49 protein-coding genes (1 of these 49 running past the window's edge) are annotated in these 57,671 nt (G+C 68.0%); 28 read left to right on the top strand and 21 right to left on the bottom strand.

Annotated elements, in window-relative coordinates; genetic code table 11:
* Positions 1-163: 163 nt before the first annotated feature.
* Both ABZU72_RS18940 and ABZU72_RS18945 read right to left on the bottom strand, forming a co-directional pair.
* A complete protein-coding gene (locus ABZU72_RS18940; protein ID WP_355020381.1) occupies positions 164-919 on the bottom strand; it encodes a L,D-transpeptidase family protein in 756 nt (251 codons plus the stop codon).
* Between the two features lie 442 nt (positions 920-1,361).
* A complete protein-coding gene (locus tag ABZU72_RS18945; protein ID WP_355020382.1) occupies positions 1,362-1,652 on the bottom strand; it encodes a GIY-YIG nuclease family protein in 291 nt (96 codons plus the stop codon).
* A gap of 199 nt (positions 1,653-1,851) precedes the next feature.
* Here ABZU72_RS18945 and rsmG point away from each other — a divergent pair, with 199 nt between their 5' ends.
* The 3 genes from rsmG (at position 1,852) to ABZU72_RS18960 (ending at position 4,858) form a co-directional block, all read left to right on the top strand.
* Entirely contained in the window at positions 1,852-2,592 is a 741-nt protein-coding gene (gene rsmG, locus ABZU72_RS18950; protein WP_355020383.1) for a 16S rRNA (guanine(527)-N(7))-methyltransferase RsmG, read from the top strand.
* Positions 2,593-2,705: 113 nt separating this feature from the next.
* Positions 2,706-3,698 (top strand): ParA family protein, encoded by a 993-nt coding sequence (locus ABZU72_RS18955; protein ID WP_355020384.1) that lies wholly within the window; start codon positions 2,706-2,708, stop codon positions 3,696-3,698.
* A 119-nt stretch (positions 3,699-3,817) separates the two neighbouring features.
* The gene (locus ABZU72_RS18960; RefSeq protein WP_355020385.1) at positions 3,818-4,858 is read left to right on the top strand and encodes a ParB/RepB/Spo0J family partition protein; all 1,041 of its coding nucleotides are present in this window, start codon (positions 3,818-3,820) and stop codon (positions 4,856-4,858) included.
* Between the two features lie 233 nt (positions 4,859-5,091).
* On the opposite strand, the gene ABZU72_RS18965 is transcribed toward ABZU72_RS18960, so the two are convergent.
* Positions 5,092-6,408 (bottom strand): PLP-dependent aminotransferase family protein, encoded by a 1,317-nt coding sequence (locus ABZU72_RS18965; RefSeq protein ID WP_355020386.1) that lies wholly within the window; start codon positions 6,406-6,408, stop codon positions 5,092-5,094.
* Positions 6,409-6,475: 67 nt separating this feature from the next.
* On the opposite strand from ABZU72_RS18965, the gene ABZU72_RS18970 reads away from it, so the two are divergent.
* A complete protein-coding gene (locus tag ABZU72_RS18970; protein ID WP_355020387.1) occupies positions 6,476-7,132 on the top strand; it encodes a GNAT family N-acetyltransferase in 657 nt (218 codons plus the stop codon).
* A 181-nt stretch (positions 7,133-7,313) separates the two neighbouring features.
* Here ABZU72_RS18970 and trxA read toward each other — a convergent pair whose 3' ends face one another.
* From trxA to ABZU72_RS18995, 5 genes are all read right to left on the bottom strand, one after another.
* The gene (trxA, locus tag ABZU72_RS18975; RefSeq protein ID WP_176883721.1) at positions 7,314-7,631 is read right to left on the bottom strand and encodes a thioredoxin; all 318 of its coding nucleotides are present in this window, start codon (positions 7,629-7,631) and stop codon (positions 7,314-7,316) included.
* A gap of 150 nt (positions 7,632-7,781) precedes the next feature.
* Entirely contained in the window at positions 7,782-8,756 is a 975-nt protein-coding gene (gene trxB, locus ABZU72_RS18980) for a thioredoxin-disulfide reductase (protein ID WP_355020388.1), read from the bottom strand.
* A gap of 93 nt (positions 8,757-8,849) precedes the next feature.
* Positions 8,850-10,595 (bottom strand): hypothetical protein, encoded by a 1,746-nt coding sequence (locus ABZU72_RS18985; protein WP_355020389.1) that lies wholly within the window; start codon positions 10,593-10,595, stop codon positions 8,850-8,852.
* Positions 10,596-10,651: 56 nt separating this feature from the next.
* Positions 10,652-12,289 (bottom strand): murein biosynthesis integral membrane protein MurJ, encoded by a 1,638-nt coding sequence (gene murJ, locus ABZU72_RS18990; RefSeq protein ID WP_355020390.1) that lies wholly within the window; start codon positions 12,287-12,289, stop codon positions 10,652-10,654.
* Positions 12,286-14,475, bottom strand: a complete 2,190-nt coding sequence (locus ABZU72_RS18995; protein WP_355020391.1) for a DUF6049 family protein — start codon at positions 14,473-14,475, stop codon at positions 12,286-12,288. Before ABZU72_RS18995 ends, murJ begins: the two co-directional genes overlap by 4 nt.
* 74 nt (positions 14,476-14,549) lie before the next feature.
* Between ABZU72_RS18995 and ABZU72_RS19000 the strand changes: the two genes are divergently transcribed.
* The 3 genes from ABZU72_RS19000 (at position 14,550) to ABZU72_RS19010 (ending at position 19,679) form a co-directional block, all read left to right on the top strand.
* Complete coding sequence (locus tag ABZU72_RS19000; RefSeq protein ID WP_355020453.1) at positions 14,550-15,977, top strand: CCA tRNA nucleotidyltransferase; 1,428 nt, start codon at positions 14,550-14,552, stop codon at positions 15,975-15,977.
* 115 nt (positions 15,978-16,092) lie between these two features.
* Positions 16,093-19,161 (top strand): calcium-binding protein, encoded by a 3,069-nt coding sequence (locus ABZU72_RS19005; protein ID WP_355020392.1) that lies wholly within the window; start codon positions 16,093-16,095, stop codon positions 19,159-19,161.
* Between the two features lie 62 nt (positions 19,162-19,223).
* Positions 19,224-19,679: an SRPBCC family protein gene (locus ABZU72_RS19010; RefSeq protein ID WP_355020393.1), complete on the top strand. Its 456-nt coding sequence runs from the start codon at positions 19,224-19,226 to the stop codon at positions 19,677-19,679.
* A 15-nt stretch (positions 19,680-19,694) separates the two neighbouring features.
* Here ABZU72_RS19010 and ABZU72_RS19015 read toward each other — a convergent pair whose 3' ends face one another.
* A complete protein-coding gene (locus tag ABZU72_RS19015) occupies positions 19,695-20,972 on the bottom strand; it encodes a helix-turn-helix domain-containing protein (RefSeq protein ID WP_355020394.1) in 1,278 nt (425 codons plus the stop codon).
* Positions 20,973-21,124: 152 nt separating this feature from the next.
* Here ABZU72_RS19015 and ABZU72_RS19020 point away from each other — a divergent pair, with 152 nt between their 5' ends.
* From ABZU72_RS19020 to ABZU72_RS19030, 3 genes are read left to right on the top strand one after another with little or no spacing between them, the layout of a single operon-like run.
* Positions 21,125-22,246, top strand: a complete 1,122-nt coding sequence (locus ABZU72_RS19020) for a hypothetical protein (RefSeq protein WP_355020395.1) — start codon at positions 21,125-21,127, stop codon at positions 22,244-22,246.
* A gap of 29 nt (positions 22,247-22,275) precedes the next feature.
* Positions 22,276-22,950, top strand: coding sequence for an ABC transporter ATP-binding protein (locus ABZU72_RS19025; RefSeq protein ID WP_355020396.1), 675 nt, complete (start codon positions 22,276-22,278; stop codon positions 22,948-22,950).
* Complete coding sequence (locus tag ABZU72_RS19030) at positions 22,947-24,170, top strand: ABC transporter permease (RefSeq protein WP_355020397.1); 1,224 nt, start codon at positions 22,947-22,949, stop codon at positions 24,168-24,170. The genes ABZU72_RS19025 and ABZU72_RS19030 overlap by 4 nt, the downstream gene beginning before the upstream one ends.
* A gap of 51 nt (positions 24,171-24,221) precedes the next feature.
* On the opposite strand, the gene ABZU72_RS19035 is transcribed toward ABZU72_RS19030, so the two are convergent.
* Together ABZU72_RS19035 and ABZU72_RS19040 are read right to left on the bottom strand one after the other, a co-directional pair.
* Positions 24,222-25,304, bottom strand: coding sequence for an inositol-3-phosphate synthase (locus ABZU72_RS19035; RefSeq protein ID WP_355020398.1), 1,083 nt, complete (start codon positions 25,302-25,304; stop codon positions 24,222-24,224).
* Between the two features lie 46 nt (positions 25,305-25,350).
* Entirely contained in the window at positions 25,351-26,001 is a 651-nt protein-coding gene (locus ABZU72_RS19040; protein WP_350665392.1) for a PadR family transcriptional regulator, read from the bottom strand.
* Positions 26,002-26,714: 713 nt separating this feature from the next.
* On the opposite strand from ABZU72_RS19040, the gene ABZU72_RS19045 reads away from it, so the two are divergent.
* Positions 26,715-29,132 carry a transglycosylase domain-containing protein gene (locus ABZU72_RS19045; protein WP_355020399.1) on the top strand — a complete coding sequence of 806 codons (2,418 nt, stop codon included), beginning with the start codon at positions 26,715-26,717 and terminating at the stop codon, positions 29,130-29,132.
* A 12-nt stretch (positions 29,133-29,144) separates the two neighbouring features.
* The gene (locus tag ABZU72_RS19050; protein ID WP_355020400.1) at positions 29,145-30,581 is read left to right on the top strand and encodes a glycosyltransferase 87 family protein; all 1,437 of its coding nucleotides are present in this window, start codon (positions 29,145-29,147) and stop codon (positions 30,579-30,581) included.
* On the opposite strand, the gene ABZU72_RS19055 is transcribed toward ABZU72_RS19050, so the two are convergent.
* Together ABZU72_RS19055 and ABZU72_RS19060 are read right to left on the bottom strand one after the other, a co-directional pair.
* Positions 30,539-31,591 (bottom strand): alanine racemase, encoded by a 1,053-nt coding sequence (locus ABZU72_RS19055; protein WP_091044102.1) that lies wholly within the window; start codon positions 31,589-31,591, stop codon positions 30,539-30,541. The two genes, ABZU72_RS19050 and ABZU72_RS19055, sit on opposite strands and share 43 nt — an antisense overlap.
* 7 nt (positions 31,592-31,598) lie before the next feature.
* Positions 31,599-32,762 (bottom strand): peptidoglycan bridge formation glycyltransferase FemA/FemB family protein, encoded by a 1,164-nt coding sequence (locus ABZU72_RS19060; protein WP_355020401.1) that lies wholly within the window; start codon positions 32,760-32,762, stop codon positions 31,599-31,601.
* 298 nt (positions 32,763-33,060) lie between these two features.
* On the opposite strand from ABZU72_RS19060, the gene ABZU72_RS19065 reads away from it, so the two are divergent.
* Genes ABZU72_RS19065 through ABZU72_RS19080 form a run of 4 tightly spaced genes read left to right on the top strand, consistent with a single transcriptional unit; the run spans position 33,061 to position 38,176 of the window.
* On the top strand, positions 33,061-33,630 hold the full coding sequence (locus ABZU72_RS19065) for a sigma-70 family RNA polymerase sigma factor (RefSeq protein WP_355020402.1): 570 nt from the start codon (positions 33,061-33,063) through the stop codon (positions 33,628-33,630).
* On the top strand, positions 33,630-34,139 hold the full coding sequence (locus ABZU72_RS19070; RefSeq protein ID WP_355020403.1) for a hypothetical protein: 510 nt from the start codon (positions 33,630-33,632) through the stop codon (positions 34,137-34,139). The genes ABZU72_RS19065 and ABZU72_RS19070 overlap by 1 nt, the downstream gene beginning before the upstream one ends.
* Before the next feature lie 13 nt (positions 34,140-34,152).
* Positions 34,153-35,742 carry a S8 family serine peptidase gene (locus ABZU72_RS19075; protein WP_355020404.1) on the top strand — a complete coding sequence of 530 codons (1,590 nt, stop codon included), beginning with the start codon at positions 34,153-34,155 and terminating at the stop codon, positions 35,740-35,742.
* A 1-nt stretch (position 35,743) separates the two neighbouring features.
* The gene (locus ABZU72_RS19080) at positions 35,744-38,176 is read left to right on the top strand and encodes a CHAT domain-containing protein (RefSeq protein ID WP_355020405.1); all 2,433 of its coding nucleotides are present in this window, start codon (positions 35,744-35,746) and stop codon (positions 38,174-38,176) included.
* Positions 38,177-38,879: 703 nt separating this feature from the next.
* On the opposite strand, the gene ABZU72_RS19085 is transcribed toward ABZU72_RS19080, so the two are convergent.
* The 3 genes from ABZU72_RS19085 to ABZU72_RS19095 form a co-directional block, all read right to left on the bottom strand.
* Complete coding sequence (locus ABZU72_RS19085; protein ID WP_355020406.1) at positions 38,880-39,485, bottom strand: DUF5317 family protein; 606 nt, start codon at positions 39,483-39,485, stop codon at positions 38,880-38,882.
* A gap of 471 nt (positions 39,486-39,956) precedes the next feature.
* Entirely contained in the window at positions 39,957-42,014 is a 2,058-nt protein-coding gene (locus ABZU72_RS19090; RefSeq protein WP_355020407.1) for an acyltransferase family protein, read from the bottom strand.
* Between the two features lie 203 nt (positions 42,015-42,217).
* Positions 42,218-43,012 carry a deoxyribonuclease IV gene (locus ABZU72_RS19095; protein WP_355020408.1) on the bottom strand — a complete coding sequence of 265 codons (795 nt, stop codon included), beginning with the start codon at positions 43,010-43,012 and terminating at the stop codon, positions 42,218-42,220.
* A 72-nt stretch (positions 43,013-43,084) separates the two neighbouring features.
* On the opposite strand from ABZU72_RS19095, the gene ABZU72_RS19100 reads away from it, so the two are divergent.
* The 7 genes from ABZU72_RS19100 (at position 43,085) to rplI (ending at position 48,720) form a co-directional block, all read left to right on the top strand.
* Positions 43,085-43,405: a metal-sensitive transcriptional regulator gene (locus ABZU72_RS19100; RefSeq protein ID WP_045550265.1), complete on the top strand. Its 321-nt coding sequence runs from the start codon at positions 43,085-43,087 to the stop codon at positions 43,403-43,405.
* A gap of 33 nt (positions 43,406-43,438) precedes the next feature.
* The gene (locus ABZU72_RS19105) at positions 43,439-43,642 is read left to right on the top strand and encodes a heavy-metal-associated domain-containing protein (RefSeq protein WP_355020409.1); all 204 of its coding nucleotides are present in this window, start codon (positions 43,439-43,441) and stop codon (positions 43,640-43,642) included.
* A 5-nt stretch (positions 43,643-43,647) separates the two neighbouring features.
* Positions 43,648-46,806 carry a heavy metal translocating P-type ATPase gene (locus ABZU72_RS19110; protein ID WP_355020410.1) on the top strand — a complete coding sequence of 1,053 codons (3,159 nt, stop codon included), beginning with the start codon at positions 43,648-43,650 and terminating at the stop codon, positions 46,804-46,806.
* A gap of 103 nt (positions 46,807-46,909) precedes the next feature.
* Positions 46,910-47,197, top strand: a complete 288-nt coding sequence (gene rpsF / locus ABZU72_RS19115) for a 30S ribosomal protein S6 (protein WP_091044123.1) — start codon at positions 46,910-46,912, stop codon at positions 47,195-47,197.
* 125 nt (positions 47,198-47,322) lie between these two features.
* Entirely contained in the window at positions 47,323-47,922 is a 600-nt protein-coding gene (locus tag ABZU72_RS19120) for a single-stranded DNA-binding protein (protein WP_355020411.1), read from the top strand.
* Between the two features lie 97 nt (positions 47,923-48,019).
* Positions 48,020-48,256, top strand: coding sequence for a 30S ribosomal protein S18 (rpsR, locus tag ABZU72_RS19125; protein ID WP_008355445.1), 237 nt, complete (start codon positions 48,020-48,022; stop codon positions 48,254-48,256).
* A gap of 11 nt (positions 48,257-48,267) precedes the next feature.
* Positions 48,268-48,720 carry a 50S ribosomal protein L9 gene (gene rplI, locus ABZU72_RS19130; protein WP_141801967.1) on the top strand — a complete coding sequence of 151 codons (453 nt, stop codon included), beginning with the start codon at positions 48,268-48,270 and terminating at the stop codon, positions 48,718-48,720.
* A 52-nt stretch (positions 48,721-48,772) separates the two neighbouring features.
* Here the strand turns inward: rplI and ABZU72_RS19135 are convergent, their stop codons facing one another.
* The gene (locus ABZU72_RS19135; protein ID WP_355020412.1) at positions 48,773-49,348 is read right to left on the bottom strand and encodes a DinB family protein; all 576 of its coding nucleotides are present in this window, start codon (positions 49,346-49,348) and stop codon (positions 48,773-48,775) included.
* A gap of 69 nt (positions 49,349-49,417) precedes the next feature.
* Positions 49,418-50,773: an MATE family efflux transporter gene (locus tag ABZU72_RS19140; RefSeq protein ID WP_355020413.1), complete on the bottom strand. Its 1,356-nt coding sequence runs from the start codon at positions 50,771-50,773 to the stop codon at positions 49,418-49,420.
* Positions 50,774-51,243: 470 nt separating this feature from the next.
* Between ABZU72_RS19140 and dnaB the strand changes: the two genes are divergently transcribed.
* Positions 51,244-52,674 carry a replicative DNA helicase gene (gene dnaB / locus ABZU72_RS19145; RefSeq protein WP_350665421.1) on the top strand — a complete coding sequence of 477 codons (1,431 nt, stop codon included), beginning with the start codon at positions 51,244-51,246 and terminating at the stop codon, positions 52,672-52,674.
* A gap of 32 nt (positions 52,675-52,706) precedes the next feature.
* Here the strand turns inward: dnaB and ABZU72_RS19150 are convergent, their stop codons facing one another.
* Positions 52,707-53,753 (bottom strand): ferritin-like protein, encoded by a 1,047-nt coding sequence (locus tag ABZU72_RS19150; RefSeq protein ID WP_355020414.1) that lies wholly within the window; start codon positions 53,751-53,753, stop codon positions 52,707-52,709.
* A 192-nt stretch (positions 53,754-53,945) separates the two neighbouring features.
* Between ABZU72_RS19150 and ABZU72_RS19155 the strand changes: the two genes are divergently transcribed.
* The 4 genes from ABZU72_RS19155 (at position 53,946) to ABZU72_RS19170 (ending at position 56,702) form a co-directional block, all read left to right on the top strand.
* A complete protein-coding gene (locus ABZU72_RS19155) occupies positions 53,946-54,704 on the top strand; it encodes an SDR family oxidoreductase (RefSeq protein WP_355020415.1) in 759 nt (252 codons plus the stop codon).
* Between the two features lie 98 nt (positions 54,705-54,802).
* On the top strand, positions 54,803-55,708 hold the full coding sequence (locus ABZU72_RS19160) for an RNA polymerase sigma-70 factor (protein ID WP_355020416.1): 906 nt from the start codon (positions 54,803-54,805) through the stop codon (positions 55,706-55,708).
* Between the two features lie 45 nt (positions 55,709-55,753).
* The gene (locus ABZU72_RS19165; protein WP_355020417.1) at positions 55,754-56,134 is read left to right on the top strand and encodes a hypothetical protein; all 381 of its coding nucleotides are present in this window, start codon (positions 55,754-55,756) and stop codon (positions 56,132-56,134) included.
* A 220-nt stretch (positions 56,135-56,354) separates the two neighbouring features.
* The gene (locus ABZU72_RS19170; protein WP_355020418.1) at positions 56,355-56,702 is read left to right on the top strand and encodes a hypothetical protein; all 348 of its coding nucleotides are present in this window, start codon (positions 56,355-56,357) and stop codon (positions 56,700-56,702) included.
* On the opposite strand, the gene ABZU72_RS19175 is transcribed toward ABZU72_RS19170, so the two are convergent.
* Entirely contained in the window at positions 56,699-57,139 is a 441-nt protein-coding gene (locus ABZU72_RS19175) for a hypothetical protein (protein ID WP_355020419.1), read from the bottom strand. The genes ABZU72_RS19170 and ABZU72_RS19175 overlap by 4 nt on opposite strands.
* A gap of 75 nt (positions 57,140-57,214) precedes the next feature.
* On the bottom strand, positions 57,215-57,671 hold the 3' portion of the coding sequence (locus ABZU72_RS19180) for a class I SAM-dependent methyltransferase (protein ID WP_355020420.1). 185 nt of this gene lie beyond the right edge of the window; the window shows 457 of its 642 coding nt (coding positions 186-642); its start codon lies beyond the right edge, outside the window; its stop codon occupies positions 57,215-57,217.

The following is a 57,671-nucleotide window of genomic DNA, read 5'->3' on the forward strand; positions in this document are numbered from 1 at the left end:
CGTCAGGCTCTCAACGACGAGATCAACGCCGCCCTCGCTGGCGCCACGGCGGAGTGGTGGGAGGAGACGCTCCCTCGTGCCGTGTGGCACGAGGGGCGATCTCTTTGTGTTTCACGTGGAACGGGCTGGATCGGTGGTCTCGACGAGCTCGACCACCGGGCAGCTAGGACCAGTAGACGACGACCCGGTCGCCGATACGGATCTGGTCGAAGACCCAGGCGATAGACGACTTGTTGCGGACGTTCGCGCAGCCGTGGGAGCAGCCGTTGTAGCCGCGGGCGGCGAAGTCGGACGAGTAGTGCACCGCCTGGCCGCCGTTGAAGAACATCGCGTACGGCATGGGCGTGTGGTAGATCGAGGAGACGTGGTTGCGGCTCTTCTTGAAGACCTTGAACGCGCCCTCGCGGGTCTTGGTGTCGGAGCAACCGAAGCGGGCATCCATCGCCCGGATGATCTTGCCGGCGCGTACGTAGCGCATCCGACGGTCGGTCTTGTCGACGCAGAGCACGCGGCCGGTGAGGCAACGACGGTCGAGGTTGTAGAGCTTGGCATCGGTCGGCGTGCTCGTCAGGGAGCGGAGCCGGTCGAGCGTGCGCTGGTTGACCTTGCCCGTGATGGCCAGACGCTGGTTGCGCTGGAAGGCCTTCACGGCGCCGGTCGTCTTCGAGCCGTAGTTGCCGGTGACCCGGCCGCTGTAGATCCTCCGCTCCTTGAGGCGCGCCTGGATCTTGCGCACCCCGAGGCCGGTCGACCCCTGCTGGTAGAGGACGGTGTACGCCGTGTGCAGGCCGATCTGCCCGACGGAGGCCGACGGGGCAGTGGCCTGGGCGCTGCTCGGCGCCGCGATCGAGCCCAGGGAGAATCCCAAGGCGAGGATGGTGGTGAGGAAGATCGCCACCGGGGTTCTACGGACGTTCACATCAGCTCCGTGGGTCATGGATGGTGGCCCGGTCGCACGGGCCGCTGGAGTCGCACCCCGAGTGCGACGTTCTACGACTAAGACGTTCGAGCAGCGTGCGCGGTTGCATCAGATTCGCGAGGCTGCTCGCGGACTTTAGCGCACCCGACGCCCCGACGACGCCTTTGGGAACGCTTCTGCGAATTCGTTGGGCTGACGTTCTTCCAGGCGTCTTCAGCGAGGTGTGTTTCACGTGAAACGGGGTGGTCCTCGAGCCTGTCGAGATGACCATGCGCACGTGCAGTTCGTGGTCTCGACAGGCTCGACCACCGGTCCTCGTGCATGTGTGTGGGGTGGTCTCGACAGGCTCGACCACCGGTCCTCGTGCACGTGCGTGGGGTGGTCTCGACAGGCTCGACCACTGGTCATCGAGCTTGTCGAGATGACCGTTGCTGCTGAGTGGTCAGGCGTGTGGGGTCGTCGAGGTGTTGGCCAGGCGCGGGAGCTCGCCGAGCTCTCCTCTGATGAGCGCGAGCCGCTTGGCCCGACCCCAGTTCTGAATCTGTTTCTCCCGCATGAACGCATGCTCGACGTTGTCGTACTGCTCGTACCAGACGAGCTCCACGGGAAGGCGATGTCGGGTGTACTCCGAACCTAGGCCGACTCGGTGCTCGGTCATGCGGCGTTCGAGGTCTGTGGTGCTGCCGACGTAGAGAGTTCGGTCGGCGCACAGAAGCATGTATGTGTAAGCCATGTCCTCATCATGAGTGGCACCACCGACAGTCCCGGAGGTCGAGCTTGTCGAGACCTCTGTTCATCGAGGTGGTGGTCTCGACAGGCTCGACCACCGGTCATCGAGCTTGTCGAGATGACCCGGACGTACGTGCCGCAATGTCGGCAGGCTCGATCACCGGGAGTTCTTGGTTGTGCGTTTCACGTGAAACAGTTTGTGTGTGAGCGAGGAGCGTGGGGACTTGGGTGGCCTGGGCGAGGTGGACCCTCGGGCGGAGAAGGTCTTTCCGGCGGATCGGCTGGAGCTCGCGGAGAGGTACGCCGCCTGGCTGGCCGACGCGGGGGTTGTGCGAGGTCTGATCGGACCGCGGGAGGTTCCGAGGCTGTGGGATCGACACATCCTCAACTGCGCGGTGCTGGGGGAGGTGATCCCCGAAGGGGTCGCGGTGGCGGACATCGGGTCCGGAGCGGGACTCCCCGGTCTGGTCCTCGCGATCGCTCGACCGGATCTGAACATCACGCTGATCGAGCCGCTGCTGCGGCGTACGACCTTTCTCGAGGAGGTCGCTGAGGATCTCGGCCTAGAGAACGTGACGGTGCTGCGGGGGAGGGCGGATGCCTTCCACGGCGAGCTCGGGTTCGACGTGGTGACCTCGCGAGCCGTGGCCGGCTTGGGGAAGCTGCTCGACTGGTCGATGCCGTTGGTCGTCCCCACGGGTGCACTGGTCGCGATGAAGGGGTCGAGCATCGAGGCGGAGATCGAGGAGGCCGAAGCGGCGCTGAAGAAGTGGGGATGCGCGCCGCCGACGGTCTCAGAGCTCGGTGTTGACGTTTTGGAGACGACAACTGTTGCGGTTCGGGTGGTTTGGTCGGATCCCGCACGGGTAGATTGGCCGCCGGTCCCGAAGGGCGGCCAGAAAGGGCCCAAGGGCGGGTCCCGAAAGAAGAAGCGCCGCCGCTGAAGGTGGTCGAGCTTGTCGAGACCACGAGCTTTCGGGCGTGAGACGTCATCTCGACAAGCTCGATACACCGCATCTCGACAAGCTCGATGACCGAACGATGAGGATGAGGAAACATGCCGTACGACGACGAGAGCGCACAGAACGCCGTTTCACGTGAAACCGACGAACCGGTGTCGATCAGGCTCCGTACGGCCGGGGACATCGCGTCCTTCGAGAACGACTACGCCACAGAGGCGACGCCGCTGGCGGCTGCCGCCGAGCACACGCTCCTGGCGCGTGGTGCGGCGGGCAACCGGCCGCCGCTGCCGCGCCCGGCGAGCACGCGCGTGATCGTCTCCGCCAACCAGAAGGGCGGCGTCGGCAAGACCACCTCGACGGTGAACATCGCCGCGGCTCTGGCGCAGCTCGGTCAGAAGGTTCTCGTCATCGACCTCGACCCGCAGGGCAACGCCTGCACCGCGTTCGACGTCGACCACTTCCAGGGCACCCCGGGGACGTACGAGGTCCTGGTCGAGGGGGCCAGCCTCGAGAACGTCGTGGTTCCAGTCCCGAAGCTCGAGGGCCTCGAGCTCGTGCCGGCGACCATCGACCTGGCCGGTGCCGAGGTCGAGCTCGTCGAGGAGGACGGACGTGAGCAGCGCCTGAAGGAGGCGCTGGCCAGGTCTCCCCGAGTTGGTGACGCGGAGGACCGGTGGGACTACGTCCTCATCGACTGCCCGCCGTCGCTGGGCCTGCTCACGGTCAACGCGCTCGTCGCGAGCACCGAGGTGATGATCCCGATCCAGGCGGAGTACTACGCGCTGGAGGGCCTGGGCCAGCTCCTCAAGACCGTCGAGATGGTGCGCGCCGCGCTGAACCCGACCCTCAAGGTCTCCTCGATGCTGATCACGATGTACGACGCCCGCACCCGCCTCGCGTCGCAGGTCGCCGAGGAGGTGCGCGAACACTTCGGCGACACGGTCATGCGCACCTTCATCCCCCGCGCTGTGCGCGTGTCCGAGGCGCCGTCGTTCGGGCAGACGGTGATGACGTACGACCCCGGCTCGCCGGGTGCGCTGAGCTATCTCGAGGCCGCTAAGGAGCTCGCCAAACTGAGCGAGCACTGAGGTGATCGAGCTTGTCGAGATCACCATCAAGCAGCACGGAACTGACATGAAGAATCCGGTGGTCGAGCTTGTCGAGACCACCTTCAGCAGCGTGGAACTGACATGGGGGACATCCAGATATGAGTAAGCAGCCGCCGAAGCGTGGTCTCGGACGAGGGCTGGGATCGCTGATCCCGACCGCTCCTCCCGCTGGCGGAAACGAGTCGGCGGACAGCGCTCCTGTCCAGCCGGACGTCCGTCATTCGGACCTTTCCGCTGGAGCGACTTCTGGCCCATCCGTGGACCCCAGGTCCACCGACTCGGCGGAAGGCCGCCAGATCGAGAATTCGGATCTGGCGCCCGTCGACGGCGCGTATTTCGCGGAGCTGCCGGTCAAGCAGATTCATCCCAACCATGTGCAGCCTCGTCAGGTCTTCGACGAGGAAGCGATGGCCGAACTGGTCCATTCGATCGAAGAAATCGGCCTCCTGCAGCCCATCGTCGTCCGGAAAGTGGCGGCCGACTCCTACGAGCTGGTCATGGGTGAGCGCCGGTGGCGCGCCACCCAGCAGGCCGGCCTCGATGTCATCCCCGCGATCGTCCGCGAGACCGACGACACCGACATGCTCCGGGACGCGCTCCTGGAGAACCTGCACCGCTCGCAGCTGAACCCCCTCGAAGAGGCGGCGGCCTACCAGCAGTTGCTCAGCGACTTCGAGTGCACCCACGACGAGCTCGCCCAGCGGATCGGTCGGTCGCGGCCACAGATCTCCAACACGATCCGGCTCCTGAAGCTGTCCCCGTCGGTCCAGCGCCGGGTCGCCGCCGGCGTGCTCTCGGCCGGTCACGCCCGGGCGCTGCTCGCCGTCGACGGCGAGGCCCAGCAGGACAAGCTGGCTCAGAAGGTGGTCGCGGAAGGCATCTCCGTACGCGGCCTCGAGGAGATCGTCGCCCTGGGTGATCCTGACGGCGACGCATTCGCCACGCCGCGGGTGAGGCGAGCCAAGCCCACTGCTCCTGGGCTCAAGGAGATCTCCGACAAGCTCTCGGACCGTTTCGACACCCGGGTCAAGGTCGATCTGGGGCGCTCCAAGGGAAAGATCACCGTCGAGTTCGCCACCCTGGACGACCTGCGTCGGATCGTCGAGCTGATGTCACCCGTACCCGACGAATCCATTTAGACATCAAGCGCTAAAGCGCTTTGTCGACAAATAGATTTCTACCCGGCCATCGAGCGTAGGTCCGGCCCATCGAGCGCATCCCGGTCATCGAGCCTGTCGAGATGACCCTTGGCGGCGGGACGGCGTGGTCTCGACAGGCTCGACCACCGGGGGTGTCCGGTCATCGAGCTTGTCGAGATGACCCCTTGTGCCAGCACGAGTGGTCTCGACAAGCTCGACCACCGGCGGCTGAGCTACTGCGTGTTCGTCGAGGGGTGCTCGGCGCCGCGGATGGGGAGACCTGGGATCGGGCCGGTAGCACCGAACGTCTCGAGGAGCTCCATCTCGGCTTCGATGACACCCGCCAGGCGACGTACGCCTTCTCGGATCCGCTCCGGAGTGGGATAGCAGTAGGAGATCCGCATCGAGGAGGCGCCGAAGCCGTCGGCGAAGAAGCCGGTGCCGGGGACGAACGCGACTCGCGAAGTGACCGCGCGAGGCAGCATCGCCTTGCTGTCGATGCCGGAGGGGAGCGTCAGCCAGACGAAGAAGCCGCCGTCGGGCTTGGTCCAGGTGCAGGCCGCGGGCATGTAGTCCTCGAGCGCGTCGAGCATGGCGTCGCGGCGCTCGCGGTACATCTCCCGCATCTGCTTGATCTGGCCCTGCCAGTCGTGGTTCGAGAGATAGGCGGACACGGCCATCTGGTTGAACGGCGGCGGACAGAGCGTCGCAGACTCCTGGGCGAGGACCAGCTTCTCGCGGATCGCGGAGGGAGCCAGCGCCCAGCCGACCCGCAGGCCGGGGGAGAACGTCTTGGAGAAGGAGCCGAGGTAGATGACACCCGGGTCCTGGGCGCGCATCGCCGGGCGGGGCTCATCGTCGAAGCCCAGGAGGCCGTAGGGGTTGTCCTCGAGGACCAGGATGTCGTGGCGCCGGCAGATCTCGAGGATCTCGGTGCGTCGCTCGGGCGTCATGGTGACGCCCGTCGGATTCTGGAAGTTCGGGATCGTGTAGAGGAACTTCACCTTGCGGCCAGAGGCCTTGGTCGACACGATCGCCTGCTCGAGCGCGCTCGGGATCAGGCCGCTGGCGTCGACCTCGGCGTGCACGATGTCGCACTGGTAGCCCTTGAAGACACCGAGAGCACCGACGTACGAAGGGGCCTCGCAGATCACCACGTCGCCGGGGTCGCAGAAGACGCGGGTGACCAGGTCGACGGCCTGCTGGGAGCCGACGGTGACGACGACGTCGTCGGGGTGGGCCTCGATCCCCTCCAGGCGCATGACCTCGCAGATCTGCTCGCGCAGGACGGGATCACCCTGGCCGCCGCCGTACTGCAGGGCCGTGGGCCCCTGGCTCAGGATGAGGTCCTTGATCGAGTCGCCGACCACGTCCAGCGGGAGGCTGGAGATGTTGGGCATGCCGCCTGCGAGCGAGACCACCTCGGGACGGGCTGCCACGGCGAAGAGGGCCCGGACCTCCGAGACCGTCATGCCTGCCGTGCGCGCGGCGTAGCGGTCCGCGTACGGGTCGAGGCGGGATGATGTTGCGCGCTGGGGAAGATCAGTCATGGTGTCACCATCATGAAGGATCGCATACGCTGGTGACAGACCCTTAACCCAGGATCAATGGTGAGACATGGCACGCCGCGTTCTGCCGCTGACGCTGGATCTCTTCTCCGAGGTCCCGGCGCCGTGCCGCGCCTGCCTGTTCTGGGAACGTGATCCAGTCGGCCATCGCCGCGTCGACTCCTCGCAGTCGATCGGGGTGAAGGAGGCGTGGATCTCCGAGGTGCTCCGCGAGTGGGGATCCTGCGGGCGGGTGGCAGTGGTGGACGGTACGCCGGCGGGGTTCGTGCTCTACGCGCCGCCGGTCTTTGTCCCGCGGGTGGCCTCGTTCCCGTCGGGACCGGTCTCCGGCGATGCCGTCCTGATGACCACGGTGTGGATCGATCCGCGTCGAGCCGGCGGCGGGATCGGCCGGATGCTGGTGCAGGGAATGGCTCGTGACCTGGTCCAACGCGGTCAGTTCCGGGCGATCGAGGCCTTCGGCGACGTCGGGCCGATGAGCGGGATCCACGGTCGCCGCTGCGCCGCCCCGGCCGACTTCCTCGGCCGGGTCGGGTTCAAGACCCACCGCGACCACCCCACCGTCCCGCGGATGCGGATGGACCTGAAGCAGACGGTCACCTGGATCGACGATTTCGAGTCCGCCTGGGAGCGGTTGCGGGACGTCGTACGTCCACGCAGCCACCCGTCGCCTGCCTCCACCGAGCTGCATCGCGACGGCGAGTGAATGTTTCCCGTGAAACGGTGGTCCACCCGGTGGTCGAGCTTGTCGAGACCACCAAAGCCTCCGCCACAACTGCAGTCTCGCCCGCCATTTGTGCCAACTCGGCCGACGTAAGTGACGCCTCGGCTAAATGACGTTGGCCCGCCACCTCAACAGGTGGCGGGCCATCGTGTGACAGCTGGTGTCAGCCGATGAACTCCTGCAGCTCCTTGAGGAGCGCGGCCTTCGGCTTGGCGCCGACGATGGACTTCACGACCTCGCCGCCCTGGTAGACGTTGATGGTCGGGATGCCGGTCACGCGGTAGGTGGAGGGGGTGACCGGGTTCTCGTCGACGTTCATCTTGGTGAAGGTGACCTTGTCACCGTGCTCGCCGGCGAGCTCCTCGAGGATCGGGGAGACCTGGCGGCACGGGCCGCACCACTCGGCCCAGAAGTCGACCAGTACGGGCTTGTCGGACTTCAGAACGGTCGAGTCGAACTCGGCGTCGGTCACGGCGGTCATGTTGTCAGCCACGATGGGTTCCTTCTTCGGTAGGGACGTGTTTGGGAGGTCTGTTGAGTTGAACGCTTGGCCTATGTGCCGCATTCCCGGTGGTCGAGCTTGTCGAGCGGTGTATCGAGCTTGTCGAGATGACCACCGTAGACAGGAGGATCAGGCAGAGACGGCAGCCGCCTCGGCGTGGGCCTGGTGGGCGAGGAACTTCTCGGCGTCGAGCGCGGCCTGGCAACCGGTGCCGGCGGCGGTGATCGCCTGACGGTAGACGTGGTCGACCAGGTCACCGGCGGCGAAGACGCCTTCGATGTTGGTGGCCGTGGTGCCGTCCTTGGTGAGGACGTAGCCGTCGTCGTCGAGGTCGACCTGCCCGGTGAGCAACTCGGACCGCGGGATGTGCCCGATCGCGATGAACAGGCCGGCGCACTCGAGGTCGCGCAGCTCGCCGGTCTTGGTGTCCTTGACGGTGATGCTCTCCACGGAGAGCTCGCCGTTGATGGACTCGACCACGGAGTTCCAGGCGATCTCGAGCTTCGGGTCGGCGAAGGCGCGCTCCTGCATGATCTTGGAAGCGCGCAGCTCGTCACGGCGTACGAGCAGGGTGACCGAGGAGCCGAAGCGGGTCAGGAAGAGGGCCTCCTCCAGCGCGGAGTCGCCGCCGCCGACGACCACGATGGGCTTCTGCCGGAAGAAGAAGCCGTCGCAGGTGGCACACCAGGAGACGCCCTTGCCGGACAGCTCGTCCTCGCGGGGCAGGCCGAGCTTCTTGTAGCCCGAGCCGGTCGCGAGGATGACGGACTTCGCGTAGTGGGTATCGGTCGCGGTCCTGATGACCTTCACCGGGCCGGTCAGGTCCATCTCGATCACGTCGTCGGGCTCGAGCTCGGCACCGAAACGCTCCGCCTGGGCACGCATGTTGTCCATCAGCTCCGGGCCCATGATGCCGTCACGGAACCCGGGGAAGTTCTCCACGTCAGTGGTGTTCATCAGGGCGCCACCGGCGGTCACCGACCCCTCGAAGACGAGCGGCTGCAGTCCGGCGCGGGCGCTGTAGACCGCTGCGGTGTAGCCCGACGGGCCGGAGCCCACGACGATCACGTTGCGGGGGTCTGTCGGGGACGACGGGGTCGGCATCTTTGGCTCCTCAAGTGTGGCTGGCGAACTGCACAACAGATCGTAGGCCACGTACATTCCACGGCCCTGAACGCCGAGAGATCCCGGCTCTGGTCAGGAGACGGGGGTGCCGAGTACCTGGATCTCGTTGACCTCGGTTCGGTAGCCCCCGTTATAGGGCGGCAGACCGGTGATCCAGACGAGTACGTAGCTGCCCTCGGGGGCGTCGTCGAGCTTGATCTCACCGGTTCGCCCGACGTTGCCTTCGCCGGCGCTGTTGCCGGTTGGGTCATCGTTCCAGGTCGAGTCACCGACGTAGACCGAGATGTCGGTGGGTTCGGCGTTCATGTTGAACTTGACGCTGTCCACCGCGTATTCGCCCTTGAGGTTGAGCACGATGCCGATGCCAGGCTTGAGCGACTGGGGACCGTCGCCGATCTGATCGTTGTAAGTCTGGGTGCGCCAGTTGGTGGACGGGTCGTTGGACCCGTCGACAACGCCGCCGACGAGGTCGGGGTACTCCGTGGGCGGGTCGCCGTGGGGATCAAGGTCCTTGGCGGTGATGCCCTTGATGGGGGTCGGTTTGGCCTCGGCTGTGGTGTCGCCGCCGTTGTTGCCGGTGCCGGGGTTCTCGGCGGTCGTGTCGGGGTCGTCGCTGATGATGTTCCAGGCGATCGAGCCGGCGATGAGGACCAGGACCACGAGGCCTACGCCCATCGCGATGCGGAGCCAGTTGGTGCCGGGCTTCTGGTTGTAGTCCGGCTCTTCGGCGATCGGTACGTTGGCGCCGGTCCACGGGCCCTGCCAGCCGTTGTAGGAGGCATCCGGGGCCACCGGCCGCCGGGCCGCGGCGGGGGGAGCCTGCTGCGGGCGCTGCGGCGGGACGTAGCCCGGGGTCTCGTCGGCGAACAGCGGCTTCGACGGGGTCGGGTCCTGCATCGGCGGCGGGGAGGACGGGCGCTGGCGCTGGGGGCGTACGGCATCGGGGGCCACGCCGATGGCGTTCGACGCCGCCCGTGCCTCGGCCGGCTCGGCCTGGGTCGGCGGAGCCATCGCCTGGGTCTCCTCGTCGATGGCAGAGGGACGATTGAGCGGAGCGGTCGGCTCCCCGGAGAAGCCGGCGAGCGCGGAGTGCAGCTCGGCTGCGGTCAGCGGCGGCATGTCGGCGCCGCTGCCCAGCACCCGGTCGCACAGGTCGTCGAGGGGACGCGGCACGCCGGCGCGTACCTGCCGGGGACGGAGCACGCGGCCGTGGTCACGCGGCGCGGGCGGCATCGAAGAGAGGGTCTCGCCGGCCCATTTGCCGGTCAGGGCGGCGTAGAGGACGCCGACGGCGTCGACTCGGTCGCGCCGCTGGGAGTCGCGGGTGTCGGGGTCGATCCCGTGCAGCGCGGCGTCGACGCCGAAGCCGATGACGCGCACCGCGCCGAGGTCGTCGAGCAGCACGGCCTCGGGGTTGAGGCGGCCGTGGGCGTGGCCCTGGTCGTGGGCCAGGACCAGCAGGTCGGCGACCTCGGAGGCGATCCAGGCGGCCTGCTGCGGCGGCAGCGGGCCGCCGGCGGCCAGCGCGTTCTCCAGCGACGCGCCCTCGCCCCACTCGTTGACGACGTACGCCACCTGGTCGGTCTGGGCGGCGTCGAGGACGCGCAGCATCCGGGGGTCACCGACGGCAGCGGAGTTGCGGGCCGCGGCCATCAGGCGCGGCGCTCGCTCGTCGCGGGCGTCGAGGACGTGGACCGCAACCGGGCGGCCGAGCACCGCGTCCTGGGCGCGCCAGAAGCGTCCCTCGCGGGACTCGCTCAGCAGATCCGTCAGTTGGTATCTGCCGGCGAGGACGTCGCCTGATTGCGTGAACTCCATATCGGACCCAATTCTTTCAGACCGTGCCAGACAGTGCGGAGGCTGTCCGATGATGGTCAGCGACGCAGCCGTCGGGCGACCTGTTGCACCATCGTGGTCAGCTCCTTGACCTGGGCAGCCTGCGCCCCGAGGAGCAGCATGCCGAGATGCAGCGCCCCGACGATAGCGGCCCCGATCAAGGCCAGCACCATCGTCGGCTCGTCGTTGATCATGCCCAGCGCCGTGCGGAGCAGCCATGCGGCGGCCGCGGCGACGACCGTCACCATGACCAGGCGGGCGAGGAACCCGAGCAGCCCGCGACCGTCCAGGTCTCCGAGCGTGCGCTTGAGCACGACGTACGAGACGACGGAGCCGACCAGGTAGGCCAGCGAGTAGGCGGCGGCCAGCGCCGGGGCGGTGTACTCCGCGGAGACGGCCCTGGTCAGCACCAGCGCGGCGACGATGTTGGTGGTGGCGACCGAGCACTGGATGAAGAAGACGGTGCGGTTCTTCTCCAGCGAGTAGAAGCCGCGCAGCAGCAGGTAGTGGATCGTGAAGAAGACCAGCCCTGCCGCGAAGATCGACAGCGTCGGGGCGTACTCCTTGAACGCGTCGGCGCCTGCGCCGTAGCCGAACAGGATGTGGGCGATGTCCTCGGAGAGCACCGGGAGGAGCGCGGCGATCGGAATCACGATGGCGAGCGCGTTGCGCAGCTGGTGCGACAGCGTACGTCCGAGCTCAGGCAGCTCGCCGGCGGCGCCGTAGCGCGACAGGAGCGGCAGGATCGCCGTCGCCAGGGAGACGGTGATGATCGAGTGGGGCACCTGGGTGACCAGGAAGCTGTTGGAGTAGACCGTGTAACCGGTGCCGCCCGCAGCCGAACCGGTCGAGGCCAGCCGCGTCACGATCGTGTACGCCACCTGGTTCACGACCACGAAGAGCACCGTCCACATGCCCAGCTTCGCGGTCTGCGAGAGCCCTGCTCCGCGGAAGTCGAAGCGCGGGCGGAAGCGTACGCCCACCTTGTGCAGCACCGGCAGGAGCAGCAGGAACTGGAGAACGATGCCGAGAGTCGAGCCCAGCCCCAGAAGGATCTCCTGGCCCGTGGTGAAGCCACCGACGTCGGAGGGACCGAAGACGACGAGGTAGATCACCAGGGTCGAGATCGCGATGATGTTGTTGGCGATCGGCGCCCACATCATCGGGCCGAAGCTGCCGCGGGCGTTGAGCACCTGCCCGACGAGCACGAACATCCCGTAGAAGAAGACCTGCGGTAGGCACCAGCGGGCGAAGTCGATGGCCGACTCGAGCTGGGCCTCGTGATCGGCGTTGTACCAGTCGGCGCCGAGGTAGAGGCGCATCAGCCATGGCGCGCCGATCACCAGGAGGATCGTGACGACACCGAGGAAGAGCCCGGCGAGCGTGATGATCCGGTCGGTGTAGGCGGTCCCGCCGTCCTCATCGTTCTTCTGCGCCTTCACCAGCTGCGGCACGAGCACCGCGTTGAAGACACCGCCCGCCAACAGGATGTAGAGCATGTTGGGCACGGTGTTGGCGATGTTGAAGACGTCGGCGTGCAGGCCGGAGCCCAGCGCCGCGACCAGGAGCGCTGAGCGGATGAACCCGCTGGCCCGGGAGAAGAGCGTCCCCGCGGCCATCACCGCGCTGTTGGCCAGGACCGAGCCTCCGCCGGACTTCTGCTCGGTGGCTGTCACAACACTCCTGACGTACGTGCTTTCTTGGCCTTCATGATGCGCCTGGTGAGTCGCACGGCGATCGCCGCGAACAGTAGCGCGCAGCCGGTGCCGACGAACCACCAGATCACACCGCTCACCTGCGAGGGGCGGATGGGTACGGAGGCGTGGGCGCCCAGCGGGTTGCCCTTGGTGTCGGTGACGACGATCAGGGCGGTGTGGGTGCCGGTGTCGCGCATGCTCGCGGCGAGGTTGAAGCTGGCCTTGGAGTTGGCATCGAGCTGGACGGGCTCGGAGGTCGCGACCCGCAGCGACTCGTCGGTGATCGCGTCCAGCCGCACCGTGACGGGCTCGTCGAGCTCGTTGCTCAGGGTGACCTGGAACTCGCCGCCCTTCATGCTGGAGAGGATCACCTTCGGCGGTACGGCCACGGTGACCGAGCTCAGCTCGGAGCTGACCTGGCTGAGCGCGTCGGCGGCCGGGTCGGCGTCGTCCTTGCGGGCGGAGTAGGAGGTCGAGGTCAGGGCCTCGTTGACGATGTCGGAGGCGACCTCGTCGTTGTGGGTCAGGATCCGCTGCAGCATCTCACCGGCGCCGATGAGCTCGTTGGCCGTGTCGATCCGGTCGGTGGAGATCTCGGCCTTCATCTCTCGGCGCGGGTAGCGGAGCTTGTCGGCCGTGATCGAAGTCGGCTTGTGCCCAGCGAGCGCCTCGTCCAGCGTCGAGGACGAGATCCAGGCGGCCTTGTTCCACGGGGTGACGAACGAGGCGGCGCTCTGCGGAGGGTGCCAGCCGTCGGGGAGGACCGCGACGAGCGGCTTGCCGGAGCCGCGGAGCAGGGCGGCCTCGGCGACGAGACGCTGGCGCACCGAGATCGCGTCGATCGGGTCGTTGGGTCCGGGCCCGCCGGCGGCGGCACCGGAGGAGGTCACGATCATCTGGTGACCGTCGAGGTCGGCAATGACCGGCGTGGTGCCGCGGAACATCCTGTCGCTGACCAGGTTGACCGCGCCCGGCTCGAGCAGGTTGACCGCGGCACGGTCGAGGTAGCCGGTCGGCGGCGCGACGGCCGAGGTCGCCTTGATGCCGAGCTCGGCGAGCGCTTGGGCGGTGTGCTCACGCGCCGTGGCCAGCAGGTCGGGGTCGGTCGTGGCGAGCGCGGACAGGTCCGGATCGGCGTACGGGAGGGCGATCAGGTTGTGGCCGGCTAGCGCGTCCTCGAGGCGACCCAGCCAGACCGTCGCGGCCTTCTGCGCGGCCTCGGCCTCCTCGTCGATCGCCTTCTCGGCGTCGGTGTCGGTGCTGGGCGAGGGGCTCGGCAGCAGCGCGGAGGCGGAGGGCGAGGCACTCTGGCTGCCGCTCTCCTCCGGCTCCTCCTCGCCCTCGTCCGTCGGCGCAAGGTTGCGGGCGGGGTTGCCCTCGGCGAGGTTGCGTACGGCATCGATCAGGGCGGGATCGATGGCCCAGGTCAGGTCGGGCATCTCGGCGCCGGTCTCGAGCATCCGGAAGAGGCGTCCGCCGGCGCCCAGGTCGCGGGTCCAGCCCGGGAGGTAGTTCACGCTGCCGTCGCCGTTGTAGACGACGCTGCGCCGCAGCGGCATGACCAGGGACACCTTCTCGGCCTTGGCCTTCTTGTTGGGCTCCTTGACCAGCGGAAGGAAGGTGCGTGCCCGACCGTCGGCGGTGTTGGGCGTGGTGGAGCCGAGCGCGTGGACCCCGAACCAGTAGACCCCGGGCTCGGTGACCTGCAGCAGCCTGCGCGGCACCGAGAGCGACCACGAGTAGGTCTCGCCGGGCGCGAGGTCGGGGATCGCTGCGTACGTCCCCTCGGTCACGATCCGCTCGCCGACCAGGGCGTCCGCGGGCATCTCGGCGGCCTCGGCCAGTTCCTCGGAGGTGGTCATCGGCGTGTCGCCCACGAACGGGTAGACCTTGACGCCGTGCCACTCCTCGTCGGTGGTGTTGACGACCTTGCCGCGCATGGTGATCCGGCCCTTGGTGCGGCCGTCGAGGCTGACGGTGTCGAGCTCGTCGATGCTCATCGCCAGCGGGTCGGGCTCCGCGGTCTCCTCCGCGGCCCGGGCCGGAGCGGCCAGCGTGGTCGCGGACAGCATCAGCAGAAGGGGTGCCAGCAGCACCAGGACGAGTGCGGCGGGGACTCGCCCATGTGGCCTTGGCGGCCTCGCCTGATGCTGGCGGACTGGCATGACTTCGAGAATATCTTTCAGGGGGTGCGGTCCTCGTAGACTGCGGCGTTGTGTCCGACAGCCAGCTTCCCCCGATCAGCGTCGCCGATGTTCAGCGATCGGTGACTGCTGAACTGGACCGTATCGCACCGGTCATCGACTCCCTAGGTGAGGTCTTCGCTCGCTCGGGCTTCGAGCTGGCGCTCGTCGGCGGCCCCGTCCGCGACGCGATGCTCGGCCGGCCGCACAACGACCTCGACTTCGCGACCTCGGCCCGCCCCGAGGAGACCGAGAAGATCTTGCGTACGTGGGGCGAGGCGCTGTGGGACATGGGCCGCGACTTCGGCACCATCGGCACCCGCAAGGGCCCGTGGCAGATCGAGGTCACCACCTACCGCTCAGAGGCCTACGCCGCCGACTCCCGCAAGCCCGCGGTGGCCTACGGCACGTCCCTGGCCGACGATCTCGTACGCCGCGACTTCACCGTCAACGCGATGGCCGTGCAGCTTCCTGGCCGCGAGGTCGTCGACCTCTACGGCGGCGTCGTCGACCTGGCGACCCGGGTGCTGCGTACGCCGGGGACGCCGGAGGCGTCGTTCTCCGACGACCCGCTGCGGATGATGCGGGCGGCACGGTTCGCCGCCCAGCTCGGTTTCACGGTGGCCCCCGAGGTCGTCGCCGCGATGAAGGACATGGCCTCGCGGATCTCGATCATCTCCGCCGAGCGGGTCCGCGACGAGCTGGTGAAGCTGATCTGCGCGCCCTACCCGCGACGTGGCCTCTCGCTGCTGGCCGAGACCGGGCTGGCCGACCTGGTGCTGCCCGAGCTGACCGCGCTGCGGATGGAGCGCGACGAGCACAACCGGCACAAGGACGTCTACGAGCACACGCTGACCGTGCTCGAGCAGTCGATCGACCAGGAGGCGCGTCTCGGTGGCGGCCCCGACTTCGTGTCCCGGTTCGCGGCGCTGATGCATGACGTCGGCAAGCCGCGCACCCGGAAGTTCCACGATGACGGCACGGTCTCGTTCCACCACCACGACGTCGTCGGCGCCAAGATGACCCGCAAGCGGATGAAGGCGCTGCGCTTCTCCAACGACGAGATCGAGGCGGTCTCCTCGCTCGTCGAGCTGCACCTGCGCTTCCACGGCTACGGCGACGGTGAATGGACCGACTCCGCGGTCCGTCGTTATGTGAGGGATGCCGGAGACCAGCTCCAGCGGCTCCACGTGCTCACCCGCGCCGACTGCACCACCCGCAACCGCCGCAAGGCCGACCGTCTCGCCCGCACCTACGACGCCCTCGAGGCCCGCATCGAGCGGATCTCCGAGGAGGAGGAGCTCGCTGCCCTCCGCCCCGCGCTCGACGGCAACCAGATCATGTCGCTCCTCGACATCCCTCCCGGGCGGGATGTCGGGGCGGCGTACAAGTTCCTCATGGACCTGCGCCTCGACGAAGGAATCCTCTCCGAGGACGAGGCGGCCAAGCGGCTCCTGGACTGGTGGGCCGAGCGCTCCGCATAGCCCGTTCGGGCTATATCGCTCGGCATGGTTCAGCCTTAACGTGAACCCGCGCGCCGTGAGGCTGTCCGGCGCTGCGTGAGCCGTCGGCTCGCCCCACCGAGCTCGAAAGTCTCACATGCGTCTTCTCTCCCCGGCGTACGTCGTCGGCGGTCTCCTCCTGTCCGGCGTGATGACCGTCGGGCTTGCCTCCGCTGGTGCGGCGGACACGGAGGCCATCGTCTGCAACGGCCTTCCGGTCACGATCGACCTCAACACCGCCGCGGGCGCCGCTGCCACCGAAGGGGCAGACGTCATCCTCGGTACGCCCGGCGACGACACGATCAACGGGCTCGGCGGGGACGACGCCATCTGCGGTGGCGAGGGTGACGACCGGCTGTTCGGCGAGGACGGCGACGACACGCTCGTCGGTGGTGCCGGGAACGACAGCATCGGCGACGGCGTGATCGAGACCTGTGAGGGTGGCGAGAACATCTATCTGGGCGGTGATGGTGACGACTCCCTCAACGTGAGCTGTGCGAGCCTGAACAACTACACACGAACCGTCCGACCCGGCGCCGGAAATGACGTCGTGACCTGGCCGTACGCCGGTCACGAGATCGGCTCTGACGACATTTATCTGTCGTACGCGGATGTCACCGGCCCGGTGGAGATCGACCTGAACCCGGTCGAGGTCGACGGCCGCATGGTCGTCAAGGTGACCGGCGGAGCCGGCACCGACATCATCCGGGCCGCCCGCGACGGCGCCGCGCCTCGCGTACGTTTCGTGATCGGCAGCCAGGGCGATGACACGATCACCGGGACCGACCTGACTGAAGCGCCCGGCTCGTGGAGCGCGGTCGAGGAGCTCAACGGCGGTCCTGGTGCGGACACCATCCACGGCGGGGCCGGCCGAGACCTTCTCAGCGGCGACGCCGGGGCCGATCGCCTCCACGGCGATGCCGGGGCTGACGTACTCAACGAGAACGGTCTGGATGACGGATACGCGTTCGACCGAGATGTGGCCGACGACCAGCTCTTCGGTGGAGCGGGCGACGACAAGGCCTACGTGGGCATCGGCGAGGACGTCATCGATCTCGGCGACGGCCAGGACGAGATCTCCTACGCGTTCTCGCCCGTGGCTGCGACGGTCTCGTTGGCGACCACCACCGCTCAGGACACCGGTTTGGGGCGCGACACGATCTCCGGCACGGAGACGGTGACCGGTTCCCGCTTCGTGGATACCCTCACTGCTGGAATCGGTGCGTCGACCCTCGTCGGAGGCGACGGGAAGGACGAGCTCGTCGGCGGACCTGGCGACGACATCTTCAAGGACGGCGATGCGTCGGTCTCGTACGCGGCCGCATCCGGGCCGATCACGATGACGCCCAGCTCCTACGCGAGGGACCAGGTGATTGTCGTCGGGCAAGGAACGGACACCTTCAAGATGTGGTCGACCTCCGATCGCGGGTGGAGTCTGATCGGGTCGGCGTACGACGATGTCATCGAGGCCGGCTTCTTCTGCGATGTGATCGGTGGAGCGGGCGGCGATCGTCTGGTGCCCGGGGCACGCAGCGCCACATGCGATGAGTACGCCATCACCGGAGGCGATGGAGACGACATCCTGGAGTTTCAGCGACTGGACTACAACCTGGACTTCTGGTCGCCCCGGTTCAACGGTGGTCCCGGCCTCGACATGGTGTCGTTCGCCCAGTGGCCGTCTGCGACCTACACCGTCCCGGCGGGAGCAGACGGCATCATCGGATCGGCCGGCCCGGACAGCCTCATTGGTGACGCGCGGGCGAATCGCATCGAAGGTGGCGCTGGGGACGACGAAGTCTTCGGAGGTTCCGGCAACGATGTGATCGACGGAGGCGCAGGTGACGACACCATCGACGGAGAAGCCGGAGATGACTCGATCGGCGGATCGGCCGGACTCGATGAGCTCGACGGAAGCGACGGCAACGACCGTGTCGACGGTGGCGCCGACGCGGACACCGTCCGCGGCGGCATCGGCGACAACACTCTGATCGGTGGGCTCGGCAACGACCTCCTGGACGGCAACGCGGCGAAGGACTCCATCTCCGGTGGCGACGGGAACGACACCGTGAGGTCCGGCGCCGGCAACGACGTTGTCGACCTTGGCGCGGGCAGCGACACCGTCTACGCGGGCGACGGGAACGACAACGTCACGGCCGGGACCGGGAACGACGTCATCCACGGTGAAGCCGGTGACGACCGCCTCGATGTCGGCGCGGGTGTCGACCAGGTGAGGGCCGGCGACGGCAACGACACGATCGTGGGCGCGCCGGTTGCCCGGGGAGAGCACGGCGACGATGTGTTCGGCGGTAGCGGCAAGGACACCGTCACCTACGCCACGGCGAATTCCGGCGCTCGGGCCTGGATGCCTGCTGACTACTACATCCAGACCGTCGACCACCTCACCGAGGTCGAGACGGTCACCGGAAGCCGGTACGCCGACGACATCCGCGGCGGCAATTCGGCGAACACGATCTCGGGTGGCGCAGGCAATGACCACCTCGAGGGGCTGGGCGGCACCGACGTACTGACGGGTGGTGACGGTAACGACACGATCGACCCCGGTGCCGGGAATGACACCGTCAGCGGGTCCGGTGGCACGGACACCGTGTCGTACGGCAGTGCGTCCCGGACGGGCGTCCGCGTCACGCTTGCCACGACTTCCTCACAGAACACCGGCGGATCCGGCTACGACCGGATCAGCACGATCGAGAACCTGACCGGGTCGTCGGTGAGGGATGTCCTCACCGGTTCGTCTGGCAGGAACGTCGTCAACGGGTCCTACGGCAACGACACGATCAGCGGTGGCGCAGGTGCCGACCGACTGATCGGTGGCTCGGGCATGGACACGGTGACGTACGCCTCCGCCGGTGGTCGAGTCACAGCGTCCCTCACACGTGCGAGCGGCGGTGCCGGAACCGACACCGCGAGTGGCTTCGAGAACCTGACGGGAAGTCGCTACGACGACAAGCTCGAGGGAAATGGTGCGAAGAACGTGCTCCAAGGCGGCGCTGGTCGCGATCTCCTCTATGGCTACGGTGCCGATGACCGTCTCTACGGCCGGAGCGGGCCGGACAGGCTCCACGGAGGGTCGGGCAGGGACTACGGCAACGGCGGCACGGGATCTGACACCGCGACATCGATCGAGGTCAAGGTCAGCGTCGGCTGAGGACCTGTTGACATCTGGTCCCCTACTGTCCATCGAGCCATACTGACGGTACGGTTCCGCGTATGACGACGATCACAGATCTCGAGGCAACGACCGCCATCAACGCGACCCCGGCTCAGGTGTGGGCCGCGATCACGGACCTGCCGCGGATGGCTTCGTGGAGCCCGCAGGTGGTGAAGACCGTGGTGTTCGGCCAGGTCAAGGAGGGCACCCGCTTCTTCAACATCAACCGCCAGGGGTGGAAGCACTGGCCGACCAACGCGAAGGTCGTACGCTTCACGCCCCACTCCGACTTCGCGTTCCGGGTTGCCGAGAACACGACGATCTGGTCCTTCCAGATCGAGGAGACGGCTGACGGGTCCCTGGTCACCCACCGCCGCGAGACCCCGGACGGCATCTCCGCACTCTCCCGCTCGCTGACGAATGCCGTGCTCGGCGGTCAGGAGAAGTTCACCGAGGAGCTGCGTACGGGCATGGCCACGACGCTCGCCAAGCTCAAGGCCGATCTCGAGGGCTGACCCGATCGGCAGCGGTCAGGTGCGGGCGTTGGTGGTCCACCGGTAGACGGTGCGCTGGCTGACGCCCAGCTTGGCGGCCACATCCGGAACCCGGGCGCCGGCGCGGACCAGGACCCTGGCGGCCTGAGACTTGTCGTCGGGGAGATTCGCGAACAGGTCGTCGATCTCGTCGGGGAACGTGTCGGGGTAGTCCATCGCAGGCTCGGGGTCGGGGATGTTCTCCGGGAACGGGATCCGATCCAAGAGGGTGCCGTCGGCCTCGGCAGGCTTGGTGGCGGTGCGGCCGTTGCTGAACTCCGGGGCCATCCCGGCGCCCGGGGCGACCTCGGCGGCGGTGCGGGCGGCCTCGGTCACCCGGCTCGAGACCCGGGGGCGCGTGTCCGTGGTGGCGAGGGCGGAGGCCATCTCACGGGTCCGGATCTCGCGCGGCGGCTGCACCTCACGGGGCATGTCGGCGAGATCGCTCGGCACCGGCTCGTCGTTCGGCGCGTCGTGCTGCTCGGGCGGCGCGGTGATCTGCTCGGCGGAGACCCGCTCCACCACCGGCACGCTGAGCGCCTCGTGAACGTCGGGCAGGGTGATCGGCAGCCGGTCGGCCTGGCGGGTGCCCTCGGCGACCGCGGCGAAGGCGTCGACCCACTGGGTGATCTGGTCGCGCATCGCGCCGGGCGCGACCGACCGCAGGGCCACGGCCTCGGCGCGCCAGTAGCGCTTCTGTGCGCGCTCCAGCTTGCGGCGGGAGGAGGCCGTACGCTTCCGCACCGCCGTGTCGCGAGCCCGGCGCCACTCGACGCGGGTGGCGAGGAGGGCGTGCATGCGGGATCCCATCCGCAGGTCGGACCAGGAGCGCTCCATGGCGAGGTGGCGGTCACCGACGAGCGCCAGGTGCCACATCAGGGCGGCCAGCAGCGGCACGATGAACCGGAACGCGGCGGCGGTGGCGGCGTGGCCGAGGTGGATCTCGTGCCAGCCTGCGAAGAACCCGGACGCGGCAGAGAGCAGCCAGGTCAGGGTCAGCAGCGTCTGAGCCGGTCGGTCCTGCTGGGCCGCCTCGCGGGCCATCAGAGCGACGGTGACCAGCGAGAGTTCGAAGACGCCGGCGAAGGCGTAGGCGTTGATCGCGCCCATGGCGAGCACGTCCCGCCCGAAGCCGACCATGGCGACGTACGCGGCAGCCGTCGAGATCAGCGCGACCGAGACCGCGCCGAAGAGGATGAGGCCGCGACCCCCTCCTGTCGAACTCCTGCCGGTCGGGGTCGTCCGTTCGCGGGTCGTGTCGTTGTCGGGACGCATCGTGGGGGTCTCCCGTGCCTGAGGCGATCGATCGTTCGGGTCCCGGAGTCTAGGGGATCAAACACGTGTTCGAGATGTACGTGGATGGAGTGTTGACAAACCCGGTGGAAATTGGGCCGCCGTGATCCGTAGGGCAGGGCTACAGTCCGCTCATGTCGAAGACGGCGGTGCGCCGCGTACTTTTCAAGTCGTTCTGGGCCGTGATCGGCCTGGTCATCGCGGTGAGCCTCTTCAAGCTGGCCTTCACCGGCTCGACGCAGGATGCCGACGGCGCGCCACTGACGCCGACCGGGAAGATCCCGCCGGAGGAGGTCGTCGCCGAGAAGGGCACCATCTCCAACTCGCTCACGGTCGACGGAACGATCGTGATCGACAAGCCGGTCTCCGTCACCAGTTCGGTCACCGGGGTGCTGGCGCACAGGTTCGCCGAGACGGGTGCCAAGGTGAAGAAGGGCGACAAGCTCTTCCAGGTGCGCACGGAGGAGGAGCCCGCCGAGGCCGAGCCCCTCGAAAATCCCGCCGAGGAGGGGCCCGGGAACGTCGACGACGCCACCGGCGACGGCGATCGCGACGACGCACCGGTCGAGCCGTCGCCGCCCAAGCCGGTCTACCACTGGTACACGGTCGTCGCGCCCGCCACCGGCATCGTCGGCAACTACGCCGCCGAGCTGATGGGCGAGGTGACCGAGGACGGGGTGGTCGTCTCGATCCGTCCCACGACCTTCCACGCGGTCGGGGCGATCTCGCCGCTGGACCGCTACCGGCTGGCCAGCAACCCGGACCAGGCCACGGTGACCATCGAGAGCGGCCCGAAGCCGTTCACCTGCAGCGATCTGAGGATCGGCGACGCGGCGACCGAGACGATCACCAGCGACGAGCCCGAGGGCGAGATGATGGAAGGTGAGCCGGGGGCTGAGGGCGACTCGGGGGCGGGCGCCCGGATCAGCTGTCTGGTGCCGGAGAAGGTCACGGTCTTCGACGGACTGACGATGACCATGGCCATCGACGCAGGCAAGAGCGATGGCGACGTCGTCACCATCCCCGTCACCGCGGTCACCGGACTGGTCGGCGACGGCACCGTCTGGGTCGTCGGTGAGGACGGAACCCCGGCCGAGCAGCCGGTCAAGCTCGGTGTCACCGACGGCAAGCTCGTCGAGGTCACCAGCGGGCTGAAGGCAGGCGACTCGGTCCTGCGGTACGTCCCGGGCTCGAAGGAGTCGGGGGGCGGGATGGACGGCGGGATGACCGAGGAGATGCCGGCGGGGGAGATGTGAGCGCGGAGGAGCTGCTGAGGCTCACCGGCGTGGCCCGCACGGTAGAGCTCCCCGACGGCGAGGACCTGCACATCCTGACCGGCGTCGACCTCGACGTGAGCCGCGGCGACCATGTCGGCATCGTCGGCCGCTCGGGCACCGGCAAGTCGACGCTGCTGAACCTGCTCGGTCTGCTGGACCGGCCCACCGGCGGCACCCTGGAATGGGCAGGTCGCAACGTCACCGACATCAGCAGCCGTCAGGCCGCCCGGATCCGCGGCCGCGATGTCGGGTTCGTCTTCCAGCAGTTCAACCTGCTGCCGGGGCGTACGGCGCTGGAGAACGTGATGGCTCCGCTCCTGTACGCCTCGGGCAAGGAGTTCTGGCAGCGGCGCCGGATCGCGGCGACGATGCTCGACAAGGTCGGTCTCGGCGACCGGCTCGACGCGATGCCGCAGTTCCTCTCCGGTGGCGAGCAGCAGCGCATCGCGATCGCCCGCGCCCTGGTCCGGACGCCGTCGGTGGTGCTGGCCGACGAGCCGACGGGGGCGCTCGACGTCGAGACCGGCGCGATGGTGATGAAGCTGCTCGACCAGGCGACGTACGACTCCGGCGCTGCGCTGATCACGATCACCCACGACCAGAACGTCGCCGCCCTGGCTCGGCGGCGGTTCCGGCTCGCCGAGGGCCGGCTCCACCCGCTGACCGAGGGGGCGGTGGCGTGAGGACCGCCCTGGCGCACATCGTCACCGGCCTGGCCGCCTCGACCGTCGAGGCGTGGCAGGAGCTGCGCATCCACCGGCTCCGGGTGCTGCTGTCGCTGGTCGGGGTGGCGGTGGCCGTCGCCTCGATCACCGCGACCGTCGCGGCCGGCCAGATCGCCAAGCAGATGTTCACCGAGTCCTACGAGGTCGACGGGCGACCGGCACACATCTCGGTCATGGCCTACGACCCCCAGAGCGGCATGCCGCTCTCCGTCGAGCGGGTCCGGCCCGCCTTCCAGACGGTCGCGGAGCGGTTCGACGTGAAGTACGCGTCGGCGAGGATCTCCGCCTACGACATCAAGGCGACCACCGCGGGCAGCAGCAAGCGGGTCGAGCTGATGGGGGTCGACCCTGCGTACGCTGCCATCCACCGCGTCGTGGTGCCGCAGGGCCGCTGGCTGCAGGCCTCGGACGAGGAGCGCCTCTCTCCGGCGCTGGTGGTCGACGAGACGTTCCTGAAGAAGCTCGGTCTGCGGGGCACGCAGCTGCCGACCTCCGTGGATCTGAAGGGCCAGGGGATGTCGGTGACCGCCACGATCGTCGGCGTCACGAGCCTGCGGGGCTACGGCACGCCGCGCGCGTTCATGCTGGCCGACTCGCTCGAGCACTGGCAGGCCGGAGCCCCCACGGACGCCAGCTACGAGATGTGGGTGCCGATCGACGGCGCCGACGAGCTCGCCAACGAGATCGGCATGGCGATGCGCGCCGAGCTCCCCGGGCTCCAGGTCGATGCCCAGCGCGACGACTACATGGCGTGGGGCGGTGAGGACCCGATCGGCCCGATCAAGTGGGTGATCATCGGGATCGCCGGGATCATCCTGCTGCTCGGCGCCCTGAGCCTGCTCAACATCGCCCTGGTCACCATCCAGCAGCGGATCCGGGAGATCGGGATCCGGCGCAGCTTCGGGGCGACCACGGGGCGGGTGTTCTTCTCGGTGCTGATGGAGAGCGTCGTGGCCACCGTCGTCGCGGGCGTGATCGGCGTACTTCTGGCCGTGGCCGCCGTCAAGAACCCGCTGGTGGAGAAGTACGTCCTCCAGGGCATCGACGACGTCCCGCCCTTCCCGCTCTCGGCGGCGTTCCTCGGCCTCGCCGTCGCCCTCGCGGTCGGCGCGATCGCGGGCATCCTCCCGGCGATGATCGCCGCGCGGGTCAAGATCATCGACGCGATCCGCTTCTGAAATGCGACTGCCCCGGGCGCCAGGCACCCGGGGCAGCTCAACAGCAGAGGATCACTCGCCGCGGATGAACGCCTCCAGCTGAACGCGACCCTCGGTGTCCTCGATCTGAACCGGCGGGCTCTTCATGAGGTAGGCCGAGGCCGGGATGATCGGGCCGCCGATGCCGCGGTCCTTGGCGATCTTCGCCGCACGGACGGCGTCGATGATGATGCCGGCGGAGTTGGGGGAGTCCCAGACCTCGAGCTTGTACTCAAGGTTCAGCGGGACATCACCGAACGCGCGGCCCTCGAGCCGGACGTACGCCCACTTGCGATCATCGAGCCACTGCACGTAGTCGGACGGGCCGATGTGCACGTTCCGGCTGTCGATCTTGTCGGCCAGCTCGCCGGTCAGGTTCGACGTCACGGCCTGGGTCTTGGAGACCTTCTTGGACTCCAGGCGCTCGCGCTCGAGCATGTTCTTGAAGTCCATGTTGCCGCCGACGTTGAGCTGGTACGTCCGGTCCAGCGCGACGCCGCGGTCCTCGAACAGCTTGGCCATGACGCGGTGGGTGATGGTGGCACCGACCTGCGACTTGATGTCGTCACCGACGATCGGGACGCCGGCGGCCTCGAACTTCGCGGCCCACTCGGGGTCGGAGGCGATGAAGACCGGCAGCGCGTTGACGAAGGCGACGCCCGCGTCGATCGCGCACTGCGCGTAGAACTTGTCCGCCTCCTCCGAGCCGACCGGAAGGTAGGAGACGAGGACGTCCACCTCCTTCTCGCGAAGGACCGAGACCACGTCCACGGGGTCGAGCCCCGACTCGGAGATGGTCTGCCGGTAGTACTTGCCCAGACCGTCGAGCGTGGGACCACGCTGGACCTCGACGCCCTTGAACGGGACATCGGCGATCTTGATGGTGTTGTTCTCGGAGGCGTCGATCGCCTCGGAGAGGTCCTTGCCTACCTTCTTGTCGTCGACGTCGAAGGCGGCGACGAACTCGACGTCAGAGACGTGGTAGTCGCCGAACTTGACGTGCATGAGGCCCGGGACGCTGGCCGCCGGGTCGGCGTCCCTGTAGTACTCCACACCCTGGACCAGGGAGCTGGCGCAGTTGCCGACTCCCGCGATTGCTACACGAACCGAACCCATTCGGGGCTCCTTCCAATACTCCAGGCCGACACCGGCCCGGAGGTCATCACTCGTTCTCTTGGCTGCTCTGCGCTGTGCGCGAGACGTCCGCTTCGTCGCGTACGCCGTCGTCATCCCCCAGATCCCCCCGACCCGCTGCCTGCTCGTCGTTCGCAGGCCTGGGGTTGCGTTCGGCGTCGATCAGCGAGGAGAGCCATCGGACCTCCCGCTCGACCGACTCGACGCCGTGACGCTGAAGCTCGCGGGCGTAGGAGTCGACTTCTTTCTGGGTCATGGCAAGTTCACGTTGCACCCGGTCGAGCCGCTCCTGGAGCCGGCTGCGACGTCCTTCGAGGACGCGAAGCCTGATCTCCATGTCGGTGCGACCGAAGAACGCGAACCTGATGTCGAAGTTGTCGTCCTCCCAAGCCATCGGACCGACCTCGGACATGAGCTGGGTGAACTCACGCTCTCCGGCAGGCGTCAGCTGGTAGACGATCCGCGGCCGCCGGGTCACCGGCGTGACGGACTGCGCCTCCTCTTCGATGAGGTGCTTGCGCAGCATCTTCTTCAGAGCCGGGTAGAGCGAGCCGTACGACAGCACTCGCCCCCAGCCCAGCATCAGGTTGAGCCGCTTGCGCAGCTCGTAGCCATGCATAGGCGACTCGTGCAGCAGCCCAAGGACTGCCAACTCGATCGTCTCTGCGCGACGTGCCATACGACCTATCGTACCGATATATCCGTGATGGCAAATAGAGACCAAAGTCTTGTCTGAATACGCCTGAAGAGACCACTTCGATGCAACCGTCACCGAACTGTTGACGTCGGGTGACTTGAGGCGCGCTGGGCGTGGATGCGGGAGCGCTAGCGTCGATTGCGTACGCTGATGGCTGCCGTTCGACTACCCGAGGAACCACCCGGGGAAGGTCAGGCAAGCGTCGCGCGTCAGGTTGATGGGATTCCCTCGGGGGGATCTAGCGACGTCGGGGGATTGTCAGTGTCAGCCCGTCCGGTCACGTGCCGGGCAGTCACAGGAGCAGTGCAACACCCGTGAGCGACCCATCCGGCGGCTTTTCTCAAAGGCCCAGCCCTCGTAGCGCCAGTCCCCGCAGGTCCAACCCCGGCGGGCAGCAAGGACGACCCCAGGGCGGACCGCGCCCTCCGCAGGGTGGTTCGGGCGGTCGTCCGCCGGCACCGCGCCGTCCCCAGGGCGGTCCGCAGGGTTCTCCGCAGGGTCAGCCGTCAGGCGGCCGTCCTCAGCCCCGTGGCGCCCAGCGCCCGATGCCTCCCGGTGGTCCCCGTCCCGGTCAGCGGCCGCCGTACCCGCCGGGACCCCGTCGTCCCGGCGAGCCGCCGGTCGACCGTCTCGGTCAGCGGCCCGCGCGTCCCGAACGCCGCGGTGGTGGCATCAGCGGTGGCTCCGGTGGTGGCATGGGGCGTGACCCCAAGTCCGCCTTCGGCGTGGGTGACCATGGCGACGGCGAGCTGGACAAGAAGGCGCTGGCGGTCCGGATCGGCAAGATCGCGGGCATCTGCGCCCTGGTCCTGGCGCTGATCGGCAGCGCCGCGGTGATCATCTCCTACAACATGATCTCGATCCCCAGCGCCAACGCGGCGTTCCAGGCCGAGTCGAGCTTCGTCTACTACGCCGGTGGCAAGAAGGAGGTCGGCCGCTTCCAGGCGGGCGACCAGAACCGTGACGCGCTGAGCGTGGACGAGATGCCGGCGCTCGTGAAGGACGCGGCCGTGGCAGCCGAGGACCGCAGCTTCTACGAGAACAACGGCATCGACCTCAAGGGCATCGCGCGCACGCTCTTCTCCAACGCCACCACCGGCAGCCAGGGCGGCGCCTCGACGATCACCCAGCAGTACGTGAAGAACCTCTACCTCAGCCAGGAGCGCACCTACTCCCGCAAGGTGAAGGAAGCGGTCATCTCGCTGAAGATCAGCCGGCAGAAGTCGAAGGACGAGATCCTCACCGGCTACCTCAACACGGTCTACTTCGGCCGCGGCGCCTACGGCGTCCAGGCCGCGGCGAAGACCTACTTCCGCAAGTCCGCCCAGGACCTCGACATCAAGGAGGCCGCGGCCCTCACCGCGATCCTCAACAACCCGAACGGGTTCGACCCCGAGAAGGCCGGCGCGGACGCCGGTGGCACCGAGCTGCTCGGCCGCTACCAGTACGTCCTCAAGGGCATGGGCGAGCTCAAGAGCCAGGGCAAGGCGCTCAGCGACTACGACGAGGCCACCCTCGAGAAGTCGAAGGCCGCGCTGCCCAAGTTCCCCAAGCCGAAGGCCGACAGCCGCCTGGGTGGCCAGAAGGGTCACGCGCTCACCCTGGTGAAGAACGAGCTGAAGTCCCTCAAGGACGACAACGGCAACCCCCTCTTCACCGAGGAGGAGATCGACAGCAAGGGGCTGAAGGTCACCACCACGCTCAGCGCGAAGGCGATGAAGACGGCGGAGCAGGCTGTCAACGACGTACGTCCGGAGGACAAGAAGGCGTACAACGAGAAGAACGAGAAGAACGCCCTTCACGTCGGGGCCGCAACGGTTGATGTGAAGACCGGAGCCTTGAAGGGCTTCTACGGTGGCCAGGACTACCTTCAGTCCCAGATCAACTGGGCGGCGAACGGTGGCATGGCGGGCTCGACGATGAAGCCGTTCACCATGGCGGCCGCGCTCGAGGCGGGCTACTCGTTGAAGGACACCTGGACCGGCGAGGGCGGTATGGAGATTCCCGGGACCGAGTTGGTCGTCCGAAACTCCGGTCAGTCCGACGCCGACCCGACCGGTCACTCATACGGTAAGCACGTGACCGGGATCAAGGCTATGGAGGAGTCGATCAACACCTCCTTCGTCGAGATGTCGCAGGCCCTGCCCAACAACCACCGCGACGTCTGGGAGCAGGCCGTGAAGGCGGGCATCCCGCCGATGGAGCAATCGGCGAAGGACGCACCTGCCGATTACCGCTCGATGCCGGCGTTCTCACCCGACATGGATCCGACCGACTACCTTGTCACGCTCGGTAAGGCGCAGGTCAGCCCGATCAACATGGCCAACTCCTTCGCGACCATCGCCAACGGAGGCGTGCGCAACACGGTGCACATCGTCTCGAAGGTCGTCGACGCGGAGGGCAACGTCAAATACGAGTGGAACCAGCGTGACGGCGAGGAGCGGGCGATGTCAGAGGATGCCGCCGACGACACGTCCTACGCTCTCCAGCAGGTGGTCAAGGACGGCACCGGCCAGTCGGCAGGCGTCATCACCCAGCCGGCTGCCGGTAAGACCGGCACTGCGACCATGGGTTCTGGCGACGAGTCGTACGTCTCCTCGGCATGGTTCGCCGGTTACACGCCGCAGCTCTCTACCGCTGTGATGTACGTCCGCGGCACCGGCAACGGCCGGTTGGACGGTTGGCTCGACTCCTACTATGGCGCCAGCTACCCGGCCGAGACTTGGGCAGCAATCATGGGCGAACTGACCGATGACATGGATCTCGAGGAGTTCCCCGAGCCCGCCTGGATGGACGGCGAGGCCCCGGAGGACGGTCACGACCCGTCGCTCATCGCCACCCCGAAGCCGACCCCGACACCGTCTGAGGACTGCTCTAAGAAGGACGAGCGCAAGGGTCTCTGCATCCCGATCGAAGAGCCGGAGGAGACCCAGAGTCCCACGGACGGCGCCACCGATGGCGAGCCGGGCGCGACAGCGACCCCGGATGAGCCCGAGGCGACCGACCCGACCGTCACCGAGACCGCCTGCGACTGGTTCGGCGACTGCGAGTCGTCCTCCCCACCGGCTGATGGCAATAATGGGGGCGGCAATGGCGGAACCACCACCGAATAGGGCACTACTTTCGTGACAGATGGTCCAGTGACCGCCCCGGCGGCGGAGGATCCGGTCGTCAGGACCGCCTCCACCGCCATCGGCGGTCCTCTCGGCGGGCTTGCGCACGGCCGACGGCGCTGGTTCAGCGCGGTCGGCCTGGTGCTGCTCCTGACCGCGCTCACCTTCGCGATCGGGATGGTCTCCAAGCAGACCTGCTACAACGCCACCTGGACCAACGGCGACACCAGATACACCCACTTCTGCTACTCCGACCTGCCCTATCTCTACGTCGACCGGGGCCTGGCCGAGCACGAGTGGCCCTACTCCTCCGACCCTGAGGTCCGGGCGCGCTACCAGCAGGTGATGGAGTATCCGGTCGGCATCTCCTACTACGCCTGGGCGACGTCCCACGTCACCGACTGGCTGACCGACACCCCCGACGAGGACGAGCGCCATCTCGTCGAGACCTCGAGCTTCTGGGGCCTGCCCGGCATGCATCACGAGATCCGGGTCTTCATCATCGTCAACGTGATCGGCTTCGCGGTCGCGGCGCTGCTCTCCGCCTGGTTCCTGGCACGTACGCACCGCCGACGGCCCTGGGACGCGGCCGCCTTCGCGCTCGCCCCGGTGCTGGCGGCGACCGGGATCATCAACTGGGACATGCTGGCGGTCGTCTTCGTGGCCGGCGCGCTGTGGGCGTGGTCGCGCGACCGGCCGCTGCTGACCGGCATCCTGATCGGGCTCGGCTGCGCGACCAAGCTCTACCCGCTCTTCCTGCTCGGCGGGCTCGTGGTGATCTGCATCCGGCGCCGCCGCTACTACGACCTGGCGGTCGCCTCGCTGGCGACGGTCCTCGCCTGGGTGCTCGCCAACCTCCCCGCGATGGCCACCGGCCTGGAGGAGTGGAAGGTCTTCTGGAGCTTCAACTCCGAGCGCGGCCCCGACCTCGGCTCGCTGTGGCTCGTGTTCCAGCAGGCCACCGACGCGACGATCTCGGCCCAGACCGTCAACCTCGTCTCCTGGGCCTTCTTCATCGCCTGGTGCAGCGGCGTACTCATCATCGGTCTGACGGCCCATGAGACACCGCGGCTGGCGCAGCTCGGCTTCCTGATCGTCGCCGGGTTCCTGCTGGTCAACAAGGTGTATTCACCGCAGTACGTCCTGTGGCTGCTGCCGCTGGCCGTCCTCGCCGTGCCGCGCTGGCGTGACCAGCTCATCTGGCAGGCCGGTGAGCTCATCTACTTCGTCGCGGTCTGGTGGTATCTCGCCGATCTGCTGGCGAGCAGCGGCGGTGACCAGCCGGTCTACTGGTTCGCGATCATCGCCCGGGTCGCTGCCGAGATCTATCTGATCGCGGTCGTGGTCCGGGAGATCTACGAGCCGTGGCGCGACCCGGTCCGGTGGACCGAGGCCCGCGCAGAGACTCAGGAATCCAGGACGATCTCGTCGAACGAGGTCGCGGTGTAGCGCACCCGCACCTCGAGCTCCTCGCCGACCTCGGGCACGCGCGCGCCCGAGGGAAGCATGAGCATCGACTCCTGCATGTGCGGCGGCTCGGCGAACCAGAGCGCCTTGCCGTCGAGCGTGTACGGCGAGCGCGACTGCCCCATGGCGTCGAGCCCACCGCGGGCGACCGCGAGGGCCCGGGAGCGCAGGTGGGTGTCGCCCAGCGGCGCCTCGAGCCCGATCCCGTGGGCGGTGCCGCCGGAGGCGACGACCAGGTGACCGGCGCGCATCGCGGTGCGGCCGCGGTAGCCGTAGGAGTATCCCCGCTCGAGCGGGTGCACGTCCTCGACGGTCGCGGTCACGGTGAGCGCGCCGCGGTCACCGAGCCACAGCGCGGTGCCGACGCGGGGCCGGAAGGTGATGTCGCCGTAGGCCGCGCGCAGCTGGGCGAGCTCGTTGGCGCTCAGGTGGGAGACCCACACCGTCTTCGCCTCGGCGCCGACGACGGCGTCCATCTGGGCGCGTACCTCGGCCAGCGAGCCGCCGTCGAGGCCGAAGTGCATGGTGATGCCCTCGAAGCGGGCGTGCTCGCGGGCGACGGCGGCGGTCGGCCACAGGTCGCTCGGCGTCATCCCGTGGCGCCGCATCGAGGTGACCAGCTCGAGGATGACCCGCGCACCGGGCTGGCGCTCCAGCAGCAGCGGCAGGTCCTCGGGGCGGCTGATCGTGTGGATGATCCGGTCGGCGATCTCCGGGTTGATCTCGGGTGAGTAGGGCCGCCACGGGGTCAGGACGTAGATCGATCCGCTGAACCGGGTCGCGACCTCCCACACCTCGTTGTAGGTGCCGACCGCGAGGGTGTCGACGCCGGTGCCGAGGCTGTTGAGCCACTCGGTCTGGTGGGCGAGCTTGCGCAGGGTGAGGCCGTAGCCGTTGCCCTTCGCCACCGGGACCAGGCCAGGGGTCGCCTCGGCGAAGGTCTGGACGTGCTTGCGCCAGCGATCGGCGTCAACGGTCAGTTTCAGCGGCATACGGAGATCAGCGCCTCTTCATGTAGACATCGAAGGCCGTGTAGATCGGCTTGTTCAGCGGCAGGTCCCACTCCCCGGCGTACTCCACCGCCTGGCCACCGGTGCCGACCTTGAACTGGATCAGCCCCACGTGGGAGTCGTCGGTGGAGAGCGTCGGAGTGATGCCGCGCAGGTCGTAGGTGGTCGCGCCGGCGGCCATGGCGTCCTGGATCATCGCCCACTGGAGGGCGTTGGAGCCACGTACGTCTCGCTTCTCGGTCGAGGAGGCGCCGTAGGAGTACCAGGCGTACTGCCCGACGCGGACCATGATCGTGGCCGCGACCAGATCGCCCTCGTGCCGCGCCAGGAAGAGCTTGATCCGCTCCGGGTCCTCGTTCGACATCGCCCAGAACATGGTGCTGAAGTAGCTGCGCTGCCGGGGCGTGAAGTGGTCGCGGGCCGCGGTGTGGACGTAGAGATCGTGGAAGGCGCTCAGGTCACCCTCGAAGTCGCCGTCCGCCGGGCTGACGGGGGTGGCGACGGTCACCTCGACGCCCATCTTGGCGGCCTTCTTGATGTTGCGGCGCCAGAGCTGGTTCATCCCCTTGAGGACCTCGTCCTCGGTCTTCGGGGTGCCGTCCTCGTGGGCCAGCGGGATGACGAAGTTGTACTGCGGCTGCCCCGCGCCGAAGCCGTCCTCGGGGGACTGCAGCCGCCAGCCCGCCGCCCTGAGCTGCGAGACGACGCGCGCGCCGGTGGCGTCGCGATGCGTCGGGGTGAGCTGGTTGAGCCGCTGCACGGTGTCGTCGGCGATGCCGTCCTTGACCTGCGCCGCGCTCCAGGTCGCCGTCGTGACCGGCGGGCCGATCCGGATGCCGAAGGCGTGGTTCTTCTTCAGGTACGTCGCCAGCGGCTCGAGCCACGGAGCGAGATCGCCCGACCAGTCGATGCTCGGACCTTCCGGCAGGTAGGCGAGGGTGAACCGCTCCAGCTTCGGGACCGGCCGGTGCAGCACCAGCGCGGCGCCGACCAGGGCACCGCCCTGCAGGCTGTCGAACCATCCGATCGACTCCGAGCGCCACTCGGTCTTGACCTGGGCCCACGAGGGGGTCTGGAGGAAGCTCACGCTGGGTTGCTTCTCGATGAAGGCGAGATGCTCCGCAGCGGTGATGGGGCGCACGGTGAGACTCACCCGCAGAAGGCTACCCGTTCCGGCGGTAGGGTCGAATCCGCCCCAATGTGGGGACAATCGGGGGCAATCGCGCCGCTCCCTAGTGAGTCAGGGCCGCTGAGCCGCTATTGTCTGCGACCAGATGTATCACGGCTGGGGCCTGGGCCTCCTTATAGTCGTGACAGCAACTATGACCACCACGATGGCGCGCCCGCGCGTCGTCTGGCCCCCCAGCGGTTCGCCGCCGATCCGGAGGCCGCCGGTCGAGGAGGGGACTGTGACACGGGTACCACGGGGGATCGGTCATGCCGAAGCACCCGTGACCGTATGGTCCCGGGCCACGGCCGACTTCGACCGCTGGCTCAGCGGTGACTCCGCCGCCCTCGACGAGCTGGTCGCGACGATGACCCCGATCCTGTGGCAGGTCGCGCGCTCCTACCGGCTCACCCAGGAGCAGGCCGAGGACGTCGTCCAGAACACCTGGCTCACCTTCGTACGCAAGCACTCCTCGATCCTCGACACCGCGGCCGTCGGCGCCTGGCTCACTCTGACCACGCGCCGCGAGGCCTGGCGGGTCGCGAAGCGATCCGGGCGTGACGTACCCGTGGAGGACGAGGCGCTCGAGTCTCGCGTCCCGACACAGCGCTCGGCGGAGTCGCTAGTCGTCGAGGGCGACCGCAACTCCCTCATCTGGACAGCCGTGGAGTCGCTCCCGGAGCGGTGCCGGCGGCTGCTCCGCGTAGTCGCCTTCTCCGACCGGCCCGACTACGCCGGCCTGGCCGAAGAGCTCCAGATGCCCATCGGCAGCATCGGCCCCACCCGCGGCCGCTGTCTCGGGAAGCTGCGGGACGCACTTCGGGCTGTGTTCGATGAAGGGGAGGTGTCGTGATGGGTCGCTCGGAGGAGCCCACTCGCGAAGAGCTGTTGGGTCTGGTTCGACAGTCTTATGTTGCTGGTGACCCCGTCCCCGGGGGCCTGATCTCCCGGATGCAGGCGGCCGCCGCCGGCGCCGCCGAGGAGTCCGGACTCGGGCTCGACCTCGAGCTGATGCTGCTGGTGGAGTCCTCGGGTGCCGACGCGGCCGGAGTACGTTCCGCCGCCCCTGCCTCCGCCCGCTCGGCCTACACACTGCGCTTCGCGCAGTCCGGCGTCGATGTGCTCGTACGCGTCGCCTCCGACACCGACACCACCGCCCGCCTCGACGGCTGGGTCGTCCCCGGCTCACCCATGACCGTCCGCGCCGTCCGCGCCGACGACGTCCGTACGCCGATCGTCGCCGTCACCCTCGGGGCCTCGGGTCGCTTCGAGCTCACCTCGTTGCCCGCCGGCCTCATCCGGCTCCGCTTCGAGCCCGCCGACGGTTCGTCAGCCTTCCTCACCCCCACGTTCGAGATCTGACCCAGGAGTAACAGTGCACCCCAAGAGTGAGCCCCGGCTGTCGGTGTCGTACGGATCGACCGAGGCACGTGTGCTCGACCCGACCAACGCGGTCGCCGTCGACGGCGTCACGGCGCGCCCGACGGTCTATTCGTCCTCTGTCCTGCTCGTATCCAAGTCGGTCGATTTCGAGGGCACCTTCGAGCGGATCGAAAAGGCCGCCAAGGGACTTGGCTGGCGCGCAGTCGCCGAGGATGAGCCGCCGCACGCTGTCGGGCTTCGGCTCGGCGTACGGCGCGTGCGACTGGGGGTCCGCCCGGGGAAGGCCGTCCAGGCGCCTGACGCATGGACGGTGCTCCAGTACCTGCGGGCGTCCGGACCCGATGGCGCCTGTGGCATCAGCTTGGAGCATGTCCTGGTGCCTGCTCCGCATAACGAGCCGAACCCGCATAACGAGCCGAACCCGCATAACGAGCCGAACCCGCACAACGAGCCGAACCCGCACAACGAGCCGAACCCGCACAACGAGCCGAACCCGCACAACGAGCCGAACCCGCACAACGAGCCCAACCCAAGCTACGGCTACGACGCGCTCGGAACCGGCGGGCGTCAGCCCGTCGCGTTCATCGGAGCGCCACCTCGTCGCTTGGCTGAAACGGAGCTAAGCGGACGTGAGCGACCGGTCGTTGCCGTGCTGGACACCGGATGTGGTCCGCATCCGTGGCTCGACTTCGTGCAGCGCGACGTACGCCTGGGTGAGCACCCCATCGGCTGGCCGGCGGGGGCACCGAATTCGGAGATCGATGAGGACCAGGTTGGCCCGCTGAACGGCGTGATCGACCCAGTCGCCGGCCATGGGACCTTCATCGCGGGGCTGGTCCACCAGGCCTGCCCTGACGCGGAGATCCTGTCATGGCGAATCGTGCCTCCGGACGGCCCGATCGCGGAGACCGACTGGGTGACCGCGCTGGCCCAGATCGCAGAGCTTGTGCATCTGTACCGCGCCGGCGACCCTCGCGGCCAGCGCATCGACGTGCTGAGCCTTTCCATGGGCTACTACCACGAGACGCCGGAAGACGAGCTGTTCGACTGCACTCTCTACGACGTCCTCGCAGATCTGTCTGCGAACGGCACCCTCGTGGTTTGCTCGGCTGGCAATGACGCAACGGCGCGACCGTACTTTCCCGCCGCGTTTGCGCCGTGGAGTGACGGGAACGGACCAATCGAACCGAGGCCGGATGTGCTCCCGATCGTCTCAGTCGGGGCTCTCAACCCAAACGGCACCACTGACGCGGTCTTCAGCAACTCGGGCGCCTGGGTGCGGGCTTACGAACGTGGCGCTGGTGTCGTGAGCACGTTCCCGCCGACCTTCCAAGGTGGATATCAGGCATCCATCGCCACTGAGTTCATGGGCCGGTCCCGGACGTCGATTGACCCGGACGACTTCACGGGTGGATTCGGCACCTGGAGCGGCACTTCTTTCGCTGCGCCTTTGCTCGCCGGCCGGATCGCTCAAGCTCTCTTCGTGGGTGGCCGTCCTGGTGATGCGAAGCAGGACATCAAGCGCACATGGGTAGCGCTTGAGGAGTTGACCTCATTGAGGCAAGGCACCGAAGCTCGCTGACATGGAGACCGAAGACCCGGCGGAACTTCACAGGCTCGGTGTTGCGGCACTCAGCTCGGGAAAGGTAGCTGAGGCCAAGCATCTCCTTGAAAGTGCGCTGGGGCTAGCGGCAAGTGCGCCGCTATTGGCGCGGATCGAATCCACGCTGGCCTACCTCGAGGCCGACGCGTCCGATCTGGAGAGTGCCTTGGAGCTCTGCGATCGGGCGCTACGGTTCGAAGGGCTCGGCGGTGCGACTCGCGGTGCCCTGCTTCAACAGCGAGCGACACTCCTTCGCCGCGCCGGCCGCGCGAGCGACGCCCTTGCGGCATTCGACGAATCAATCGAAGCGCTCGAAGACAAGTCGGACCTGGCAAAGGCCCACTTGAATCGGGGAACCGTTCACCTGGATCGACACGATGTGTCGGCCGCGGCTGCGGACTTCGATGCTGCCGCGCGCAACTTTCGAGATGCTGGCGAGGAGGTCTCGGCTGCTAAGGCCGAACATAACCGGGCATACGCGCTCTTCCTCTCAGGCGACCTGGTTGGCGCCCTTGCGCTAATGGAGTCGTCGTACGACCTCCAGGCAGCAGCCGGGCCGCTGGTGAAGGCAGTGTGTGATGCTGACCGAGCCGAGGTGCTGATGGCAGCCGGACTGACGCGTCAGGGCGGCGAGATGCTGCGGCAGGCGGCGGTGGCGTACGGATCGAAGGGTCAGCGGCAGCGGCAGGGAGAGGCCGAGCTGGTGCTGGCATCCCATCTGGTCGCGACCGATCCGGGCGAGGCGAAACGGGTGGCACGCTCGGCGCTGGGCTGGTTCGAGGAGGCGCGGGCGCCGGGGCTGGCGTTGCGAGCGCGGGCGGTGGCGTACGAGGCGGCCGTTACGGCAGGCCAAGATCCGAGCGAGGACGGCGAGGCGCTGGCCGGGCCGCTCGAAGAACAGGGGCTGAGCTGGCCGGCGCTCCGGGTGCGCTTGCAGGCCCGGCTCGCGCGCATTCGTTCGGCTGAGAACGCCGGCTTGCCGGCGAGACCGGCGAGCGGCCGGGTCATCGGCCCGGTCCCGCCGGAAGCGCCCATCGACATCCGTCTGCTGGAGCGAGAGCTCCGAGCTGAACTGGCGGTAGCCGCCGGACGAGCCGTTGCTGGGCTCCGCGAGCTTCGAGCCGGGCTCGATGAGTTTCATCGATGGCAGAGCTCGTTCGGAAGCCTCGACCTGCAGACCAACGTTGCTGGACATGGCCGGACCCTCGCTCGACGCGGCTTGGATCTGGCGATCGACTCTGGTGATGCGGACGTGCTCTTCGAATGGTCGGAGCGTGCTCGGATGCTGGCGTCCCGGGTCCAATCGGTGCGCCCGCCGTCCGACCCGGCGTTGGCTGAGATGCTTGCCGAGTTGCGTGGCGGCGTCGCTACTGAGCGGGAAGCACAACTCAGGCAGGAGATTCGCGAGCGCGCCTGGCAGGTCAAAGGATCGGGTCAGGTGGCCGATCCGATCTCTTTGAGCGACCTGCAAGAACGCCTCGACGGGTCTGCCCTGGTGGCTTATGTCGTCGCAGCGGAGCGCGTCGTCGCTCTCGTGGTGACCGCCGATGCTGTGAAGCGCGTCGACCTCGGTGACAGCGGGTCCCTCCGCGGCATGTTGGGCGGCCTACTGCCCGATCTCGACGTCGCGGCTACGCATCTGCCGGGTCCTCTAGGCGAAGCCGTGCGTGGCGACCTTGTAGACCGCATGGCTCGGCTATCGAACATGCTGGTCGCCCCACTGATCGACTACATCGGCGATCGTCCGGTGGTTCTCACACCGTCTGCGGTCTTGGCGCCCGTTCCTTGGACTCTGCTGACGGGATTCGTTGGTAGGCCGGTCACCGTGGCGCAGAGCGCCACCACCTGGTTGGCCCGCAGAGCCACTCCCGTACGGCTGGAATCTGCCGGATTCGTTGCCGGCCCCCGCGTGGTGAGGGCTCCGGACGAGGTCGCGCTGAGCGCTGCCTCCTGGCCCAGTGCGCGGTGCCTTACCGGCGATGAGGCTTCAGCAGAGGCGGTGGCGAGCCTCGCCCAAGAGGTCGACGTACTGCACATCGCTGCCCACGGGCGTCATTCGGCCGAGAACCCGCTCTTCTCAGGCGTCGAGCTGACCGACGGCGCTTGGCACGGATACGACATCGATCTTCTTGCCGCAGTTCCCGACGTCGTGCTGCTGTCGGCGTGTGAGGTCGGGCGGTCGAACGTCCGATGGGGCGAGGAGCTGATCGGTCTCGTCGGTGCCTGGCTCCACGCTGGCACTCGGGTGGTGATCGCCTCACCGGCGGTTGTAGCCGACGAGATCGCACACAAGGTCTTCAGTGACCTCCACGCTGGGCTCGCCAAGGGTCTGGTCCCTGCGGAGGCACTCGCTGGTGCCGTTCCCGCAGCGGACGCTGACTCCGCTCCTGCGCCGTTCGTCTGCTTCTCGTAGGGACCGCGCCCAAGGTAGATGGGTGAGGACCGGCTGGGCCCTCACCCATCCAATCGAAGGCTTAGGTAGGCCTGTTGTGTGGCGCCGCGAATGCGTAAATCGCCAGGGCGGTCGTCACCGTGGTCGTGGCCGCGAGATATGCACGGGCTTTGAAGTCGTTCATGATCGCTGTCGTCACCTCCTTCTAATCACAGGACTAGTAAGTGGTCGGACACACCGGGATCGATCAGTCAGGCTGGTTGTGAGGTGCCGCAAACGCGTAGATCGCCAGTGCCGTCGTGACAGTGGTGGTCGCCGCAAGGTATATGCGTGCCTTGAGTCCGCTCGTACTCATCTGGTCCTCCTCTCGGGGCAGCTCGCTCGCGTCCGACACGTCAGGTGAACGTTCAGTTGGGCTTGTTGTGAGGCGCCGTGAAGGCGTAGATCGCCAGGGCGGTCGTCACCGTGGTCGTGGCCGCGAGGTAGGCACGGGCTTTGAAGTCGCTCATGGTCTTGGTCGTCACTCCTCTCCGGTTGCCAGGATTGGCCAGACGAACTGGCCATCGGCATTACGTCAGTGGCCCTGGTTGTGAGGTGCTGCAAACGCGTAGATCGCCAGTGCCGTGGTGACGGTGGTGGTCGCGGCGATGTAGGCGCGTGCCTTGAGTCCACTCGTGTTCATCTGTTCCTCCTCTCGTGGGGTTAGAGGTGAGAATCGGCGTGGCTACGCCGACGACTGGACGGAATCGTTCGGCTGATCGGCGCTGTCAGAACGGTCCTCGCCACTGGGCCGGTAACAGGCGACAACCAGCAGCACCAGACCAGGAATGAGAAGCAGGTCGCCGACACTGAGGACCTTCATCAGCACGGGGATGGGGATGAGGTCGGCGACCGGGATCCAAAGTTGCGACACATCGTCCAAGCGGATGTAGCCGGGCGCGTCAGTCGCCAGCTCAGCGCTGGAGTAGCCGGCGGCTCGGGCGCCCGAAACGCTGTACGGCATCGCTCCGAGGAACGCGATCGGTATCGAGTTCGACGCGGTTCCGAGCGGGATGAGCGACAGGGCCCATCGGCCTGAGCGACGAGACCAGAGCGCGCGATTCAGCCAGCAGAACGCGATCGCGATGACCAGGACCAGGACGGCGTACGCCCTCCGCTCGACGCTCTCTTTGACCTGATCGGGCCACAACCCCTCGACGTGCATGAACTGCAGCGCGGCGACGAGAACGATCAGCCACTTCCCGCGCAGGCTCGTCAGAGAGGTCGCGACGTTCGGGCGGGCGACGATGATGAGGCCGATGACTGCTGGCAGCACCATCAGCGTGAGCATTCCTGGGCCGGGCATGCGAAGCAGGCTAGTGGCGTTGCGCGGCACCCGGGAGAGGAACGAGGCAACTCGTCTCGGGCTGCCGGAGGTGTTGACGGTCGGCCTGAGCGCGGCGGGAAGAAAATTCTTGAAGACCTTGTATCAGCGGGTCTGCCGCGTACTCCTTGGGACTGTCCGGACCGAGATTCGGGGGAATTCGGTTCGGACGCTGGCGCCGCCGCCTTGGGGGAGGCAGGCGGTTTCGGGGCCGCAACGTGGGTTGGGCAAGAGGGGGATGCCCAACCTGCGTCGGCCCGAGACGTGGGCCGGGCGGGGCGGTGAGGGGACTGACTGCCCCGCCCGGCAACATTCGATTCTCCCGCTCCGTAACCGCCACGGCAATGGTTGGGCAGCGCAGAACTGAAATGTGTTCTAGATGGAACAGTCTGGTTTGGGGAGCCGGGTCTCGACAGGCTCGACCACCGGTGGCCGGTTCTAAGCGGAACGGTCGAGACGACCGAGGCGCTTGCCGAGGGCCGGGGTGACCCGGTCGACCCAGGTCGCGGTGATGTGGGAGTCGTCGTAGTAGGTGACGACGTCGCCGACGACGAGTGGGCAGCGCTCGGTGCAGACCAGGTCGACGATGTCGACGTACGCCGCGTCGGTGCCCGCGAGCGCATCCTGGGTCACCTCGTTGGAGTCGACCTCGGTGCCATCCGCCTTCACCACGCAGTCCTCGAGGAGGTTGCGGGCGTCGGAGAGGCACTCGCCGGGGTCGTTGTCGACGGAGGGGACATCGGCGAAGACGCGTACGTCCGGGGTGATCTTCTCGAAGGCACCGACGCCGTGGCGCACGCCCTCACGCCACTGCTCCTCGGTCGAGACGCCGTCGCGCTCCTCCATGTCGAGCATGCCGCGGGCACCGACGACGATCGTGTCCGGATTGAGCTCGGTGATCTGCTCGTTGGTCCACTTCCGGAAGTCCTCGCACTCGGCGACGGTCATCTTCGAGGACTGCTGCTTGACCCCGTACGCGGCGCAGCCGAGCTTCACGAACGGAACCAGCTTCACGTGCTGGCGCTCGGCGAGGGTGTCGAGGGCGGGCAGCCACATCCCGATGTGGGAGTCACCGACGACTGCGACGGTGCGATCCGCCTTGCCATCGCCGTAGATGCAGTCGCCGTCGAGCTTCGTCTCGCCGTAGCCGGCATAGCAGTAACCGCCGCGCTCGGCCCACGAGTCGGTGGCGTCGAACTCGACCTCGGGCGGCAACGGAGCACCCTCCTCGGCGGCCTCGACGGTGGTCTTCAGTACGCCGGTGACCGGCTTGTCGTCGGTCTCGAGGACGTCGGGGTTCTCCTGGAACCACTCCTCGGCGTTCGCCTTGGCGACGTCGACCTGATAGCCGGCGTACGCCTGCGAGCTCGTGCCCGCGACCAGGGCGAGGGCAGCGGCGGCGGGCCAGAGGGCGAGCGCGCGGCGGCCCTTGGTGAGATGCGGGACCTTGTGGCGCTGGAAGGGCATCTCGATCCAGTGGTAGCTCGCCGCGGAGGCGGCCAGGATGAGCGCCAGCATGATCAGCAGCTGGCGTACGCCGCCGCCGGGGATCGCCTCGGGGGCGAGGATCAGGATCGGCCAGTGCCACAGGTAGAGGCTGAACGAGATGTCACCCAGGTAGCGCAGCGGCTGCTTCGAGAGCAGCCAGCCGGTCGGGGTGGCGGGGCCGGCGACCAGGAGCGCGACCGTGGCGAGCACCGGGACCAGGGCGTGCCAGCCTGGGAAGTGGGTCGCCTCGCTGAAGTTGGCGGTGGCGTAGACGAGGGTGCCGACGCCGGCGATGCCGAGGGTTGCCGCGGCGAGACGACCATTCCGCGTCGCGCTCGTCGCGACCTGCAGGCGCCCCGCGAGGCAGGCGAGCAGCGCGCCGGCGGCGAGCTCGAATGCCCGGGCGGGGGTGGAGAAGTAGGCCATGGTCGGGTCTGCGGTGGTGGCGTGCAGCGACCAGGCGAAGCTGACCACGGCAACGAGCGCGGCGAGCGCGGTGATCGCGCGACGGCGGTGGTGCTTCGGGATCCAGAGGGCGACGGCGAGCACGAGCAGCGGCCAGACGACGTAGAACTGCTCCTCGACCGAGAGCGACCAGTAGTGCTGGAACGGGGAGGGCGCGGCGTTGTTGAAGTAGTCGACGGCCTCCTTGGCGAAGTGCACGTTGGCAAGGAAGACCGCCGCCCAGCCGGCGTCGCCCGCGATCTGGTCGGTGCGGGTCTGGGGCAGGACGATCGCGCTGTAGGTGAGTACGACCAGCATCGTCGCGGTCGCCGCCGGCAGGATCCGGCGGGCGCGGCGGGCGTAGAACTGGCTGATACTTACCGTGCCGCTGCGGTCGGTCTCACGCAGCAGCAGAGTGGTGATCAGGAACCCGGACAGGACGAAGAAGACGTCGACTCCGACGAACCCTCCCTCGAACCCTGAGAGCCCCGCGTGTCCTGCGATCACCAGACCGACAGCGACGGCACGGAGACCCTGAACATCGGCGCGCCAGTTCGAACTCATTCGGAGGACGATATGTCAATGGCCCTGTTGGGTCATAGCCGACGGTCTCGCTGGGTGGTCCAATTCTCAGCCGAATCTTCACCTGTGGCGAGCGAAACCGCAGCTGTGGCGAACGAATCTTCGGTTGTGGCGGACCAATGTGCGGATTCGTCCGCCAGAACTCAAGACTCGGCTTACAGAAGTGAAGATTCGGTGAGAATCGGTCAGAGACGGTCGCGGAGCCAGGCGAAGTCGCTCGCGTGCTCTGCGGCGCCGCCCGGGGTCTCGCAGATCACCGGGGCGCCCGCGTCGCGGACCACGCCGGCGAGCAGGTCGGGGTCGATGCGGCCGGCGCCGAAGTTGGCGTGGCGGTCGGCTCCGGAGTCGAACTCGTCGCGGGAGTCGTTGCAGTGGACCAGGTCGATGCGGCCGGTGATCTTGCGGACGTCCTCAACCACCGTCTCGAGCGGGTTGCCGCCGGCGTGCGCGTGGCAGGTGTCGAGGCAGAAGCCGACGTTCTCTGCGCCTTCGGCGGTGGAGATGGCTTCCCAGACGCCGGCGATCCGGTCGAGGTAGCGCGCCATCGCGTTGTCGCCGCCGGCCGTGTTCTCGATCAGGAGCGGGACCTTGATGTCGGTCGCCTCGATCGCCTTGCGCCAGTTGTCGAAGCCCTTCGCCGGGTCGTCGTCCTTGTTGACGTGACCGCCGTGGACGATCAGGCCCTTGGCGCCGACCTCGGCCGCGGTGTCCATGTGCTGCTGGAGGAGCTTGCGGCTCGGGATCCGGATCCGGTTGTTCGTCGTGGCGACATTGATGATGTAGGGCGCGTGGACGTAGAGATCGACACCCTGCTCCTCGGCGCGGGCCTTGAGCGCTGCCGCGCCGTCGGCGTACGTCACCACCGGGCCCTTGTAGGACTGGGGATCGCCCAGGAAGAACTGCACCAGGCTCGCGCCGCGCGCGGTCGCCTCGGCGACGGGGTCGGTCTGGTCTACGTGGGCACCGATCGCAACAGCCATGCGCCCAGTCTAGGACGCGGCACCGACATCTTCCGGCTTGACTTCATACCATACGGGGGTATGGTAGGCGGCATGGACGAGCACACCGGGCACGAAGGCCACGCGGATCACGGATACCTCCACAACAAGAACAAGGAGGCCTATCTCAAGCGCCTCAAGCGCATCGAAGGCCAGGTGCGCGGGCTCCAGCGGATGGTCGAGGACGAGGCCTACTGCATCGACATCCTCACCCAGGTCTCCGCCTCGACCAAGGCGCTCCAGGCGGTCGCTCTCGGCCTGCTCGACGAGCACCTCGGTCACTGCGTCGCCGGCGCGGTCCAGAACGGTGGTGCCGAGGCCGACGAGAAGCTCGCCGAGGCCTCTGCTGCGATCGCTCGCCTCGTCCGGTCCTGATTGTCAACAATCCAACAACCTAGAGAGACCCTCATGAGCACCCAGAACTTCACTGTCGTCGGTATGACCTGCGGACACTGCGCCTCCTCCGTCACCGAAGAGGTCACCGAGATCGCCGGCGTGAGCAACGTCGACGTCGACCTGGCCTCGGGCAACGTCACCGTCACCGCCACTGAGCCGGTCTCGGACGACGCCGTTCGCGCGGCCGTCGAGGAGGCCGGCTACTCGCTGGCCTGATCATGATGACCCCCACCGCCGCGAACCCGACCGAGCAGCAGCTCGAGATCGAGGGCATGACCTGCGCGAGCTGTGTGCGCCGTGTCACCAAGGCCATCAGCCGTGTCGAGGGTGTCGAGGACGCCAACGTCAACCTCGCCACCGAGACCGCCCTCGTGCACTTCGACCCCACCCGCACCGACCTCGCCGAGATCAGCGCCGCCATCGAGAAGGCGGGCTATCAGGCTGTCCTGAGATCGTCGACTGTCGACAATCCACAGGAGCCCGAGGTCGAGGACGACCGGGACGTACGCCGCGAGACAGAGCTCGTCCAGCTCAAGCGGCGGTGGGTCACGGCTCTGGCGGTGGGGCTCGGCCTGATGGCGTTGATGTACGTCCCGCTACCCGTCGACGCGATGGAGCCGGTGATGTCGATCGTGCTCGTGGTCGCCGCGGTCACCCAGTGGTGGGCGGGTCGGGACATCTACGTCGCGGCAGTTCGAGGCGCACGCCACGGAACGGTCGACATGAACACCCTGGTCACGCTCGGCACAGGCATCGCCTTCGCCTACAGCGCCTTCGTGACCCTGTGGATGGGGCAGGCCGAGGCGTGGGGCCTGCCGCTCCACCTCTATTTCGAGACCGCCCTGGTCATCGTCGCGCTGGTGCTGATGGGCCGCTGGCTCGAGGCCCGGGCCAAGTCGCGTACGGCCGATGCGGTCAAGGCCCTCGTCGGCCTCATGCCGGAGACGGCCACGGTGATCCGCAACGGCCGTGATGTCACGGTCCCGGTCGCGAACCTGCAGGTCAAAGACCGGATTCGCGTACGCGCCGGGGAGAAGATCCCGGTCGATGGCCGCATCGTCGCCGGGGCGTCCTACGTCGACGAGTCGATGCTCACCGGCGAGAGCGACCCGGTGCGGAAGGCCGAGGGCGACATCGTCATCGGCGCGACGATCAACCAGACCGGCTCGTTCGAGATCGAGGCGACCGCGGTCGGCTCCGAGACGACGCTGGCGCAGATCATCGCGATGGTCGAGTCGGCCCAGGGATCCGGCACCAAGCTGCAGCGTCTGGCCGACCGGGTCTCGGCGGTGTTCGTGCCCGCTGTCCTCGTCGTGGCCGCACTGACCTTCATCGGATGGCTCGTCCTCGGCCCCGACGCCGAGCGTCTGACCAGCGCCGTCACCGCGGCCATCGCGGTCCTCATCATCGCCTGCCCCTGCGCCCTCGGCCTGGCCACGCCGGCCGCCGTCATGGTCGGCGCCGGCCGCGCCGCCGAGCTCGGCGTACTCGTCGGCTCGGGCGAGACCCTGGAGCGCGCCCGCTCCGTCACCGCCATCGTCTTCGACAAGACCGGCACGATCACCCACGGCAAGCCCGAGGTCTCCGACATCACCCCGGCTCCGGGCTGGACCCGCGACGAGCTGGTCCGGATCGCCGCCGCCGCCGAGACCGGCAGCGACCATCCTCTTGCCACGGCGCTCCGAGCGCGCGCCGACGCCTCGGACGACGCCGCGGACGCGGAGGTCTCGGAGTTCGAGGCCCACCCGGGCCGCGGGATCAGTGCGTACGTCGACGGACGCCGGGTCGTCGTCGGCAACGCGGCGATGCTGGCCGAGGAGGGCGTCGACGCCACCGACAACGGCTCCGTCCTGATCGCGGTCGACGGTGCGTACGCCGGGTCGATCCGGGTCGCGGACCAGATCCGCGACGAGGCCAAGGAGACCGTGCGCCTGCTCGAGGACTCGGGCGTCGAGGTGCACATCCTCAGCGGCGACGCCGCCGCGACGGTGGCGAAGGTGGCCGACGAGGTCGGCGTACGCCACGCCGCCGGCGGCCTGCTGCCCGAGCAGAAGCTCGCCCGGATCCAGCAGCTCCAGGACGAGGGCAAGGTCGTCGCGATGGTCGGCGACGGGATCAACGACGCCCCGGCGCTGGCCCAGGCCGACGTCGGGATCGCGATCGGCACCGGCACCGACGTCGCCCTGGCCGCCTCCGACATCACCCTGGTCGGCGGCGACCTCCGCGGCGTGGTGACCGCGCTGGCGCTCTCCCGTCGCACCGTCGCGACGATCAAGCAGGGCCTGTTCTGGGCGTTCGCCTACAACGTGCTCCTCATCCCCGTCGCCGCGCTCGCCCTTCTCGACCCGGTCCTCGCCGGCGCCGCGATGGCGATGAGCTCGGTCAGCGTCGTCACCAACGCGCTGCGTCTGCGCGGCTTCCGCCGGCCCGAGACGCCCGAGGCGTACGCCGGTCGGGGCTTCGTCACCCGCCTCCGCGACGGTGGATATCTCCTGGTCACCGCCGTGATCGCGATCTCGATCGGGGCCGGCCTGACGTACCTGTCGCGCACCGAGCCGGCGCAGCGCGGGATGAACGGCATCCTGGAGTGGGCGCAGGGAATGAGCCCGATGCGGCCGTCGATGACGGAGATGCACGAGGTCGACATCGCTCCCGTCGCCTCCGCCGAGGCGGGCATCGACGTCGCGATCACGCGGCGCGAGGGCGGGCTCCGGTTCCTCGTCACGGACGCCGCGACCGGCGACCCGGTGACCGACCTCGGTCGCACCCACCAGGCCTGGATGCATGTCATCGTGACCAGCCAGGACCTCTCCTGGTTCCGCCATCTCCACGCCGAGCCGACCGGCCGTCCGGGCGAGCTCGAGACCGACGTGACCTTCCCCTCCGGAGGCACCTACCGCGTGGACACCGAGTTCCGGCGCCGGGCCGACATGGCCGACGTGCTCGACCGGCAGCAGCTCAACGTCGAAGGTACGCAGCCCCCGGCCGTCCCGCTGGAGGCGAGCCCGAGATCGTCGACTGTCGACAGTCTCACCGTCACGCTCGAGGGCACGCCGGTCGCCGACCAGCAGAGCGACCTGCACTTCAGGTTCGAGGACAGCACCGGGAAGGTTGTCGACGATCTACAGCCCTACCTCGGCGCGGCCGGCCACGTCGTGGTCATGAGCGCGGACGGTGAGACGTTCGTGCACGGCCACGCCGAAGGCGACGAGCTGGCGGTCCCCGGCACCACGTTCGGGCCCGAGCTCGGGCTGCATCTGGACGTACCGAAGGCCGGTCTCTACCGCCTCTGGGCCCAGTTCCGCCTCGGTAATGGCGAGGTGATCACGGTGCCGTTCACGGTCGAGGCCGTGGATTCGGCCACGGAAACCGCTGGTTGATACCCTGACTCGTCCCTCTCCACAGACGGAGATGGGACATCGCATCAGCCCTCCTGCCATGGAGAGACCATGGCCGCCGAGTCCGTAGGAGGTGGAGAACGCTATGCGCGCCTATGAAGTAATGGTGATCCTCGAGCCCAGCCTCGATGAGCGCACCGTCGCCCCGACCCTTGACAAGTTCCTGAAGGTCGTCACCACTGATGGTGGCACCGTCGAGAACGTTGACGTCTGGGGACGCCGTCGTCTGGCCTATGAGGTCAACAAGAACGCCGAGGGCATCTACGCCGTCGTCAACCTGACCGCCGAGCCCAAGACCGTTCTGGAGCTCGACCGCCAGCTTGGCCTCAACGAGCAGATCCTGCGTACGAAGGTCATCCGTCCGTCCAAGTGACGCGGATGTCACCGTCGGCAATTGTCGGTGCGGGGTCCTATGTTGGGACCCACACGGCCAGTTCGAAATTTATTTGGAACTCCTGAACCGACACCGACACCCAGATCAGACTCAAGGGAGATCTCATGGCAGGCGACACCGTCATCACCGTGATCGGCAACCTCACCGACGACCCGGAGCTTCGCTTCACGCCGTCCGGTGCAGCCGTTGCCAACTTCACGATTGCTTCGACGCCCAGCAGCTTCAACCGCCAGACCAACGCGTGGGAGGACGGGGAGACCCTCTTCCTGCGCTGCTCGATCTGGCGCCAGGCTGCTGAGAACGTCGCCGAGTCCCTGCAGCGCGGCATGCGTGTCGTCGCTCAGGGTCGCCTGAAGTCGAGGTCCTACGAGACGCGTGAGGGCGAGAAGCGCACTGTCTTCGAGCTCGAGTGCGACGAGATCGGTCCCTCGCTCCGCTACGCGACCGCCAAGGTCACCAAGGCCAGCCGCCAGTCCGGCGGCCAGGGTGGTGGCGGCGGTTACAACCAGGGTGGCGGCGGCGGTGGCTACAACCAGGGTGGCGGCTACGGCGGCCCCCAGGGCGGTGGCCAGCAGGCTCCGGCCGGTGGTAACGACCCGTGGGCCTCGCCGGCTCCGCAGCAGCCCGCCAACGCGGGCGGCGGCGCGCCGGCCAACGACCCGTGGGCGGCCCCGGGCGTGGGCAACGACGAGCCTCCCTTCTGATCAACAGATCCACATTCCGAATCCCTCAACCATTCCGGTACTCAACCCATATGCCGCTCCGCGGCTGGGGCCGGGCTTCTAGAAAGGAAGCACCACAATGGCCAAGGCAGTGATTCGCAAGCCTAAGAAGAAGGTTTGCCAGTTCTGCAAGGAGAAGGCGACCGGTGTCGACTACAAGGACGCCACCCTCCTCCGTAAGTTCATCTCCGACCGCGGCAAGATCCGCGCCCGTCGCGTGACCGGCAACTGCGTCCAGCACCAGCGCGACGTGGCCATCGCCGTCAAGAACGCGCGCGAGGTTGCTCTGCTGCCCTACACCTCCACCGGTCGCTGAGGAGGATCGACATGGCTACCAAGATCATCCTTCAGCAGGAGGTCACCGGGCTGGGTTCCGCCGGTGACGTCGTCGAGGTCAAGGACGGCTACGCCCGCAACTACCTGATCCCGCGTGGCGACGCCATCCGTTGGTCCCGCGGCGCCGAGTCGCAGGCCGACTCGATCAAGGCTGCGCGCTCGGCTCGCTCCGTGCGCGACGAGGCTCACGCCGCCGAGATCAAGGGCAAGCTCGAGGCCAACACGGTCAACGTGAAGGTCCGCTCCGGCAAGGACGGCCGCCTCTACGGCGCCGTCACCGCCGCCGACATCGCCGCCGCGGTCTCCGAGACCACCGGCGAGTCGATCGACAAGCGCACCATCGCGCTGGGCAACCCGATCAAGGCGCTCGGTGCTCACGAGGTCTCCGTCAAGCTCCACGACGAGGTGTCCGCCAAGCTGGCCCTCAACGTGGTCCCCGCTTGATCTAGGGATTCCACACAGGCCCGCCTCCTTCGGGAGGCGGGCCTGTTCGTTTTCAGAACTTGTTCGCGATGTCGGTCAGCTTCGCGACGTACGCCGGCCAGTCGTACTCCGACGGGATGTTGTCGCCCGACTTGCGCCAGCCGACGGCGCCGTCGGCCTCTTCGCGAAGGATGTCGGCCTGTCCGCCGTGACCGGCGAGATCGGCGAAGAGGTGCACCAGGATCTGGTGCAGGGTGACTTCCTCGTTGCCCCAGTGCGGCACATGCCCGATGGCGTCCAGAGACAGTGCCTCGATCGTCTCGTCACCGTGGGCGATGACCCTGCGGTAGAGGTCGATGATCCCCTCGATCGTCTCGTCCTCGGTGGCGTACCAGTCCGCCTGCGGGTCGATGTCCCACTGCTCGTCCGAGATCAGCTGCTCGGGATGCGGGTACGGACGCCCGAACGTCGCCCCGAGATAGACGGCCTCGACCCCGGTGACATGCTTGATGATGCCGAGAAGATTGGTGCCCGTCGGTGTACGCGGCAGCCGCGCCTCCCGCTCCGAGAGGCCCTCGACCTTGGAGATCAGCGCCTCGCGGCGGGCGTCGATGTACTTCTTCAAGGTGGTCTTCGGGTCGGTCGCCATGGGATGACCATGGCGTGCGCCCGGGCTGGGCACAAGTGAGTATGTGGGACCGATGCCTGGAGACCGGGCTCAGGCGCCGGTGACCAGCCAGCGGTCGCTGCGCGCACGGAGCGTCAGCACCACGAAGCGGGCGCCCATGAAGCCGACCGCGAAGGTGATCCACACCCACACCAGCCCACCGCCGAGGGCGACCGCCAGCGCGACGAGCGGGACATAGGCGACGAGGGTCCAGACCCCACCCCAGGCCAGATAGCGCCCGTCGCCGGCACCGATGAGCACCCCGTCGAGCACGAAGACGACACCCGCGATCGGCTGCGCGATCGCCGCCACGATCACCACCGGCACCAACAGGTCCCGCACCGCCTGGTCCTCCGTGAAGAGCGCGCCGAGGAACGGGGAGAGAGCAGCCAGGAGTACGCCGGCCGCGACCCCGATCACAACGCCCCACCACACCATCCGGGCCGTGATGGCCCGGGTCTCCCGGGTGTCGCCGGCCCCCAGCGACCGCCCGGTCAGCGCCTGTGCGGCGATCGCGATCGCATCGAGCACGAACGCCAGGAACGTCCACAGCGTGAAGGCGATCTGGTGGGTCGCCAGGGCGACGGCCTGGTCGCCGACGGCGAGGTGGGTGACGGCGTACGTCGTGACCAGCAGCGCCATGCGCAGCGTCAGCGTTCGGACCACGAGGGCCACCCCGGCCCGCGCGGAGGCCCGGATCCCGGGCGCATCCGGGCGCAGCGGCACGCCTTGGCCGCGGGCGGCCCGCACCACGACGTACGTCAGCATCCCGGCCGCCAGCACCTGCGCGATCACCGAGCCGATCGCCGAACCGGCGATGCCGAGCCCGGCGCCGTAGACGAGGGCGAGGTTGAGCACGATGTTGAGTACGTTGGCCACGATCGCCGCGACCAGCGGGGTCTTGGTGTCCTGCAGCCCACGGAGCACGCCGGTGGCCGCGAGCATCATCAACAGCGGTGTCACGCCGAGGACGGCGATCCGGAGGTAGGTGGTCGCCGGGCCGACCACCTCGTCGCCCGCTCCGACCGCCCGGCTGAGCGGCTCGGCCAGCACCATCACCGGGATCGTGACGACGACCCCGATGATGACTGCGAGCCAGATCCCGTCGATGCCCTGCCGGAGCGCGCCAGCGGTGTCGCCGGCGCCGATGCGGCGGGCGACCGATGCTGTGGTGCCGTACGCGAGGAAGACGCAGAGCCCGACGATCGTCTGGAGCACGACGCCCGCGACACCGAGGCCGGCGAGCTCGCGGGTGCCGAGGTGGCCGACGATCGCGGAGTCCGCCAGCAGGAAGAGCGGCTCGGCGACGAGGGCCAGAAAGGCGGGGATCGCGAGCCGCCAGATCTCCTTGTCGAGGCCTCGGCGGTCGGTCTTCGAGTAGCTCTTCGCATCCGCCCGGCTCGTCACGGTCTCAAGGTTAAACACCGTCGGCGCGGGGCGTTGTTCAGGGCAGGTGGAAAACCTGTGGAAAACGTCGTTGCGGCGCTATGTCGACAAAACGCCCAAGGGGGTACGACGATCTCGGCGATGAATCCCGATGGGCTGCCGACTTTCTTTCGTCCACAACCTATGGACAACAAAGTCCCAGGTCAGAGGTGCTTCACCAATCAGGTGACCCTAGTTATGCACAGGCAGTTCCCCAGGCTGTTCACATTGACCAGGGTGTCGTCCACCGCTATCCCCCGGTTATCCCCAGGGCCTGTGGATAACCTGCTGTCGCCGATGTGGGATGCGACGTAAGGTCGCAGAGACTTGAGGTGTCGTCGAGGGTCGGCCCAGGACTGCGCAAGCAGAACTGTCGGTGCCCACCTCTAGCGTGGGACCGAATCGACCGAGATCACGCCGCGACGAACCGCAGACCACGGAGGGGCAAGGGAATGAGCGTCACTGAGACCGGCTCGATGGGCGGTCCGGGCGACTTCCCGGAGCCGCCGTTCGAGGAGTGGGGCGACGGCCCTGCGGCGTACGAACCGGGCAACGCCCCGCGCGCGGTCAACGACCGCACGCCACCGCAGGACATGGCTGCCGAGCAGGCCGTCCTCGGCTCGATGCTGATCTCGAAGGACGCCATCGCCGACGTCTCCGAGACGCTGCGCGGCACCGACTTCTACCGGCCGACGCACGAGACCATCTACGACGCGATCATCGACCTCTACGGTCGCGGCGAGCCCGCCGACATGGTCACCGTCGCCGACGAGTTGCGCCGCAAGGCTGAGCTGGAGCGCATCGGTGGCGCCCCTTACCTGCACACGCTCGCCTCCAACGTCCCGATCGCCGCCAACGCCGGTTACTACGGCGAGATCGTCCGCGAGAAGTCGGTCCTGCGCCGCCTGGTCGAGGCCGGTACCAAGATCGTGCAGATCGGCTACGCCGGCGAGGGCGAGGTCGACAACATCGTCGACGAGGCCCAGGCCGAGGTCTTCAAGCTCACCGACAAGCGCTCCGGCGAGGACTACTCCCCGCTCGCCGACATCATGGACGGCGTCCTCGACGAGATCGAGGCGATCTCCAACCGCGAGGCCGGCCTCTACGGCGTCCCCACCGGATTCGCCGACTTCGACGAGCTCACCAACGGCTTCCACGGCGGGCAGATGATCATCGTCGCGGCTCGTCCGGCTATGGGCAAGTCAACCCTTGCCTTGGACTTCTGTCGCGCGGCCTCGATCCACAACAACCTGACCAGCGTCTTCTTCAGCCTGGAGATGAGCCGCTCCGAGATCACCATGCGTCTTCTCTCGGCAGAGGCCAAGGTGCCGCTCAACCACATCCGCAACGGCAACATGTCCGACGACGACTGGAACAAGCTGGCCCGCAAGATGGGTGAGGTCTCCAGCGCGCCGATGTTCATCGACGACAGCCCCAACATGACGATGATGGAGATCCGGAGCAAGGCCCGAAGGCTCAAGCAACGCCACGATCTCCGGCTCATCGTCATCGACTACCTCCAGCTGATGAGCTCCGGCAAGAAGGTCGAGTCCCGTCAGCTCGAGGTCTCGGAGTTCTCCCGTCAGATCAAGCTGCTGGCCAAGGAGCTCGAGGTCCCGATCATCGCGTTGTCCCAGCTCAACCGTGGTTCCGAGCAGCGCGCCGACAAGCGCCCGGCGGTCTCTGACCTCCGTGAGTCAGGATCGCTGGAGCAGGACGCCGACATGGTCGTCCTCCTCCATCGCGACGATGTCTACGAGAAGGAGTCGACCCGCCCCGGCGAGGCCGACGTGATCATCGCCAAGCACCGTAACGGCCCCACCCGCGACCTCGTCGTCGCCTTCCAGGGTCACTACAGCCGCTTCGTCGATATGGCCCACTGACTCGGGCGAGGAGGACTCGCCAGAGCCGCGCTTCAGTTCCGTTGCTCGAGTGGTACGTACTCGAAGGACGGGCCGGCGGTGGTCCTCCCGTCGCCGGTCGGCATCTTCATCAGCGCCATCGCCTGCTTGCGGAGCCCGAACATGGCGCCGACAGCGTCCTGCATCTGGCTGGTATCGCCGTTGAAGGCCTGTTCGAGCAGGTACAGAACCAGGCTGTAGGTCTGGTTGAACTCCTCTTGGGCGACGCGGATGGGGCTGCCTTCCGGGTAATCGGCCGTACGCGGGTTGGGCCGCATCGGCAGGACACCGTCGAAGTCGATCGCGATCTCCTTGCCGGTCGGTCCGGACTGTGGCGTGTCCCCGGTCTGGTAGCGGCGGCCCAGGCGGAGCTCCTGGAACCTGTAGTAGTGCGCGACCTCGTCCCGGTCCGGGTGGAAGACGTCGCGATCGCCGTCCCACACGTTCGTACGCGCTGCCCCTTCGCCCTGCTCGACGATCTCCGCCAGCGCGGCCGACGCGGACTTCAGGTCGACGACCGGCAGCACCCCGCCGCCGCCACCCCTGAGGTGGAACTCGCCGATCTGCCGGGCCGGATCGCCGCTGAACACGTTCTCCTCGCCCAGTTGGTCGCACAGGGCGCGCAGGCCGGCGTCGATGGCGGCGTAGAACTGCCCGATCGTCTGATACTCGTCACCCTGCGGAGGCGCGTCGACGGACGCCGGCTGCTCGATGCGTAGGAACAGCTCGAGCGCCTCGGGGCCGAACGGGACGAGATGGACGTGGACGGACCGGTCGCCGTGGGGCAGCGGATGGGGGTACGCCGGGAGCAGCTCCGGCGCGTCCAGCTTGGGAGAGCCGCCGACGGCGTTGAGCAGGTTCGCGGCCAGCGCCAGATGGATCATCTCCTCGGCAAGGACCGTGCCCACGACCTGGGCGGCCTCGGGGTTGCGGGCCGGGTCCAGGGAGTAGAGCGCGCACAGGTAGGGAGGAATCGTCGCGTGCTCGAGCTCGATCGCCCACTGCAGGTGGCGGCGGAGATCGTCGATCGTGTCGATGGCGTGGGCGCCATGGGTGTCCATGAGGTACCTCGGTTCGTCAGGTCGGGTGTCTCCAGCCAGGACCGGAGCGGCCCTCGGTTTGTGACGAGGACCGAAAGTGGACGGCCGATCGCATCCGCCGTCGGACCTTCTGTCACAAACTGCGGGCCTGTCCGGTCCTGACTGATGAGCGACGTTCCGGATCGGCCCGGGACGCGAGATGGAAGGAACACCATGAAGATTGTCGTGATCGGCGGAACTGGCCTGATCGGCTCGAAGCTCGTCCGGAAGCTGGCCGAGCACGGCCATGAAGCGGTGCCCGCGTCACCCGACTCGGGCGTGAACACCCTGACCGGTGAAGGGCTGGCCGAGGTGCTGGAGGGCGCTGAGGTCCTGGTAGACGTCTCGAACTCGCCCTCGTTCGCCGACGATGCCGTGCTGGACTTCTTCCGTACGTCCACCGGAAACCTCCTTGCCGCCGAGGAGGAGGCTGGGGTCGGACACCACGTGGCCTTGTCGGTCGTCGGCACCGAGCGTCTCGCCGAAAGCGGCTACTTCCGCGCGAAGATCGAGCAGGAGAGGCTGATCAAGGAGTCCGGACGGCCGTACTCGATCGTGCACGCCACGCAGTTCTTCGAGTTCGTGGGCAGCATCGCCCAAGCGGCTACCGGGGGAAACACGGTCCGCCTGTCGGATGCGCGGATCCAGCCCATCGCAGGCGATGACGTGGCCGCCGCGGTTGGCCGGGTCTCCGTGGGTACGCCGCTGAACGGCACTGTCGAGGTGGCGGGTCCCGAGCAGTTCGGTCTCGACGAACTGATCCGCACCGGGCTGAGCTACCGCGGTGACGCCCGCGAGGTCGTCACCGACCCGGAGGCGCGCTACTTCGGTGCCCTGCTGGACAAGGACATGCTCCTGCCGGGTCCCGACGCGCAGCTGTCGGCCACCCGGTTCGCCGACTGGCTGCCGCTGAACCCGCCGCCGGCGAAGTGATCACGACCGATCACGATTGTCGGGCGGCGGCACGCTGAGAGCCTCTAGAGTTTGGCTGGTGCCGGACGGCGATCGAGAGACGACGGTGGGGGCGTTGGATGACTGACTCCGAGGTGCGCGATCTCGGTGACGCGGAGGATCTCGAGGCAGCCACAGCTGTCTTCACCCAGGTGCGGCCGCGCCTGTTCGGGATCGCGTATCGCATGCTCAGCAGCGTCACCGAGGCCGAGGACCTGGTGCAGGACGTGTGGCTGCGCTGGCAGGCGTACGACCGGTCCACGGTGGCCAACCCGGCGGCGTTCTTGGCGACCACCACCACCCGGCTGGCCATCAACGTCCTCCAGTCGGCGTGGAAACGGCGCGAGACCTACATCGGGCCGTGGCTGCCCGAACCGGTTGACACCGGGGCGGACCCGTACCTGGGTGCCGAGCGGGCCGAGGCTCTGCAGTTCGCCTCCCTGCTGCTGATGGAGAAGCTCACCCCGAGCGAACGCGCCGCCTACGTCCTGCGAGAAGCCTTCGAATACTCCTACGCGCAGATCGCCGACATCCTGTCCTCGACCGAACCAGCCGTACGTCAGCTGGTCAGCCGGGCGCGCAAGCACATCGCCAGCGAGCGGCGGGCGCCGGTGGCCGCGGAAGAGCAGCAGGAGCTGCTGACCACGTTCCTCACCGCTGCCCGCGCCGGCGACCTGACCGCGTTGGAGCGGCTCTTCACACCGGATGTGACCAGCCTGTCCGACGGCAACGGCCGGACGGGTATCGCCCGTACGCCGCTCGTCGGCGCGGAGCGGGTCGCGAAGTTCCTCAAGGCGATCTCCACCTGGTTCTGGGACGGCGTCGAGGTGCGCTGGACGACGACGAACGGACAGGCGTCCGCCGTACTCGTCCGCGACGGCTCCGCGTACGGCCTGGTCACCGTCGACGCCACCGCCGAAGGCATCGATCAGGTGCTCTGGCTGGTCAACCCCGAGAAGAACAAGGGCGTGTCCGCCGCAGGCTGAGTCGCCGATGGACACACCTGCGACCGCGAAAGAACGGGGCACGATGTGCGCACATCCTGGGGTCCGCTCGATCGACACGCCCTGGTCGTCCGCCGGTTCGCCGACGCCTGTGGCCGGGGAGACGTCACCGCACTCACCGCCGTCCTGGGCGTCGAGGTCGTCGGCACCTGCGACGCCGGCGGACTCGTACCCGGCCCTGACGAGCCTCTGCACGGTCAGGCGGAGGTCGTCCGCTTGGTCACGACGCTGTGCGGGCAGACCGGTGTCGACCTGGCCGTCGAGTCCGTCAACGGCCGCGCCGGGCTGGTCCTGCGCCAGGGCTCTCGCGCTGTCGCGGTCATCGGCGCGGCGACGACCGGGTACGAGATCGCGACCCTGTGGATCGTGCTCAACCCGGCCAAGCTGGGCGACTGGCATCGCAGTTGACCGGGCCGTTCAGCTCGCCGGCGCCTCCTGGAGGGCACGGACCTCGACCGCCTCGCGACCCCGACGCCACGGTGGCCGCATGGGGCCGACCGGCGCGCGGCTCGAGGCAGGAAGCCGCGCGACGCGGCAGGCGACGATGTTCGGCGACGCCGTCGGTTCCGGCTCTTCCGTCGCCGCTGAGCGTCTCGGATCAGCGCCACGCGTTCGGTACGCTCCCTCAATGGCCGACCTCGATGCTGTCGAAGACCGGATCTGGGCGCTACTCGAGCGTTACCGCAACGAGCTCGAGGACGCGACGATCTACGGGATGCCGTCGCTGCGCTGGCCGGGTTCGGGCGCCCATGACTACTTCGCCGCGGTCAAGCGGAGCGCGCAGAAGGTGAGCCTCTACGCGATCGCCGTCGACACCTGGCCGGAAGCGCTCGAGGGCTCATCGGAGGCGTTCCGCAAGCGGCGTACGGGCAAGGCGACGTTCTCCTTTCCCGCGTTGGACGAGGAGATGGCCGCCGAGCTCGACGGGTTCCTGGAGCGGCTCTACCAGCGCTACCGCGAGCATCACGCCGGCTAGCGGACCGCCCGCTTCACCAGCTCGGTGAGCTTCTCCTCGACGGCCGGCGTCATCGAGGTCACGGCGAAGACGGTCGGCCAGATGTCGCCGTCGTCGAGGTTCGCCCACTCCTGGAAGCCGACCTCGGCGTAGCGCATCTTGAACTTCCCGGCGGACTTGTAGAAGACCACGACCTTGCCGTCGGAGTTGGCGTAGGCGGGCATGCCGTACCAGGTCTTGGGGGCGAGGTCGGCCGCGTGCGTGGTGACGATCCGGTGGAGCGTCTCGCCGATCGCGCGGTCGTTGTCGTCCATGGCCTCGATCTTCTCGAGGCAGTCCGCGAGGTCGGCCTCGGTCTTCTTGCTGCCGGTGCCACGCTTGGCGGCCGTCCTGCGCTCTGCGGCGGCCTCCTTCATGGCGGCCTTCTCTTCCTCGGTGAACGTGCTGCTCTTCGCCATCGGTCTTTCCTTCCTAGCTGGTCTGTTGAGACGAGCCTAAGGAGGCAGGCGCTCCGTACGCTTCTTCGTTCCTGATCAGTCGGTGAGAGGTTCCCGGGCGAAGACGATCGCGCCCGGGACCTCGTCGTCGGGCCGCATGAGGAGCTCGGCCTCGATGCTGAACCCGGCCTCGCGCAGCCACTGGGAGATCTGCTCGGGCGTACGGCGATGGGTGTCGACGCTGATCGCGCGCCCGGTGTAGCCGGTGGTCGAACGCTGAGTCTCGTCGCCGACGTGGAACCCGACCAGCACCGAGCCGCCGGGCCGCAGCACCCGCCGGAACTCCTCGAACACTCCGGGCACCGCCGCGTCGGGGATGTGGATGACCGACCAGAAGGCGAGTACGCCGCCGAGAGATCGGTCCGCCAGTGGCAGATCGGTCATCGACCCGACCTCGAACCCGAGATCGGGATGGTCCTGCCGGGCGATGGCGATCATCTCGGCGGAGAGGTCGATCCCGAACGCGTCGACGCCGAGGTCGTGCAGATGCCGG

Origin of the sequence: Nocardioides sp. NPDC004968 (assembly GCF_040608935.1) — a bacterium.
Lineage (GTDB): Bacteria > Actinomycetota > Actinomycetes > Propionibacteriales > Nocardioidaceae > Nocardioides.

Excerpts from the sequence above, each read along its gene's own strand:
- ABZU72_RS18945 (WP_355020382.1), bottom strand. The coding sequence starts at position 1,652 with ATGGCTTACACATACATGCTTCTGTGCGCCGACCGAACTCTCTACGTC.
- ABZU72_RS18955 (WP_355020384.1), top strand. The coding sequence starts at position 2,706 with ATGCCGTACGACGACGAGAGCGCACAGAACGCCGTTTCACGTGAAACC.
- ABZU72_RS18960 (WP_355020385.1), top strand. The coding sequence starts at position 3,818 with ATGAGTAAGCAGCCGCCGAAGCGTGGTCTCGGACGAGGGCTGGGATCG.
- ABZU72_RS18965 (WP_355020386.1), bottom strand. The coding sequence starts at position 6,408 with ATGACTGATCTTCCCCAGCGCGCAACATCATCCCGCCTCGACCCGTAC.
- ABZU72_RS18970 (WP_355020387.1), top strand. The coding sequence starts at position 6,476 with ATGGCACGCCGCGTTCTGCCGCTGACGCTGGATCTCTTCTCCGAGGTC.
- trxA (WP_176883721.1), bottom strand. The coding sequence starts at position 7,631 with ATGACCGCCGTGACCGACGCCGAGTTCGACTCGACCGTTCTGAAGTCC.
- trxB (WP_355020388.1), bottom strand. The coding sequence starts at position 8,756 with ATGCCGACCCCGTCGTCCCCGACAGACCCCCGCAACGTGATCGTCGTG.
- ABZU72_RS18985 (WP_355020389.1), bottom strand. The coding sequence starts at position 10,595 with ATGGAGTTCACGCAATCAGGCGACGTCCTCGCCGGCAGATACCAACTG.
- ABZU72_RS18995 (WP_355020391.1), bottom strand. The coding sequence starts at position 14,475 with ATGCCAGTCCGCCAGCATCAGGCGAGGCCGCCAAGGCCACATGGGCGA.
- ABZU72_RS19005 (WP_355020392.1), top strand. The coding sequence starts at position 16,093 with ATGCGTCTTCTCTCCCCGGCGTACGTCGTCGGCGGTCTCCTCCTGTCC.
- ABZU72_RS19010 (WP_355020393.1), top strand. The coding sequence starts at position 19,224 with ATGACGACGATCACAGATCTCGAGGCAACGACCGCCATCAACGCGACC.
- ABZU72_RS19015 (WP_355020394.1), bottom strand. The coding sequence starts at position 20,972 with ATGCGTCCCGACAACGACACGACCCGCGAACGGACGACCCCGACCGGC.
- ABZU72_RS19020 (WP_355020395.1), top strand. The coding sequence starts at position 21,125 with ATGTCGAAGACGGCGGTGCGCCGCGTACTTTTCAAGTCGTTCTGGGCC.
- ABZU72_RS19035 (WP_355020398.1), bottom strand. The coding sequence starts at position 25,304 with ATGGGTTCGGTTCGTGTAGCAATCGCGGGAGTCGGCAACTGCGCCAGC.
- ABZU72_RS19040 (WP_350665392.1), bottom strand. The coding sequence starts at position 26,001 with ATGGCACGTCGCGCAGAGACGATCGAGTTGGCAGTCCTTGGGCTGCTG.
- ABZU72_RS19045 (WP_355020399.1), top strand. The coding sequence starts at position 26,715 with ATGGGGCGTGACCCCAAGTCCGCCTTCGGCGTGGGTGACCATGGCGAC.
- ABZU72_RS19055 (WP_091044102.1), bottom strand. The coding sequence starts at position 31,591 with ATGCCGCTGAAACTGACCGTTGACGCCGATCGCTGGCGCAAGCACGTC.
- ABZU72_RS19070 (WP_355020403.1), top strand. The coding sequence starts at position 33,630 with ATGGGTCGCTCGGAGGAGCCCACTCGCGAAGAGCTGTTGGGTCTGGTT.
- ABZU72_RS19080 (WP_355020405.1), top strand. The coding sequence starts at position 35,744 with ATGGAGACCGAAGACCCGGCGGAACTTCACAGGCTCGGTGTTGCGGCA.
- ABZU72_RS19085 (WP_355020406.1), bottom strand. The coding sequence starts at position 39,485 with ATGCTCACGCTGATGGTGCTGCCAGCAGTCATCGGCCTCATCATCGTC.
- ABZU72_RS19090 (WP_355020407.1), bottom strand. The coding sequence starts at position 42,014 with ATGAGTTCGAACTGGCGCGCCGATGTTCAGGGTCTCCGTGCCGTCGCT.
- ABZU72_RS19095 (WP_355020408.1), bottom strand. The coding sequence starts at position 43,012 with ATGGCTGTTGCGATCGGTGCCCACGTAGACCAGACCGACCCCGTCGCC.
- ABZU72_RS19100 (WP_045550265.1), top strand. The coding sequence starts at position 43,085 with ATGGACGAGCACACCGGGCACGAAGGCCACGCGGATCACGGATACCTC.
- ABZU72_RS19105 (WP_355020409.1), top strand. The coding sequence starts at position 43,439 with ATGAGCACCCAGAACTTCACTGTCGTCGGTATGACCTGCGGACACTGC.
- ABZU72_RS19110 (WP_355020410.1), top strand. The coding sequence starts at position 43,648 with ATGACCCCCACCGCCGCGAACCCGACCGAGCAGCAGCTCGAGATCGAG.
- rpsF (WP_091044123.1), top strand. The coding sequence starts at position 46,910 with ATGCGCGCCTATGAAGTAATGGTGATCCTCGAGCCCAGCCTCGATGAG.
- ABZU72_RS19120 (WP_355020411.1), top strand. The coding sequence starts at position 47,323 with ATGGCAGGCGACACCGTCATCACCGTGATCGGCAACCTCACCGACGAC.
- rpsR (WP_008355445.1), top strand. The coding sequence starts at position 48,020 with ATGGCCAAGGCAGTGATTCGCAAGCCTAAGAAGAAGGTTTGCCAGTTC.
- rplI (WP_141801967.1), top strand. The coding sequence starts at position 48,268 with ATGGCTACCAAGATCATCCTTCAGCAGGAGGTCACCGGGCTGGGTTCC.
- ABZU72_RS19135 (WP_355020412.1), bottom strand. The coding sequence starts at position 49,348 with ATGGCGACCGACCCGAAGACCACCTTGAAGAAGTACATCGACGCCCGC.
- dnaB (WP_350665421.1), top strand. The coding sequence starts at position 51,244 with ATGAGCGTCACTGAGACCGGCTCGATGGGCGGTCCGGGCGACTTCCCG.
- ABZU72_RS19150 (WP_355020414.1), bottom strand. The coding sequence starts at position 53,753 with ATGGACACCCATGGCGCCCACGCCATCGACACGATCGACGATCTCCGC.
- ABZU72_RS19155 (WP_355020415.1), top strand. The coding sequence starts at position 53,946 with ATGAAGATTGTCGTGATCGGCGGAACTGGCCTGATCGGCTCGAAGCTC.
- ABZU72_RS19160 (WP_355020416.1), top strand. The coding sequence starts at position 54,803 with ATGACTGACTCCGAGGTGCGCGATCTCGGTGACGCGGAGGATCTCGAG.
- ABZU72_RS19170 (WP_355020418.1), top strand. The coding sequence starts at position 56,355 with ATGGCCGACCTCGATGCTGTCGAAGACCGGATCTGGGCGCTACTCGAG.
- ABZU72_RS19175 (WP_355020419.1), bottom strand. The coding sequence starts at position 57,139 with ATGGCGAAGAGCAGCACGTTCACCGAGGAAGAGAAGGCCGCCATGAAG.